Source organism: Syntrophorhabdaceae bacterium (genome assembly GCA_036504895.1).
In the GTDB taxonomy this organism is placed as follows: Bacteria; Desulfobacterota; Syntrophorhabdia; order Syntrophorhabdales; family Syntrophorhabdaceae; genus PNOM01.
The window spans coordinates 1-50,389 of the sequence record DASXUJ010000128.1 but is presented as its reverse complement, the minus strand read 5'-3'; the positions used below and the strand labels follow the sequence as shown (position 1 = coordinate 50,389).

Annotated in this window: 53 protein-coding genes and 2 tRNA genes; 39 read left to right on the top strand and 16 right to left on the bottom strand. The window is 54.0% G+C overall.

Annotated elements, in window-relative coordinates:
• Positions 1 to 89: 89 nt before the first annotated feature.
• The 15 genes from fliP to VGJ94_18525 all read left to right on the top strand — a co-directional run bounded on the left by fliP (position 90) and on the right by VGJ94_18525 (position 14,506).
• Entirely contained in the window at positions 90 to 860 is a 771-nt protein-coding gene (fliP, locus tag VGJ94_18595) for a flagellar type III secretion system pore protein FliP (protein HEY3278632.1), read from the top strand.
• Between the two features lie 10 nt (positions 861 to 870).
• A complete protein-coding gene (gene fliQ, locus VGJ94_18590; protein ID HEY3278631.1) occupies positions 871 to 1,140 on the top strand; it encodes a flagellar biosynthesis protein FliQ in 270 nt (89 codons plus the stop codon).
• Between the two features lies 1 nt (position 1,141).
• A complete protein-coding gene (fliR, locus tag VGJ94_18585) occupies positions 1,142 to 1,915 on the top strand; it encodes a flagellar biosynthetic protein FliR (GenBank protein HEY3278630.1) in 774 nt (257 codons plus the stop codon).
• Positions 1,916 to 1,917: 2 nt separating this feature from the next.
• Complete coding sequence (flhB, locus tag VGJ94_18580; protein HEY3278629.1) at positions 1,918 to 2,982, top strand: flagellar biosynthesis protein FlhB; 1,065 nt, start codon at positions 1,918 to 1,920, stop codon at positions 2,980 to 2,982.
• Positions 2,982 to 5,048, top strand: a complete 2,067-nt coding sequence (gene flhA / locus VGJ94_18575; GenBank protein HEY3278628.1) for a flagellar biosynthesis protein FlhA — start codon at positions 2,982 to 2,984, stop codon at positions 5,046 to 5,048. Before flhB ends, flhA begins: the two co-directional genes overlap by 1 nt.
• Entirely contained in the window at positions 5,038 to 6,099 is a 1,062-nt protein-coding gene (locus tag VGJ94_18570; protein ID HEY3278627.1) for a hypothetical protein, read from the top strand. Before flhA ends, VGJ94_18570 begins: the two co-directional genes overlap by 11 nt.
• Positions 6,066 to 6,809 carry a MinD/ParA family protein gene (locus VGJ94_18565; GenBank protein HEY3278626.1) on the top strand — a complete coding sequence of 248 codons (744 nt, stop codon included), beginning with the start codon at positions 6,066 to 6,068 and terminating at the stop codon, positions 6,807 to 6,809. The genes VGJ94_18570 and VGJ94_18565 overlap by 34 nt, the downstream gene beginning before the upstream one ends.
• Before the next feature lie 3 nt (positions 6,810 to 6,812).
• Positions 6,813 to 7,550 (top strand): FliA/WhiG family RNA polymerase sigma factor, encoded by a 738-nt coding sequence (locus VGJ94_18560; protein HEY3278625.1) that lies wholly within the window; start codon positions 6,813 to 6,815, stop codon positions 7,548 to 7,550.
• A gap of 38 nt (positions 7,551 to 7,588) precedes the next feature.
• A complete protein-coding gene (locus VGJ94_18555; protein ID HEY3278624.1) occupies positions 7,589 to 8,470 on the top strand; it encodes an HDOD domain-containing protein in 882 nt (293 codons plus the stop codon).
• Entirely contained in the window at positions 8,463 to 9,491 is a 1,029-nt protein-coding gene (locus VGJ94_18550; GenBank protein ID HEY3278623.1) for a chemotaxis response regulator protein-glutamate methylesterase, read from the top strand. Before VGJ94_18555 ends, VGJ94_18550 begins: the two co-directional genes overlap by 8 nt.
• Positions 9,488 to 11,335 carry a HEAT repeat domain-containing protein gene (locus VGJ94_18545; protein HEY3278622.1) on the top strand — a complete coding sequence of 616 codons (1,848 nt, stop codon included), beginning with the start codon at positions 9,488 to 9,490 and terminating at the stop codon, positions 11,333 to 11,335. Before VGJ94_18550 ends, VGJ94_18545 begins: the two co-directional genes overlap by 4 nt.
• An 11-nt stretch (positions 11,336 to 11,346) precedes the next feature.
• Positions 11,347 to 12,174 carry a protein-glutamate O-methyltransferase CheR gene (locus VGJ94_18540; protein HEY3278621.1) on the top strand — a complete coding sequence of 276 codons (828 nt, stop codon included), beginning with the start codon at positions 11,347 to 11,349 and terminating at the stop codon, positions 12,172 to 12,174.
• A 3-nt stretch (positions 12,175 to 12,177) separates the two neighbouring features.
• Positions 12,178 to 12,549: a response regulator gene (locus VGJ94_18535; protein ID HEY3278620.1), complete on the top strand. Its 372-nt coding sequence runs from the start codon at positions 12,178 to 12,180 to the stop codon at positions 12,547 to 12,549.
• Complete coding sequence (locus VGJ94_18530; protein ID HEY3278619.1) at positions 12,549 to 14,330, top strand: chemotaxis protein CheA; 1,782 nt, start codon at positions 12,549 to 12,551, stop codon at positions 14,328 to 14,330. Before VGJ94_18535 ends, VGJ94_18530 begins: the two co-directional genes overlap by 1 nt.
• A gap of 80 nt (positions 14,331 to 14,410) precedes the next feature.
• Positions 14,411 to 14,506: transfer RNA gene (locus VGJ94_18525), tRNA-Sec, on the top strand.
• 46 nt (positions 14,507 to 14,552) lie between these two features.
• Here VGJ94_18525 and VGJ94_18520 read toward each other — a convergent pair.
• From VGJ94_18520 to VGJ94_18505, 4 genes are all read right to left on the bottom strand, one after another.
• Positions 14,553 to 14,981, bottom strand: a complete 429-nt coding sequence (locus VGJ94_18520; GenBank protein ID HEY3278618.1) for a tyrosine-type recombinase/integrase — start codon at positions 14,979 to 14,981, stop codon at positions 14,553 to 14,555.
• Positions 14,982 to 15,277: 296 nt separating this feature from the next.
• The gene (locus tag VGJ94_18515; GenBank protein HEY3278617.1) at positions 15,278 to 15,496 is read right to left on the bottom strand and encodes a hypothetical protein; all 219 of its coding nucleotides are present in this window, start codon (positions 15,494 to 15,496) and stop codon (positions 15,278 to 15,280) included.
• A gap of 88 nt (positions 15,497 to 15,584) precedes the next feature.
• Positions 15,585 to 18,275: a heavy metal translocating P-type ATPase gene (locus VGJ94_18510; GenBank protein HEY3278616.1), complete on the bottom strand. Its 2,691-nt coding sequence runs from the start codon at positions 18,273 to 18,275 to the stop codon at positions 15,585 to 15,587.
• Positions 18,276 to 18,357: 82 nt separating this feature from the next.
• On the bottom strand, positions 18,358 to 18,771 hold the full coding sequence (locus tag VGJ94_18505; GenBank protein ID HEY3278615.1) for a PadR family transcriptional regulator: 414 nt from the start codon (positions 18,769 to 18,771) through the stop codon (positions 18,358 to 18,360).
• A 159-nt stretch (positions 18,772 to 18,930) separates the two neighbouring features.
• Between VGJ94_18505 and VGJ94_18500 the strand changes: the two genes are divergently transcribed.
• A complete protein-coding gene (locus tag VGJ94_18500) occupies positions 18,931 to 19,170 on the top strand; it encodes a substrate-binding domain-containing protein (GenBank protein ID HEY3278614.1) in 240 nt (79 codons plus the stop codon).
• On the opposite strand, the gene VGJ94_18495 is transcribed toward VGJ94_18500, so the two are convergent.
• The 6 genes from VGJ94_18495 to VGJ94_18470 all read right to left on the bottom strand — a co-directional run bounded on the left by VGJ94_18495 (position 19,171) and on the right by VGJ94_18470 (position 23,385).
• A complete protein-coding gene (locus tag VGJ94_18495; protein ID HEY3278613.1) occupies positions 19,171 to 19,521 on the bottom strand; it encodes a hypothetical protein in 351 nt (116 codons plus the stop codon). It abuts the gene before it with no gap.
• A 48-nt stretch (positions 19,522 to 19,569) separates the two neighbouring features.
• Positions 19,570 to 19,929 carry a metalloregulator ArsR/SmtB family transcription factor gene (locus VGJ94_18490; protein HEY3278612.1) on the bottom strand — a complete coding sequence of 120 codons (360 nt, stop codon included), beginning with the start codon at positions 19,927 to 19,929 and terminating at the stop codon, positions 19,570 to 19,572.
• 769 nt (positions 19,930 to 20,698) lie between these two features.
• The gene (locus VGJ94_18485) at positions 20,699 to 21,436 is read right to left on the bottom strand and encodes a pyridoxine 5'-phosphate synthase (GenBank protein ID HEY3278611.1); all 738 of its coding nucleotides are present in this window, start codon (positions 21,434 to 21,436) and stop codon (positions 20,699 to 20,701) included.
• Positions 21,437 to 21,551: 115 nt separating this feature from the next.
• Positions 21,552 to 21,797, bottom strand: coding sequence for a UXX-star (seleno)protein family 1 (locus VGJ94_18480; protein HEY3278610.1), 246 nt, complete (start codon positions 21,795 to 21,797; stop codon positions 21,552 to 21,554).
• Between the two features lie 48 nt (positions 21,798 to 21,845).
• Entirely contained in the window at positions 21,846 to 22,940 is a 1,095-nt protein-coding gene (gene arsB / locus VGJ94_18475; protein ID HEY3278609.1) for an ACR3 family arsenite efflux transporter, read from the bottom strand.
• A 31-nt stretch (positions 22,941 to 22,971) separates the two neighbouring features.
• Positions 22,972 to 23,385, bottom strand: coding sequence for a metalloregulator ArsR/SmtB family transcription factor (locus VGJ94_18470; protein HEY3278608.1), 414 nt, complete (start codon positions 23,383 to 23,385; stop codon positions 22,972 to 22,974).
• Positions 23,386 to 23,539: 154 nt separating this feature from the next.
• Here VGJ94_18470 and VGJ94_18465 point away from each other — a divergent pair, with 154 nt between their 5' ends.
• The 23 genes from VGJ94_18465 to VGJ94_18355 all read left to right on the top strand — a co-directional run bounded on the left by VGJ94_18465 (position 23,540) and on the right by VGJ94_18355 (position 45,850).
• Entirely contained in the window at positions 23,540 to 23,860 is a 321-nt protein-coding gene (locus VGJ94_18465; protein HEY3278607.1) for a metalloregulator ArsR/SmtB family transcription factor, read from the top strand.
• A 16-nt stretch (positions 23,861 to 23,876) separates the two neighbouring features.
• Positions 23,877 to 24,107, top strand: a complete 231-nt coding sequence (locus tag VGJ94_18460; GenBank protein HEY3278606.1) for a thioredoxin family protein — start codon at positions 23,877 to 23,879, stop codon at positions 24,105 to 24,107.
• A gap of 74 nt (positions 24,108 to 24,181) precedes the next feature.
• On the top strand, positions 24,182 to 24,556 hold the full coding sequence (locus VGJ94_18455; protein HEY3278605.1) for a putative zinc-binding protein: 375 nt from the start codon (positions 24,182 to 24,184) through the stop codon (positions 24,554 to 24,556).
• Positions 24,557 to 24,585: 29 nt separating this feature from the next.
• Positions 24,586 to 25,539 (top strand): thioredoxin domain-containing protein, encoded by a 954-nt coding sequence (locus VGJ94_18450; protein ID HEY3278604.1) that lies wholly within the window; start codon positions 24,586 to 24,588, stop codon positions 25,537 to 25,539.
• Positions 25,536 to 25,694, top strand: coding sequence for a hypothetical protein (locus tag VGJ94_18445; GenBank protein HEY3278603.1), 159 nt, complete (start codon positions 25,536 to 25,538; stop codon positions 25,692 to 25,694). Before VGJ94_18450 ends, VGJ94_18445 begins: the two co-directional genes overlap by 4 nt.
• 80 nt (positions 25,695 to 25,774) lie before the next feature.
• Positions 25,775 to 26,218: a thioredoxin family protein gene (locus tag VGJ94_18440; GenBank protein HEY3278602.1), complete on the top strand. Its 444-nt coding sequence runs from the start codon at positions 25,775 to 25,777 to the stop codon at positions 26,216 to 26,218.
• Positions 26,215 to 26,916: a cytochrome c biogenesis protein CcdA gene (locus VGJ94_18435; protein HEY3278601.1), complete on the top strand. Its 702-nt coding sequence runs from the start codon at positions 26,215 to 26,217 to the stop codon at positions 26,914 to 26,916. The genes VGJ94_18440 and VGJ94_18435 overlap by 4 nt, the downstream gene beginning before the upstream one ends.
• Before the next feature lie 42 nt (positions 26,917 to 26,958).
• The gene (locus VGJ94_18430) at positions 26,959 to 27,909 is read left to right on the top strand and encodes a permease (GenBank protein HEY3278600.1); all 951 of its coding nucleotides are present in this window, start codon (positions 26,959 to 26,961) and stop codon (positions 27,907 to 27,909) included.
• A 218-nt stretch (positions 27,910 to 28,127) separates the two neighbouring features.
• Positions 28,128 to 28,286, top strand: a complete 159-nt coding sequence (locus VGJ94_18425; GenBank protein HEY3278599.1) for a hypothetical protein — start codon at positions 28,128 to 28,130, stop codon at positions 28,284 to 28,286.
• Between the two features lie 93 nt (positions 28,287 to 28,379).
• Complete coding sequence (locus VGJ94_18420) at positions 28,380 to 28,835, top strand: hypothetical protein (GenBank protein HEY3278598.1); 456 nt, start codon at positions 28,380 to 28,382, stop codon at positions 28,833 to 28,835.
• Between the two features lie 140 nt (positions 28,836 to 28,975).
• Positions 28,976 to 29,407, top strand: coding sequence for a hypothetical protein (locus tag VGJ94_18415; protein ID HEY3278597.1), 432 nt, complete (start codon positions 28,976 to 28,978; stop codon positions 29,405 to 29,407).
• Between the two features lie 128 nt (positions 29,408 to 29,535).
• Entirely contained in the window at positions 29,536 to 29,841 is a 306-nt protein-coding gene (locus VGJ94_18410; protein ID HEY3278596.1) for a hypothetical protein, read from the top strand.
• Positions 29,842 to 29,976: 135 nt separating this feature from the next.
• Positions 29,977 to 33,195, top strand: coding sequence for an efflux RND transporter permease subunit (locus VGJ94_18405; protein ID HEY3278595.1), 3,219 nt, complete (start codon positions 29,977 to 29,979; stop codon positions 33,193 to 33,195).
• On the top strand, positions 33,192 to 34,397 hold the full coding sequence (locus VGJ94_18400) for an efflux RND transporter periplasmic adaptor subunit (protein HEY3278594.1): 1,206 nt from the start codon (positions 33,192 to 33,194) through the stop codon (positions 34,395 to 34,397). The genes VGJ94_18405 and VGJ94_18400 overlap by 4 nt, the downstream gene beginning before the upstream one ends.
• The gene (locus VGJ94_18395) at positions 34,394 to 35,893 is read left to right on the top strand and encodes an efflux transporter outer membrane subunit (GenBank protein ID HEY3278593.1); all 1,500 of its coding nucleotides are present in this window, start codon (positions 34,394 to 34,396) and stop codon (positions 35,891 to 35,893) included. Before VGJ94_18400 ends, VGJ94_18395 begins: the two co-directional genes overlap by 4 nt.
• A 748-nt stretch (positions 35,894 to 36,641) precedes the next feature.
• A tRNA-OTHER gene (locus VGJ94_18390) sits at positions 36,642 to 36,732 on the top strand.
• 1,037 nt (positions 36,733 to 37,769) lie between these two features.
• Positions 37,770 to 38,507, top strand: a complete 738-nt coding sequence (locus VGJ94_18385; GenBank protein HEY3278592.1) for a hypothetical protein — start codon at positions 37,770 to 37,772, stop codon at positions 38,505 to 38,507.
• 166 nt (positions 38,508 to 38,673) lie between these two features.
• Positions 38,674 to 38,976 carry a hypothetical protein gene (locus VGJ94_18380; GenBank protein HEY3278591.1) on the top strand — a complete coding sequence of 101 codons (303 nt, stop codon included), beginning with the start codon at positions 38,674 to 38,676 and terminating at the stop codon, positions 38,974 to 38,976.
• 1,023 nt (positions 38,977 to 39,999) lie between these two features.
• Positions 40,000 to 40,830: a hypothetical protein gene (locus VGJ94_18375; GenBank protein HEY3278590.1), complete on the top strand. Its 831-nt coding sequence runs from the start codon at positions 40,000 to 40,002 to the stop codon at positions 40,828 to 40,830.
• An 808-nt stretch (positions 40,831 to 41,638) separates the two neighbouring features.
• Positions 41,639 to 42,469 (top strand): 4Fe-4S dicluster domain-containing protein, encoded by an 831-nt coding sequence (locus VGJ94_18370; GenBank protein HEY3278589.1) that lies wholly within the window; start codon positions 41,639 to 41,641, stop codon positions 42,467 to 42,469.
• The gene (locus tag VGJ94_18365; protein HEY3278588.1) at positions 42,466 to 43,140 is read left to right on the top strand and encodes a cytochrome b/b6 domain-containing protein; all 675 of its coding nucleotides are present in this window, start codon (positions 42,466 to 42,468) and stop codon (positions 43,138 to 43,140) included. Before VGJ94_18370 ends, VGJ94_18365 begins: the two co-directional genes overlap by 4 nt.
• Positions 43,137 to 45,245: an aldehyde ferredoxin oxidoreductase gene (locus VGJ94_18360; GenBank protein HEY3278587.1), complete on the top strand. Its 2,109-nt coding sequence runs from the start codon at positions 43,137 to 43,139 to the stop codon at positions 45,243 to 45,245. Before VGJ94_18365 ends, VGJ94_18360 begins: the two co-directional genes overlap by 4 nt.
• Entirely contained in the window at positions 45,242 to 45,850 is a 609-nt protein-coding gene (locus VGJ94_18355; GenBank protein ID HEY3278586.1) for a hypothetical protein, read from the top strand. Before VGJ94_18360 ends, VGJ94_18355 begins: the two co-directional genes overlap by 4 nt.
• Positions 45,851 to 46,413: 563 nt before the next feature.
• On the opposite strand, the gene VGJ94_18350 is transcribed toward VGJ94_18355, so the two are convergent.
• The 6 genes from VGJ94_18350 to VGJ94_18325 all read right to left on the bottom strand — a co-directional run.
• Positions 46,414 to 48,237, bottom strand: coding sequence for an ATP-binding protein (locus tag VGJ94_18350; protein HEY3278585.1), 1,824 nt, complete (start codon positions 48,235 to 48,237; stop codon positions 46,414 to 46,416).
• Between the two features lie 154 nt (positions 48,238 to 48,391).
• Entirely contained in the window at positions 48,392 to 48,568 is a 177-nt protein-coding gene (locus VGJ94_18345; GenBank protein ID HEY3278584.1) for a hypothetical protein, read from the bottom strand.
• 123 nt (positions 48,569 to 48,691) lie between these two features.
• Entirely contained in the window at positions 48,692 to 49,054 is a 363-nt protein-coding gene (locus VGJ94_18340; protein HEY3278583.1) for a hypothetical protein, read from the bottom strand.
• Positions 49,051 to 49,551, bottom strand: coding sequence for a Spy/CpxP family protein refolding chaperone (locus tag VGJ94_18335; protein HEY3278582.1), 501 nt, complete (start codon positions 49,549 to 49,551; stop codon positions 49,051 to 49,053). The genes VGJ94_18340 and VGJ94_18335 overlap by 4 nt, the downstream gene beginning before the upstream one ends.
• A 127-nt stretch (positions 49,552 to 49,678) precedes the next feature.
• On the bottom strand, positions 49,679 to 49,852 hold the full coding sequence (locus VGJ94_18330) for a hypothetical protein (GenBank protein HEY3278581.1): 174 nt from the start codon (positions 49,850 to 49,852) through the stop codon (positions 49,679 to 49,681).
• A 58-nt stretch (positions 49,853 to 49,910) separates the two neighbouring features.
• Positions 49,911 to 50,389: slipin family protein (locus VGJ94_18325; protein ID HEY3278580.1), on the bottom strand; the 479-nt coding region annotated here is incomplete at its 5' end.

Below are 50,389 nucleotides of genomic sequence, written 5' to 3'. Positions count from 1 at the left end.
GTAGAGGTGCAGGACCGGGTCCTGGTGATCGGCATGGGAGAAAAAGAGCTCACCCTCCTCGCCCAATGGATGCGGGAGGAGAAAGGGGTATGAAGTTCCTTCTGGTCGCCCTCATCGCAGCCACCATGCTTTTCGCGGCAGCCCCCGTCGATGCGAAGAAAGCCGCCGCGACCGTCCAGAAAGAGAAGCCGGCCCAGGCCCTCGACATCGTGAGCGCCTTTTCGGGAAGCCAGGGAGGAAAGAACCTCATAAGCGTCGCCGTGATGCTCACCATCCTCTCCTTTGCCCCCGCCATCCTCCTCCTCATGAGCTCCTTCACCCGGATCATTATTGTCCTTTCCTTCCTAAGGCAGGCCATGGGCCTTCCACAAGTGCCGCCAAACCAGATCCTCATCGGTCTCTCCCTCTTTCTCACCTTCTTTATCATGGCGCCGACCTATGAGAAGGTACATACCGAGGCCCTGGCGCCTTACATGAACAACAAGATCGGCTATGACGAGTTTATCGACAAGTCCTCCAAGGAGATGGGCGCCTTCATGCTCAAATTCACCAAGGAAAAAGACCTCGCCCTCTTTATGAACATCGCGGGATTGAAAAGACCGACGACCCAAAGCGAAATACCGATGCGGGTTCTCGTGCCGGCCTTTGCCATAGGGGAGCTGAAGCGTGCGTTCCAGATCGGGTTCCTGCTCTACATACCTTTTTTGGTCATAGACATGGTGGTGGCAAGTGTGCTCCTCTCCGCGGGTATGATGATGCTGCCGCCCATATTCATATCCCTGCCTTTCAAGCTCATGCTTTTCGTGCTTGTGGATGGGTGGAATCTGCTGATCGGCTCCATAATTAAAGGATTTTACTAGGAGTAATGCAATGAGTCAGGACCTCGTGCTTCAGATTTTCCGGGATTTCTTGAAAACCACCCTTCTTCTGGCCGCCCCTGCCCTTATCGTCTCCATGGGAGTGGGGCTCGTGATCTCCGTGTTTCAGGCTGCCACCCAGATCCATGAAATGACCCTTGTCTTCGTGCCCAAGGTGCTGGCCATTATGATCGTCCTTCTCATACTCTCCCCGTGGCTCATGAATATCATGGTGACCTATACCACCGCGATTATCACGAACATACCGAATTACGTGAGATGACATGGTAAACGATCTCGGCATCTTAGGACAGACATTTATTCTGGTATTCTTCAGGGTCCTCGCGATCCTGTGGCTTCTGCCCCTTTTTGCCGGCACCTCCATCCCCACCGCGTATAAGGCGGCTTTGTCGCTTATCATTGCCTTCATGCTTTTGGAGCTGGTCAATCCCGGGGATATGACCATGGCGTCGGATGTGTACTACCTGTCACTGCTCATATTGAAAGAGATTGCCGTGGGCATCGCGATCGGCTTCTTCGTGCGCATCCTTTTCACCTCCGTCCAAATTGCGGGGGAAGTAATATCTCTCCAGGCGGGATTCGGTTTTGCACGGTTCATGGACCCCTATACACAAACCCAGGTGTCGGAGCTCTCCCAGATACTCAACCTCCTGGCCCTCACGATATTCTTTTCCGTGGATGCCCACCACATGGTCTTCCGGGGGATTTTCATGAGCTTCAAGGATCTGCCTCTGGGCGGCGCCGCATTCAAGGGACCTTTCTTCGAATATATCATCCATACCACGGGCAAGGTCTTTTCCCTCGGGTTCAAAATCGGCGCACCCCTCATTATCACCCTTTTCCTGGTGGAGCTCTCTCTCGGACTGCTCTCGAGGATGGTGCCCCAGGTAAACGTCTTCATCGAAGGGATGCCGCTCAAGATAATGATCACTATCGCCATGCTCGCCTTTTCGCTCAGCATGCTGGTGCCGCTCCTTGCAGACATGTTCAAAGGTATTGACACGGAGGTCCCGAAAATCATGAGGCTCGTGGTGTAGCGATGGCGGATAGCTTTCAGGAAAAGACCGAGCAGCCGACCGACAAAAGGCTCGAAGAGTCCCGGAAAAAGGGGCAGGTAGCCCAGTCGAAAGAGCTGCCCATGTGCTTCATGATCCTGTTCTCCTCGGTCTTTCTCTATTTCTCCGTCTCCAAGGGCTTTGAACAGATGTTCAAGGTCTATGTGACGTACGTAAGAAATATCGACCTCGATGTCAATGTCGGCAACGTGTACGGAATCCTTGCGTTCGGCGCGTACGAGTGGTTCGTGATCGTGGCGCCCTTCTTCGCCCTCCTCATCCTGGTCGCAGTGGCCGGTACGGTGGTGCAGACCCGGTTCATGTGGAGCTTCGAGGCCATAGGGTTCAAGATCGAGAAGCTCAACCCCCTGACGGGCATCAAAAACCTCCTCTCCAAGAAAGGGGCGGTCGAGCTTCTCAAGTCGCTCATCAAGATATGCCTGCTCACCTATATCGCCTATACCCTCCTCATGAAAGAGCTGCCCGAGCTTCTCTCCCTGCCTCATAAAGAGACAAGGGTCATCATTGAATATCTCGGCAGGACCTGCTACAGCCTGAGCCTCAAGGTCGGCCTCTTCTTCCTTTTTCTGGCGGGCACCGATTTTCTGTACCAGAAGTGGCAGCACAAGAAGGACCTCATGATGACCTTTCAGGAAGTGAAGGAGGAAGGAAAAGAGAGGGACGGTAATCCGCAGGTCAAGGGGAGAATCCGGAGCCTTCAGAGGGAGATGGCCCGCAGAAGGATGATGGACGACGTGAAGACCGCGGACGTGATCGTGACGAACCCTACCACCTTCGCCGTGGCCCTCAAATATCAGCCCGGGGCTATGCCCGCTCCGACGATTGTCGGCAAGGGCGCGGGGTTCGTGGCGGAAAAGATAAAAGAGATGGCGCGCAAGAACAGGATACCCATTGTAGAGAATAAGCCCCTGGCCAGGGGCCTCTACTATTCCGTGAAGGTCGGCGATTTCGTGCCCGAGAACTTTTACATGATCGTCGCCGAGCTTCTGGCCCAGGTCTATAAGCAGAAGAGGAGGTCCACCCTCTGATGGATAAGATCCTGAATGCCATAAAGAACAGGGCCGATCTTTTCGTCGCGGTGAGCGTGGTCTTCGTCATCCTCATCATGATCGTGCCCCTGAACAGCTTCTTTATCGATATCTTCCTCTCCCTCTCCATATCGCTGTCCCTTCTTATACTCTTCATCTCCATGTACATATCGAAGCCCCTCGATTTTTCCGTCTTCCCTTCCATACTCCTTATCGTGACCCTCTTCCGCCTCTCCCTCAATATCGCCTCCACAAGGCTCATCCTGGTCCATGGAGACGAGGGGGCGCAGGCGGCGGGACAGATCATCAAGGGCTTCGGGACTTTCATCGTAGGCGGCAATTACGTGGTGGGCGCCGTGGTCTTCCTCATCCTCATGATCATAAATTTCGTGGTCATCACCAAGGGCGCCGGCAGGGTCGCCGAGGTTGCAGCGAGGTTTACCCTCGATGCCATGCCCGGCAAGCAGATGAGTATCGACGCAGACCTGAATGCGGGCCTTATCGACGATGTGGGCGCGAGGAAGCGAAGAGAGCGGGTCGAGCTCGAGGCCGATTTTTACGGGGCCATGGATGGAGCGAGCAAGTTCGTCCGGGGCGACGCCATTGCCGGCATTATCATCATTTTCGTAAATATCATCGGCGGACTCATCATAGGGGTGGTCCAGAAAAACATGGGCGTCACCGATGCCCTGACCGTCTATTCCCTCCTCACCATCGGCGACGGTCTCGTAAGCCAGATCCCTGCGCTCCTGACCTCCACCGCGGCCGGCATCATCGTTACCCGCGCAGCAAGCGAGGCGAACCTCGGCACGGACGTGGTCACCCAGCTCTTCTCCAACTCCAAGGCGATGATCCTGGCGTCTGTCGTGATTCTTGCCATAGGCATGGTACCGGGCATTCCGCTCACACCCTTCCTCATTCTCTCGTCCTTCACCTTCGGCACGAGCTATCTTGTCGGCAGGGCAAAGAAACAGGAGGAGGATGAGATTTCGGGACTCCCCGATATCCCGAAAGAAGACAAGGAGAAGGCGGAGCTGATCCAGCCCCTCGAGGTCCTCGAAATAGAGATCGGCTACGGCCTCATCCCTATTGTCGATTCGGAGCAGTCGGGCGAGCTCCTCGATAAGATCAGGGCCATACGGAAACAGATGGCGATCGAGCTGGGCATCGTGGTGCCGCCCATGAAGCTCCGGGACAACCTCCAGCTCAAGGCCGGGGAATACCTGATCCTCCTGAAGGGGATCGAGATGGGACGGGGCGAGATGATGATCAGCCACATCCTCGCCATGGGGCCCGACGAGGCTCAGGGCGACCTGGACGGCATCCCCACGAAAGAGCCCGTATTCAACCTCGACGCGATCTGGATCAGGGACATGGACAGGGATAAATGCGTATCCCAGGGATTTACCGTGGTGGACCATGCCACCATCATCGCGACCCACCTGACGGAGATCGTCAGAAACAATGCCCATGAATTTATTACCCGCCAGGAGACCCAGAAGCTCGTCGACACCGTGGCGTCCACCCATCCGAAGGTCATCGAGGAGCTGGGCCAAAGCCAGGTCAATATGGGGGTTATCCAGAAGGTGCTTCAAAGTCTCCTGAGGGAGCAGGTATCCATCCGCGACCTCGTCACTATTCTCGAATCGATCGCCGACGCATCGCCAAGTGCCCGCGACCCCGAGGTCATTACCGAGTATGTGAGGCAGCGCATGGCCCGGTCCATCCTCAAACCTTATCTTTCCGACGGCGTGCTCAATATAATGATCCTTGAAAAGCCTCTGGAAGAGAAACTTATCGCGAGCCTCCAGACCTCGGAGCAAGGGGCCTTCCTCGCCCTCGACCTCACCACGAGCCAAAGGCTCATCGAACGGGTCGGAGATGAGGCCAAAAAGGCGATGATCCAGAACATCCAGCCCGTGATCCTCGTCCATCCCGTGCTGCGGGCAAAACTAAGAAAATTCGTCGAACGGTATATCAAGGGGATCACCGTTATCTCCCATAACGAGATACCCCCCCATATAAAAATACAGTCCTCCGGGGTCATCAGGATAAATGAAAATTAAGACCTACCTGTTCGATGACGTCAAAGAGGGGATGAGGAAGATAAAGGAGGAGCATGGCGTCGATGCCATCATCGTCGATATCAAGAACAACGGGAGCACCGCCTCCAGGAAGGGCTGCGAGATATCGATCGCCGTCGATGGCGACAAGGCAATCCAGGGCGACGACCTGGAAGAGATGAGAAGAAGGATGGAAGGGGTGTGGGATCACACGGCACGCACCATGGGGAGCAGGGTAAGCTCCATGGAAATGGAGATAATGAAGGACCGGGTAAAGACTTATCCCCTGCCGCTCAGGGTGATTTTCGACAGGATGATGAAGAACGGGTTTGAAGCGCGCACCGCTCTTTCGCTCGTGTCGGAGGTCTACTGCGCCCTCGGGTCCCTTGCCGAAGACAGTCCCAAGGCGGGTTTTTTCGTCAAACGTGCAATTACGTCACGCATCAAGGTGCATAACCCCCTGATCTCGAACGTACCGGTCCTTTTCCTCGGCCCAAGCGGTGCGGGGAAGACGGAGACGGTGAAAAAACTCGCTGCCCTGAGCGTCGAACATGCTCTCAGGGTCTCCATCCTCACCCTGGGGCCCGCCAGAAAGGCTGCCTTCGACGACCTTAGGGTTTTTTCAAGGGATAAAGATATACCCTTCTCTGCGATCCAGGGAGAGCAGGACCTCATTACGGCCCTGGGGCCCGGCGAAACTAGAAAATTGGTCGATATATCGGGGCCCCTGGATATTCAGAAAAAGATGGTGGCGCGCTTTGCCAACGTGGAGAAGATCATGGTGCTCCCGGCAGGTATAAGGGACGAAAAAATGAGGGCATGCTGCGGGCAGTTCAAAAATCAGAATTTAAGCGGCCTTGTCTTTTCAAAGCTCGACGAAGAGGAGACGGTGGGTCACATCTTCGAAAATCTTCTGAAGCTGGGTCTGCCGGTGGCTTTTCTGACAATGGGACCGGAGGAGAGGGATATCGTGACTCCCACAAGCGATGTGCTCTACAAAATATTAATCGAGGGTAACACATGGAAAAAAAGAGAAAGCGCACTATTACAATAACCAGCGGGAAAGGCGGGGTCGGAAAGTCTTCCATAGTCTCCAACATGGCATACCTGTTGGGGCTCATGGACAAGTCCACCTATATCCTCGATGCCGATCTATCCCTGGGGAACATCGATATCATGTTCGGCATGTATCCCAAGTTCAACATAAAGGACCTTATCGAGGGCCGCAAAAACATAGGCGACATCATCTGCGAGGGACCGTGCGGGATCAGGGTCATACCCGCCACCTCGGGCGTGGTCGAACTTTCCGAGCTTACGGCCAACGAAAAGAATATCCTCTTCTCTTCTTTTCAGGAGCTTCCCGACCACGACTTCCTTCTTGTAGATACCTCCGCGGGGATATCCTCGAATGTGATCGATTTCAACGCGATCAGCGAGGAGATATTCGTGATCGTCACCCCCGACCCGGCAAGCCTGACCGACTCCTATGCGGTCATCAAGGTCCTCAACAAGAAAACCGGGAGGAAAGATTTCAATATCATCCTCAATATGGTGAGGAGCGAGCAGGAAGGGCTCGATATCTTCAAGAACCTCCTCTCCGTGACCGACCGGTTTCTGGACGTATATCTCAACTTCAGCGGCTATCTGCCCACAGACGCCAACATCAACCTCGCGGTGAGAAAACAGAAGCTGTGGGTCCAGCATTACCCGAATACGGAAGCGACAAAAGCGCTGCAAAAAATCTGTGAAAGGTTGGTATCCTGAGCCATGTATAAGAACGCATATGCCCTCACCAAGGACGACGAGCGGGAAAGGATTATCGAGGAGTTCATACCCATCATAAAACACCTCGCCTACAAGGTCTGCAAAGGGTTCGAAGAAGGGACCATAATAGAAGACCTCATATCGGCGGGCATCATAGGGCTCCTCGAAGCAATGGAGAAGTACGACGCGAGCAGGGGGATCAAACTGAATACCTTTGCCTACATGAGGATCAGGGGCGCCATGATAGACGAGCTGCGCTCGAAAGACTGGTTCCCGAGGAGCGCCCGGTCTAAGGCGAAAAAGATCGGCGAGGTGATCCGGAAGCTCGAGAACAAACTGGGCCGCTATCCAAAAGAAGAGGAAGTGGCGGAAGAGCTGAACATCGACCTTGACGCGTACCTGACCATGCTCAAGGATTACGGCAATCTGTCCATCGTCAGTATCGAGGATTTGAGCGAGACCTCGGGAGAGGACAAGGAAAGGATTATCCGCTATATCGTGGATGAAAGCGACGACCCCGAGCAGTTCGCGGAATTTGCGGAAATGGAGCGTATCCTCGCCCAGGAGATGGATAAGATACCGGAGCGGCAGAAGCTCGTGCTCACCCTCTATTATCACGAAGATATGAATATGAAGGAGATCGCGAAAACATTGGGCATTACGGAGGCACGGGTGTGCCAGATTCATTCCCAGGCCCTCATGAACCTGAGGACCACGATGAAGAAGCACGCGAGGAACTAAAGTAAAATTCCGCCGATCCGATAATAGTGAAGGGGACAATGATTAGCGACTACATTATCCATAAACTGGAGACTATAGAGATGCTGCCCACATTTCCCGATATCGTGGGGCAGGTGAAGGGGATCATAGAAAATCCCTCGAGCTCCGCGTCGGACCTGGCGCAGCATATGGATCCCTCCATGGTGGGAGAGGTCCTCCGGATCGCCAATTCCGCCTACGCGGGTAAGAAAAGCTTCAGGAAGATCACGAGCCTCGAGCATGCCATCGCCGTAATCGGTCTCGACGACCTCCTCAATATCGTCCTTCATATGCCCTTCATATCAATGACCGAGAATGACGACGCCTTTGACCGGACATTGTTTATCACCCATTCCATCCTGTGTGGCGCCGTCGCGAAAGGCATTAGCGCGGGCACCGGAAAGGGGGACCTCAACGAGGTCTACCTGGCCGGCATCGAGCATGACGTGGGGATCATCGTGGAGTACCGTTATTTCCCGGATGAGTGGCGGCAGATCGGCAGGCTCATGTCGTCCGGCAAAAGTCGCATCGAGGCGGAGCGGGAGGTCTTCTCCGTCGATCACGGCCACATCGGCGCGGCACTTCTCGATTTATGGAATACCCCCAGGCCGATCGCGGACTGTGTGAGATTTCATCATCAGCCCGAATTGGCGCAAGAGAATATCGAAAACGTGCGAATCACGCACCTTGCGAACGACATCGCGAAACATATCGACCTCAGACGCGATTTGAAAGGGTTCGATGAATTTGCGATCAGACACAGGTTATCGATGAAATCGGCCCTTGCGATCGGCGAAGAGCTTTCCCCGAGCGAGGAGATCGAATTCATAGAAGAAATCTACGGGCTCCTGAAAGTGGCGAAGGCGTATATAGAGAGTATTACAGGGGAAAAGGATGATTAAGGTTCTTGTAGTCGACGATTCTGTCTTCATGAGAAAAGCCCTCTCGAGAATGCTTGAGAAAGATGCATCGATTCAAGTGGTGGGAACCGCCTCCAACGGGGCGGAGGCCATAGAAAAGGTGGACGCCCTGAAGCCGGACGTGGTCACCATGGACATCGAGATGCCGGTCATGAATGGCATCGACGCATTGAAACGCATAATGGAGAAGCAGCCGCTGCCGGTCATCATGTTCAGTGCCCTCACCCGGGAAGGCGCGGAAGTCACGATGGAGGCCCTCAATATCGGCGCCTGCGATTTCATGACGAAGGATTTCTCGAATGTATCGGTAAACATAACGGACAAACAGAACGAGCTGATAAATAAAGTGAAGAATGTGGCCAATATGAAGGTCAGGTTCCTCATGAAAAGGCTGGAGCTTATACGAAAGCCTATCATGATCAGCACGAATAAGAAGGTCAGGCACGAGGTGCTCGCCATAGGCGCATCCACCGGCGGACCGCCCGCACTTCAGCACATATTGCAGGCCATCCCCCGCGATTTTCCCGTGCCTATCGTGATCGCCCAGCATATGCCGAAGCTTTTCACCACCTCCTTCTCCCAGAGGCTCAATGCAGTCTCCCAGATAGAGGTGAAGGAAGCGGAGGAAAGAGAGCCCCTGAGGCCAGGAGTCGCCCTGGTGGCTCCGGGGGATACTCATATGGCGCTCAAGAGAAGGGGCAGGGAGATCATCGTCGAGTTCGTACCGGAGGCCAAGTATATTTACCGGCCCTCCGTCGACCTGCTCATGCAATCCACCGCCTTTGCCTACGAGGCGAGGTCCATTGCCGTGATTCTCACGGGCATGGGGAACGACGGCCTCGCGGGGATGCGGGAGGTAAAGAAAAAGGGCGGCTTCATCATAGCCCAGAATGAAGAGACCTGCGTCGTCTACGGAATGCCGAGAGCCGTGGTCTCTGCCGACCTGGCTGACTCGGTTCTGCCTGTCGATAAAATTTCAGAGGAGATTATCAGGGTCCTATGAAAAATGAACTGAAAACCAATGACACGATTGCCGGAATGAGCACGAAAAAATTGGCTCATCTTATAAAGACGTTACGCGAAGGCGACGGGCTTTCGAGGGAGAGAGCCCAGGAAGCGCTCATCGCCTCGGCAAATCCTATGGTCGTGGAGCAGGTAGCGCCGCTGCTGGAGGCGAGTGACACGGGGACGAGGATGATGGTCCTCGAGATCCTTAAAAAAACCGGTAATAACAATATCGAGGCGATCATCAGGCTTCTCGATCATGAGAATGAGGATGTAAGGGTGTACGCGTGCGAGATCATCACCTGCCTCAAGAACCCCTCCACCATACCCTTCCTTATCAGGAAGACAAAGGGGGATGCGGACAACGTACGAAACTCGGCCTGCATCGGCCTGGGGGAGTTTGATGACGAGGGGGCAGTGGACGCGCTACTCGAGGCCCTGAAGGACGACGACTGGGTGACCTTTTCGGCCATATTCAGTCTCGGCACGATAGGCAACAGGCGGGCTATCCCGGCTCTCTTCGATGTGTTCAAGAACGGAAGTGACGAAATATCCCTCGCCGCGTGCGAGACCCTCATAGATTTCCGTGAACCGGGCGTGCTCGACGATGTGATCGAGACCCTCAAAGGCTGGGATGAGAAGAAAAGAGACGATTACATGAAGGTCATGCTGGAGAAGGGTGAAGAGGACGTCTTCTTCAGGATGAAAGACCTTATAGGCGATGAACTCCTGGGACACCTCCTGGGAAGCACTGCCTACGGCAAGAGAAGGAGCGTCCCGATCCTCAGGCTCCTCGCCCATTTCAAGACGCCCGCCGCATGCGACGCGATCCTGGAAGCCGCCGCAGAGCTCGATTCCGAGGCGGAAGAGTACGGCGACATCCTCGAGTGTCTCGTCGAACTGAAAGATGTCTGGTCGGGATCCCTCAATGATTATATCTCCAAAGGAGAGCAGTATTTTTCTCCCCTCATAAAGGCATGCGGGATAGGCGGGGTAAGAATCGACGAAGCCCTGCTCATCGACGCCTTTCTTTCCGCGCCCGTGGAGGCGAGGAGGGACATCATCCAGAACATCGAAAATATCGTGGGCGGCACAGGATACGGGATCGTGAGCAAGGCCATTCGCGACGCGGACAGCCACGTCCGGGGTCTCGCAGTGGCCCGGGCGGGAAGGATGGGATTTGCCGCACTCATCGATGAGATCAAGGAGATGGCAATGAACGGTTTTTCCGATGTGCGTTCCAAGGCCCTTAAATCTTTGATACAGCTCAACCCCGCTGAGGCAATGGTGCTCGTGGACCGATTCGTGAACCACGGCTCCCCCGAGGATAAAAAGGTCTTCCTGGCTGCGGCACACGCCCTGGACAAGGAGCGGAATTATCCGTACCTGACGAAGCTCCTCAAAGACAGGGACGAAGGGATTCAGAGGGCCACCATCACCGTCTTCGGTAATTTCCTGGAAGACGAGCGGTATATGACGATTTTAGCGGATCTGCTCAAGGACCGGGACATACCGCACGAGGCCTTGAAGGTAGTGAAAGAAAAGAAGCTGACCGCCTTCAGGGACCGCCTCATCAGCCTCTTTACGGACCATAACCAGGGGACATGGACGCGGTATTACGCCCTGTCCGCCCTCGACGGATTCAAGGACCGGTCTCTCTTCGATCTGTTTCTTGCGGGGCTCGAAGATGAAGAGAGCCTCATCAGGATAGGGAGCGTGAACGCTCTCTCCGACCTTGAAGATCCGCGGGCCCTTCTCCATATCGTGCCTTTTACCGAAAGTGAAGACGAAGATATACGGTCGTCCGCGGAAGCGGCAGTGAGCAGACTCGAGAATCTATAAGGGACTATTACATGCTGACGAAAGAAGAGTTCATACTCTTGAGAGATTTCATCTATGATAAGACGGGCATTTATTTTGCCGAGAATAAAACTTATCTCCTCGAGAGCAGGCTTACCAACAGGCTCTCCGAGCTCGGCTTTTCCACGTTTCAGGACTACTACTATCACCTGAAGTACGGCGGAGATAAGGTAAAAGCAGAGCTCATCAGTCTTTTTGAAGTGGTAACGACCAACGAGACCTTCTTCTTCAGAAATCCGCCCCAGCTGGACGCCTTTAAGGTGATCCTCAAAAAGACCTACCTGAACGGTGCCGCGCCGACTCAACCCATCAGGATCTGGAGCGCGGGCTGCTCCACGGGGGAAGAGCCCTATACCCTTGCCATTATCATGGAGGAGGAGATGGCGGCCGCGGGGAAAACAGTGCCCTATGTGATCTACGGCACCGATATCAGCACCAAGGTGCTCGAATCCGCAAAGCTCGGCCTCTTCAACAATTACAGCGTGCGGACCATCGAAGAAGGGTCCAGGAAAAAATATTTCACCGAGACGGGCGGGTTTTATAAGCTGAAGGATAACCTCAAGAAGAACGTGAAACTCGATTTCCTCAATCTTCAGGACGCAGATGCCTATAGAAAATACAGGCAGATGGACATGATCTTCTGCCGGAATGTGCTCATCTATTTTGACGAAAAGATGAAGAAGAAGGTAGTAGACCTTTTCTATGAATGTTTGAAACCCCAGGGCTTCCTCACCATCGGCCACGCCGAATCGCTCCATAATATTTCGCGCGTCTTTAAGCCGCTGGTCTTCCCGGGGACCATAACCTATCAAAAAGGGTGATCCATGAATACGATACTTGTAATTGACGATTCGTCCACAATAAGAAAGCTTCTCAGTTTTATTCTGAGAAAGAAAGACTACCTTGTCGCTGAAGCGGAAGACGGCCTTGACGCCATGGAGAAGCTCGGCCACATTCAGGCGGACATGATTATCGTCGACCTTAATATGCCCAATATGGACGGGATTGAATTCGTAAAGAACCTCCGTGAGAATCACTACTATAAGGATACTCCCGTCATCATGCTTACCACGACCAAAGATGAGAATTTACGGAGAGATGCGTTCCAGGCAGGGGTGAATATGTTCCTCAACAAGCCTGTTCACCCTGACGTCTTACTGTTTAAAGTTGAAAGTCTTCTTGGAGGGGTTGAATAATGTCAGACCAAATGATTGAAAAAGATGAAATGCAGGAGATTGTGGAGGAGTTTCTTACCGAGTCCACGGAGCTCATGGAGAATGTCATCCAGGATATGGTGGCGATCGAAGAAAACCCCGACGAGGAAGTGGTAAACAGCATCTTTCGGGCCGTCCATACTATCAAGGGGACGTCCAGCTTCCTGGGGTTCGGCGCCCTTTCCAACCTCGCCCATAAAGCTGAAGATGTTCTCGGATTGATTCGAAAAGGAGAGATGGCGCCCGACAAGGACGTGACGGACGTGCTCCTCGAATCATTCGACCTGATGAAAGGCATGCTCGATGATATAAGAGAAAAAGGCGCGGAAGACCGCGACCCCGCGGGCGCCGTGGAAAATCTCGAGGCCCTCACCAAACCGGAAAGAAAGAAGATAGGCGAGATCCTGATCGAAGAAGAGGTCCTCAAGGTGGACGAGCTTATCGACACCCTCGATAAACAGAAGACGGAGCCGGACAAGAAACTCGGCGAGATCGTGGTGGAGGATAAACTTACCACGGAAGGCCAGATGAAGGGCTTCCTCACCAAGCAGAAATCCGCAAAAGAAGACCAGACCATCCGCATCGACGTGAGAAAGCTCGATGAGCTCATGAATCTGGTAGGAGAGCTGGTCCTGGGCAAGAACAGGCTCATCCTCGTGGACAGCCTCTTAAAGAAGGAGATCGGGAGCACTCCTCTCGCTGACAATTTCGCCGACGTCACCAATTACATAGAGGCCATCACCAACGAGCTTCAACTCTCCGTGATGAAGGCGCGCCTTGTGCCCATCAGCAAACTTTTCAACAAGATTCCGAGGCTCGTGAGAGACCTCTGCAAGGAATCGAAAAAAGAGATCGAGCTCAATATAGAGGGAGAGAACACGGAGCTTGACCGGTCCCTTATAGAGACGCTCCACGACCCCCTCATCCATATCATCCGAAACTCGGTCGACCACGGAGTGGAGCTGCCCGACGAGCGCGCGAAGAAGGGCAAGAAAGGCAAAGGCGTCCTTTCCTTAAAAGCTTATAATGAAGGCAACCATATCATCATCGAGATCTTCGACGACGGAAACGGCATCAACCTCCAGGCAGTGAAGGACAAGGTCAAGGAAAAGGGCCTCCTTAACGAAGCGGAGCTGAACAGCATGTCCCCCAAGGACGTGATGAACCTCATCTTCATCCCCGGCTTAAGCACGGCAAAAAAGGTCAGCAGCGTCTCCGGCCGGGGCGTCGGCATGGATGTGGTGAAAACGAATATAGAGAAGATGAACGGCCAGGTCTACGTGGATTGCGAAGAAGGACAGTGGACAAGACTCCTCATCAAGCTGCCCCTCACCCTCGCCATCATGAGGGCCCTGATAGTCCAGGTGGCCGAAGAGCTCTTCGCCGTGCCCTTAAACACGGTAATAGAGCTGGTAAAATTAAAAGAAGGCCTCGTAAAATCGGTCGATAAGAACGACGTCCTGGTACTGAGGGACAAAGTAATCCCCGTAATCGACCTCCAGAAGATCTACGCAAACAAGTCCGAAGATAAAACGGAAGGCTACATAGTGATCTGCATCATAGGAGAGAAGACGATAGGCATAAAGATCCACTCGGTCATAGGCCAGGAAGAGGTGGTAATCAAGCCCCTGGGCGAATTCCTCGGCAATATCACCGGCGTCGGCGGCGCCACGATCCGTGGGGACGGGAAGGTAATCCTGATTCTCGACATGCCTGCGGTAGTAGCAAATTTCGGCACTCAGCGCAAAGCCATGACCGCCTGAGCCGCCGAACCAGGAGAAAGAGCGCCCCGGCATGACTTACTCGTTGACAAGAGCGGGTTCCATCTGTAAGTTATTGTAACGGAAGTGCCGAGGCGCCTGGTGGGCCTCCTGGTCTTCAAAACCAGTGTACCGGTGACGAGCTGGTAGGTGGGTTCGATTCCCATGCACTTCCGCCATTTAATAAACTCAATGACTTACAAGTGATGGGGCATCTTGAGATGCTCATTTTTTTACCCCTATCGAGGTCACTTTCTCTAAATTGTGCCCATTTTGTGCCCGTGACGCAGATTCTACCATCGTCTCATGGCCATTTGCCAGGCGCTCACAGGCCATCTTCAAGTCATCTTCGTTGACTATATTGTACCTGTCAAAAATGGCTCTCGTCTTATGACCGCTAATCTTCATGGCCACCCGTTCCGGCGTACCATTCCGAACCATGTTCCTCACCGCTGTCCGCCTGCAATCATGTAGCAGCTTCCCATCCAACTTCGCCCTCTCGCAGGCCGCGGTCCAGGCTTTCCTGGAATCTTTAATTCTGTTACCATTCCGAAAGAACACATAGGGACATTCGGGATACTCCCTATCCCGCAACTTCCTCTGGTCCAGGATTGTTTGGTAAAGCTCACCCGCGAGGTATATGACCCGGGCCACGAAACCACCCGGACAGGCGTAAATACAGGACAAATCGCCTTGACCCGGTAGTGGTCACAACGCCTTCTATCCCACAAGGGAATTCTTTGACATGGTGATCTCTATAACGTCCGAACCCATGGGGCTTCACCTCCCGGGCTGGAACGGCCGCAGATCAACGCCAAGGCCATGATTCGGCCCGCAAAAACCCCGCATATGCACCCATTCGTGCGATGCCTTCGGACCCAAATAGTTCGCATTTATAGCGTCTAGTCCAAAATTGGGAACCGGCGTCAGACATGGAGCCAGGCACCCTTTCATGTGCCTTTGCTTTGGAGGTGATCCTCGATGTACTCCCGGTAGGCTTTGAGCAGGACGTACGAGTACTCTCTGCGGACAAGGTCCGACGAGGGTATATAGTTTCCCTGAGCCTCCAGCCTCTCAATGATCTCCTCGGCAGTCTCCTTGTCGGCGACTCTGCCCTTAGAGTAAAGGTCGGCAAGTATCTCGTCTAGCGCCTCAGGTAACTCAGCCAATTACGTCAAAGAATGACATATCCCACCTCTTTTATGGTTCTTACCGGCTCGGCAACGTCTTTCAATCCCGACAACTCCGGTCAGGAGTTCATGTCGAGCTCACCAGGACCGCGATCGCTCCCGCTTTTTTCACCGCCGTTTGAATTTCCTGCACGGATAGAGTGGACGGGTCGTACGTAAGCTTCATCTGGTTAGTGATGGAGTTCAGGCTAAAGGCTTTTACCCCTTTCAGGGCTTTCACGCGCTTCTCCACAATCTGTCCCTCGCACGAACAGCTTAGCCCATCGATCCGGAACGTGAGCGCACTCAGACCGTCAGCTCCCTTGGTCTCGTGGGCGATCGGTGGCTGAGCAAGAAACTCATCTGTCGGCTTTGCGCCTGAGCAGCAAGATCCTTGAGAGGTAGCGATGGTAACAAGGGGTGGGTTGGGAGGAATCTCCGCAGGCTCGCCGGCCGCGCAGCAGCACGGAGATGAGGCTTCATCCACGACAGCGAACGTTGCCGTCTCTACCTCGGGTGCCGGTTCATAAGACGCGCAACAGGCGCCGCTCACGGCTAGCGGAAAGGTTACCAAATTGTCTCGGCCGTCCATTTCCTCTCCGGCCCGTGCCGTGGCTGTTTCACCCGTGGCCAACGCCCCCGGCATCTCCGTATTTCGCCACTTCAACAGGCGCAAGGCGTTGACGATCACGAAGAGAGCGCTTGCTTCGTTGAGGAGCAGCCCCGTGACGAGCCCGAGGTACCCGAGCAGGGCCATGATTACCATGAATGCGACGTTGAGCAAAGAGACTACGATATTCTGCCGGATGGTCCGAACGGCGCGGTTGGAGAGCTCTCGTACAAAAGCTATTTTCCCGAGGTCGTCGGACATGAGGACGACGTCCCCCGCCTCGATGGCGATGTCGGTCCCGGCGGCGCCCATCGCGATACCCACGTCGGCAACCGCCATTGCGGGAGCATCGTTAATGCCGTCGCCGACCATAGCTACCATTCCGTATTTTTGGCGAAGCCGGCGAATCGCATCGACTTTGTCCGTAGGCAGGAGCTGGGCATCATACTCGTCGATGCCAACCCGACGGGCGATAGCTGCTGCGCTTCGCTCGTTGTCTCCGGTAAGCATCACCGTCCTGACTCCGGCGCGTTTCAGCCGGTGAATGGCCTCATCCGTACCGGGACGCATGGTGTCGGCGATTGCAATGAGTCCGGCCAAATGGTTATCGGTACTCACGAGTACCACGGTCTTCCCTTCATTTTCGAGTCGTGTAACGGTCTCTTCAGCGTCGCCAAACGATACCCCCTGATCTGCATGGCAGCGGGGGCTGCCGACTACGCAGGATTGTCCGCGGATCGTAGCCGTTACGCCACGCCCCGGGTTCTCGCAGAAGTCCTCTACCGACCACCCGGCAAACGCACCGCTCTCCCGGGCCTTCCGGACAATTGCGGCCGCGAGGGGATGGCCCGACCTTGACTCGATTGCGCCCGCGAGGGCAAGGACGTCTTCCTCCCGTGCTCCCCCGAAAGTCACTAAATCGGTAACCTCCGGACGGCCGATAGTCAGGGTGCCCGTCTTGTCGAAGGCAATGACTTTCACACGGTCCACAAGCTCCAGGTATGCCCCTCCCTTGAAGACTGTCCCGTGGTGGGCCGCCTTCGCCATGGCGGCCACGATCGCCACGGGAACCGAAAGTGCGAGACCGCAGGAGCAAGAGACCACGAAGACAACGAGTCCCCTGTAGATAAAGGGGAGCCACTCGGCCCCGGTCACGAGGGGAGGCACCACGGCCACCAATGCGCCAAGGATGAACATGGCCGGGGTATAATAGACTCCGAAGGCATCCGAAAATCTCTGCAGCTTGCCCTTTTGGGCCTGCGCTTCTTCAACTGAGTAAATGATCTTTGAGAGCATCGTGTCGGAGGCGGCCTTTTCTACCTCTACTTCGAGGGAGCCGTTCTGGTTTATGGTCCCTGCAAACACCTCGCCTCCGGCCTCCCGGAGTATCGGAATAGGTTCTCCCGTGACGGCCGCCTGGTCCACGTAAGAGGAGCCTTTCACGACTCGCCCATCGACCGGTATGCGTTCGCCGGGCCGGACCACAACCACATCTCCTACCACAACCTGTTCAATCGGGCGCACCACCTCTCCGGTGTCTGTGCGGACAAGTGCTTCCCTGGGCATCAACTCCGTAAGCGAGCGTAGGGCGCCCCGGGCCTTGTCCACCGCATAGGACTCCAGAACATCGCCAAGGGAGTATACGAAAATCAGAATAGCCGATTCACCCCACAGGCCGAGGGCCATTGCACCTCCCGAGCCTATGAGCATGAGAAGATGGATGGTGGGCGTAAGGTTGACAAGGGCAATCAGGGCCTTACGGGCAGGATAGTAGACGCCGGTCAGGACGGAGAGCACGTAAAGTCCGTTGTAGACGAGGGGCGAAGCTCCCGTCTTTGACAGTGTAAAGGCGATGAGGATGAGAAGGCCGCAGCCATAAAGGGCGAGCTGTTGCTTCTCGCGCCACCAGGTGCTTCGTTGACGCTCGGTCTTCTGGAGTGATGCCTTCATCCCCGTTTCCGAGACGGACCTGATAATATCCTGAATCGTCGCCGACCCCGGGTCATAAACAACGCGAAGCTGGTGGGTAATAGGATTTACTTCGTGGCTCTGAACCCCTGCCAGCGCCTTTATCTTCCGATCGATGAGAGTTGCTTCGCAGCCGCACTCCATCCCTTCGATCTGGAGCGACACCGTCTCGGTCGTGTTCTTATTCCCTTGGGTATCCATGCTGAGCCCTCCTGCCGTTATTCGACATCACTCGCCGCTGCGGGAATTCTGCCTGAAATCGCGCAGCTGGTGTAAACGCTCACTATTTTCTCAGAAGACGCTCTCTTATGTCCTCCAGGAAAACAAGGCTATCGTTCTCGATCGCCTTGTAGATATAAGGGATCGTAGACCGCCAGGCTTCGACCGATACCTTGTACGCTTCAACCCCTAAAGGCGTAAGGGTATAGACCTGTCTCTTTTGTGCGCCCTTAAGCTGCGTATCTTCCTTAACTTCCGCATATCCATGTTTTGTCAGGTCTTTAAGGATTGGATAGATCGTCCCGAACGTGGGCGTACAGCAGCCGCTGGTAATAGACTCCAGTTCCTTCAATACGCCGTACCCATGGTTGGGGCCCATGGAAAGAACCTTCAGGACGAGCATCTTATTGAGGCCTATATTGATCAAAGATTTCCAGTAATCGGGATCGGTGAGCCCGGCAGGGCTTTTGGTTTTCATGTGTGTACCGCCTTTATAAAAACAATCATTATATAGAAGACTATAATACTAAAACTGTCGTGTCAAGGTCTTTTTTAGGAAACCTTCTCTCTACTGGGCGCCTGGTTGAAGTAAACGTTTCAGTACCCTGACACGAATGGGGTGGAGAGGAGTGGGAACATGCCCACAATTCTAGAGCTTCTTGTGTTCGCCGGTGCCGCATCCAAACCGCCAACCGAAGAAGCGGCCAAGGCTTTCGAGAAAAAGACGGGAGTGAAGGTTAATGTGACCTTCGGGGGATCGGGCTTTGTGCTTTCCCAGATGACTCTTGCGAAGAAGGGGGATGGGTCTTCAGGCAACTTACGTTATGTCGTGTCGTCCCGCACGTCGGGCTCCCCGTACGCCCTCGCATCCGCTTAGTTACGCCCCAACCCCTATTTCTCCCACGGTAAGCTTCCGCTCTCTCGCCATTTTCCCGACAAAAAAGAGGGTGCTGTCTTCAGAAATCTTGAGTTTTGCCGCCAGTTCGGACGGAGTTGTCTTTCCCTTCTCATTGACGAATGCCAGGATCTCCTCCTCCAAGGTCCGCACCCATTCTTCAAAAAGTCCTTTGATCTCCGGTGTGGCAAGGGATGAGGCATCGGAGTTGGAGCCCATCATCTGCTGCATCATCTTCGTGCACATGTCGGGCATACCGCCCATCCCTTTCATCATGTTCTGCATCATATCCTGCATTGTGCCCATGCCCATTTTGGTGTCATGTGTCTCCATGGCTACCCTCCTTCGGTTATTCTTCTTTTTGATGCTATTTCGCCTTGGTCACTCCCCATTCATCCATTGACGCATAAAGCGCATCGGCGTGCAGCGCATCGTCCGCTCAGGCTCCTCATCTTCCTGTTTGATCGGCACGCCTCCGAGAGAAGCCAGGAGGTCGATAAGAGCCGGCTCCGTGATGCGGTAGTAGATGAACGCGCCCTTCCTTTCGGTCGTGAGTATCCCGCTTTCCCGTAACGGCCTGAGATGAAAAGAAACGAGTGTCTGGGAAAGGCTCGTTTCCTGCATGATCTCCGTTACGGGCTTCGCGCCTTTTCCGATGGCAAAGATGATCCTGAGGCGGTTAGGATCATTCAGAAGTTTAAAAAGCCTTGAGAGAAGTTCAATTGTGCCGTCTGTTACCATATGAGTTATCCCTTATATGAGTATGTACTAATATAATATCCTCGGCGGGCACTGTCAAGGCCACGCCCTATAAGGAATTATTTTGCCATTGCCGGTCACCTGCGGTTGCAGGCGAGCGCTCATGTGACGGCAGCTTCTTATCGTGAACCTACCGGGATCTTACGTGAGAGTCATGATGCTGCGGCTTTTAAAGTTGGGGAACCGGAAAGGATAAAGCTCGGACCGCCCTCATTTTGTCAGATTCTTCAGGCAGCCTGTCGGCAACAAGCAGGAGAGCGCGTAGCGGGCGGATACAGTATGATAAGAATGCTCTTGACTCTCGTGCCCGTTGCCATTTCTCTAGCGACTCAACAACACCCTCCACTCGCGGGCAGCTTCGATGTCAGGTTAAACCCTGAACCGTTGGGGGAATCCACGAAATCGATCCGTATGGGCTTTGCTTCATTAAAAAGATTTTTGTCGATCACAAAGGCTATTCCTTGTTCGGTGAATGTTACGTCATTTTCTTGCGGCTCATCCAGAGCCATACCCAGTTTGGGCCCGCCTCAGCCGGGCTGCGAGAGTATTCTGATGGAGCGGGGCCCTTGGTCTTTCACCAGGAAATCTCTGATCATGCCGACTGCTTTTTCCGTAACCGTAAACATGTGTACCCTCCTTTAATATTCATTTCGTCTATTTCCATCGTCTTTCATTGAACGTCCGGTGTGCCGTCGCCACCATAGGTTCTCGCCCCAATAGGCATGTTGCCCCCAAAGGTATTCCCGGGCCACTATTCCAATACATCCAGCATCTCTCCCACTGCTCTTGCCAACCCGACAGTAGCGGACCTTTCGACTATCGAACGTCCGACCACTACTTCCACGAGTCCCCTGGCATCCAGGAGATTCTCGATGTTCGCGTAGCTGAGGCCGTGCCCGGCGCTGATTTTTAACCCGAGTTTTGCGGCATGATCCGCTGCACCGTAAATGCGCTTGAGTTCTTCGTCAACTGCGGACCTGTCTATGGCGCTCCCATATGCGCCGGTATGGATTTCTACCTGATCGGCCTCGCATGCCTTCGATAGCTCAACCATCTCAAGATCAAAGTTAATCGACAGGGATACCGGTATGTTCTGATCATGGAAAAGTTTAATGGTGTCTTTGATCCTGAGCATATCCCGTCTGAGATCGAGGCCGCCTTCGGTGGTTACTTCGTCTTTAGCCGAGGCGAGGGTGATCAAATCGGGCTTCACTTTTTCTGCAATGCCGATCATCTCGTCCGAGAGCCTTATTTCAAGATTAAACCCTTCCCGAATTGCATTCCGTATCGCCAGGGCATCCGTGAGCTGTATGCAGCATCCGTCCTGTCGCAGGCTGACCGTAATGCCGCTGCAGCCCGCCTTCTTGCATATCGCCGCGCTTTCCACGAGGTCGGGCCCAGTCGTTTTCTGGGCCTGCCCCAAAGCTGCGATGCAGGTAATATTCACGCTCAATGATGTTCGCGGTCGTTGTACTCCTCCGTATGGCATGGGGCGCCTCCATCTCTTAATAGAAAGGTCGCATCGTTTCCTTCCTGCGCTTTCACATACGCAGACTCCGGATATCGGTGGTCGTGGCCTCGCGCCGGGAGACCTATTTAATCGATCAGGTTCCGCCGAAGAGAGGGATTCCTCCGCGCAGGGAAACATCGCCGACGAAACCGATGGCCACTTTCTCCCCGTCAACGATAACCGGAACTTGCATTTTCCCCCCGGAGTAAGAGAGCATCTCTTCCATTCCTTTCCGGTCTTCATACACGTTCACATAGACCGCCCTGTCGCCGTAGGCTGCCCGAGCCTGCGCACAGTAAGGTCAGCCATCCGTGCCGTAAATAATGATCTTGTCGGACATACTGCTCCTCCTTATGTATGGAGATTGCCGGCCCCGGCCTTTCTCCCATCAGTCTTTGCACGTATAATAACACACCCCCGTAGGCGTCTCCTTGGCGTAGGGGAAATACTTCTTCTTGAACCAGAGGGACAGGTGGACGAGGTTAATGAGCACCGGCACCTCCACAAGAGGGCCGATCACGGCGGCGAAGGCAGCCCCCGAATTGATCCCGAAAACGGCGACCGCCACAGCGATGGCAAGCTCGAAATTGTTCGACGCGGCCGTAAAGGAGAGGGTCGCTGCCTGTCCGTAATGGGCATTCGCCTTTGCGCTCATATAGAAGGAGACGAGAAACATGATGATAAAGTAGATGAGCAGCGGTATGGCGATCCTCACTACGTCCATCGGGATCTTTACAATGTACTCACCCTTCAGAGAAAACATGACGAGGATGGTAAAAAGGAGGGCGATGAGGGTAAGGGGGCTGATTTTCGGTATGAATTTTTCATGATACCATTTCTTGTCTTTGATCTTGATCAGGGCGAACCGTGTAATAACGCCGGCAATGAAAGGGATACCCAGGTAAATGAAGACGCTCTCGGCGATCTGGCCGATAGTGATATTGACCACCATACCCTTGAGCCCCAGGAGGGGCGGAAGGACCGTGATAAATATGTAGGCATAGACGGAAAAGAAAAGGACCTGGAATATGGAATTGAAAGCCACGAGACCCGCGCAGTACTCCGTATCTCCCTTTGCGAGGTCGTTCCAGACGATGACCATGGCAATGCAGCGGGCCAGGCCGATCATGATGAGCCCCACCATGTATTCCGGGTAGCCACGGAGGAATATGATGGCGAGGAGAAACATAAGGATGGGCCCCACCACCCAGTTCTGCACGAGGGAGAGGCCCAAAACCTTGAAGTTCTTGAATACCTCTCCCAACTCCTCATACTTTACCTTTGCCAGCGGTGGGTACATCATGAGGATGAGCCCTATGGCGATGGGAATGTTGGTTGTCCCGGACTGGAACTGGTTCCAGAAATCGACGACCCCCGGAGAAAAATAGCCCCATCCCACCCCTATGAACATGGCCAGGAAAATCCATAACGTGAGGAATCGGTCCAAAAAAGAGAGTTTTCTGCTGAGCTGTTCTCCGGCCATACCTCTAATACCTCCTTTCGCTCGTCAAGATTTATTTTTTGCGGCCTTCGGCTCTTCTCGTCGCTGCGCCTTCGGGCGGAACGGGCGACGCTGTTTTCGTGCCTCCTGCCTCACATATCTTCTTCGCCTTTACTTCTTCCATCTTTGCCATATCCGCTTTAGACCAACCGAGGGAAGACAGGCGTTCCCGGATAAAGTCGAGCTGAGCTCCCGCCACATCATGGAGTGGTTCTTTTATGGAATAGTGCATCCACGTACCCACCCGTTTACTGTTCACCAGTCCTGAATTTCTTAAGTATGCGAGGTGCCGGGATATTTTGGATTGCGGCTCGTCGAAGATCGCCATGAGATCGCACACGCACAGCTCGCCGTGAGTGAGGAGCATGAGGATCCTGAGCCGCATCTCTTCGGAAAGGGCTTTGTACAATTGAATGGTCTGTTCCACTTCGCGGTCTCCTTTATTGCTGTAACCGTATATGCGGATATAAAGATGTATATCATCCCATGTTACACGTAGTCAAGACGGAGTTACAAAAATATTTGTTGACATACTGTTGCCGTGTTGGTATTATTACCAATAACACAACAGGAGGGAAGGGATGCTCACTTTTGAGGAAGCTGAAATTCGAAGCAAGGTCATAAAGGCCATGGCTCACCCCGTTCGCCTTATGATCGTGGACGCGCTGAAAGACGGCGAGACAACATTTGCGAAGATCAATAAGATGTTCGAGTCCGACAAGTCGACCATATCGAAGCACCTGCTGGTACTCAAGGATGCGGGCATCCTCTCTTCGCGGAAGGCGGGGATAGAGATGATATACCGCCTCGAAACGCCATGTATCGTCGATTTCTTTGGCTGTGTCACGGGCGTCATAGAGAATAATGTAAAGAGACAGCAAATCTGTCTGTGTAAGAAATAATAATGGAGGTGCAGGTATGAAGAAGATACAGATATTGGGAACAGGGTGTGCAAAATGTGTGAAGCTCGCCGCCAACGCGGAACAGGCAGCCAAGTCGGCCGGGATAGAGGTTGAGATTCAGAAGGTAACTGACATTAAGGAGATCATGGGCTATGGCGTTATGATGACGCCGGGTCTCGTGGTGGACGGCGTGGTGAAAACAGTAGGAAAGGTTCTGTCACCCGAGGAGATCAAGAAGTTCCTCTAATTGCCTTATGCCGACGGGTGGCTGAAGAAAATCCGCTCCCCTTGACGGGAGGAGGAATATAAGGGAGGTGCCCTATGTTGGAAGAAAAAGATACATGCTGCGGCGCGAGCATGAAGACCCTTATCCTGGCGTGCTCCGGCCGTTCGAATGTGGGCCAGGTGGCGAACAATGTAATGATCGAGATGGACAAGAGGGGCGTGGGGAACGCATTTTGCCTTGCCGGAGTGGGCGCAGACCTGTCGGGATTTGTGGAGAGCGCCAGGGCGGGCAGGACCATCCTTATCGACGGGTGCCCGGTGGGCTGTGGCAAGAAAATGTTCGAGAAGCACGGAATAACGCCGTCGCGCTACTTTGTGGCCACCGAATTGGGCATCGAGAAGACGAATGCCTTCGACAAGCTCACCGAGGAGACCGGGAAAGCCCTGGACCAGATTATAGTAAACATCTGATGCCATAAGGCCGGAGGAGATGAAAGGAGATGAGCAGCGTTCTCGTGTGGCTCATAGGGAAAAGATACATCATCAATGTGATTCTCGCCCTTCTGGCGGTGAGTATCGAGGTCTTCTACAGTATCTGCGGAGGTTCGTGCTCGTACCTCAAGGGCGAGGTCTTCGGTATGGGCCTTCAGTACATCGGGATTGCCTATATGGCCTTCATCATCTTTTTGAGCATCACTAAGAAAGACAGGCTTCTCATCCTCGTCCTTTCGGCGGGGGTGGCGGTTGAAGTATATCTTGTGGGATTCCATGTGTGGTATGACACGTACTGCCCTTACTGTCTCGCATTCGGAGGAACGCTCATGGTCATGTTTTTGTTGAACATCCGTAAAGACCGGTTGAAGCCGGCCCTTCTCTCGGGGGTGATCGCCCTCGCTCTCTTTTCTTTCTTTTTCAAAGGTTCCGCGACACCCGTATATGCAGCGGAGACCCTTGTCCCTTCCTTCGGGTCCGGGAAAGTGATGGTAAGGCTCTATACAGACTACTTCTGCCCGCCCTGCAGGGGCGCGGAACCTAAAATAGAACCGTTGATCGCCGAACTGGTGAAGAAGAATATCATCAACCTCACCTTTGTCGATACGCCTCTCTACAAGGCATCTCCCCTCTATGGCCGGTATTTTGTCTACATATTGAATGAGAAGAAAGATCTTGACCTTGCCCTGAAAGCGCGGTCCGTCCTTATGGACGCAGCGCGCGAAGATATAGGGGATCAGTCGAAACTGGAAGAATACCTGACGAACAAAGGCATAAAATTCACTCCCTTCGACGCAAAACAGACCTTCAACGTCATAAACGGTTATCTCAAGGAAGACAAGATAATATCGACGCCCAGCTGCGTGGTGGTACAGGACGGCAAGGCGGCAAAATATACCGGTGGGACGGATATCGTGAACGCCCTGGAGGGCCTGAAACAGGCCGCTAAGAAGAAGCCATGAAATTGTTATCCAAGAATATCGCCTTGAAAATGACCATTGTGGTTCTGCTTTTTCTCACCTTCGGCATGACCCTGTGCGCCTGTTCCATGAGCTGCAGGATGCCTCCGAAGGATGCCCGGGGCAACCCCACGGTGTTGCAACACCCCGACAGGTGATGGAGAAGCAGATGGGCATAAGTTACGAGCGGCCGGAGGAGCAACCTCCTTTGGCGAAAAATATCTCACTCGGAGGAACAATGACATTATTTAACGTGAAGAGAACATATCTATGGGTTGCGCTGCTGACGGCTGCACTCGCGGTAATTTGTCTGCCATGGCCCGCAGCCGCACAGAGCAAAGGCGCGAAGACGCCGCTTCCCGCAAAGGCCATCCCTCTCATGGTGGACGTAGGGGCGAAGAAATGTATTCCCTGCAAGATGATGGCGCCTATTTTGGAAGACCTGAAAAAGGAATATGAAGGGATCTTCATGGTGGAGTTCATAGACGTATGGGAAAACCCCGAAGCCTCGGACAAATACCGCGTACGGGGCATACCGACCCAGATATTCTATGATGCATCGGGAAAGGAGTTTTACCGCCATACGGGATACTTCTCCAAGGAACAGATACTCGACACTTTCAGGAAACAAGGCTTTGACGTGAAGAAGCCGGGTAAACAGGAGAAAGGCCGGACGTCATGATCGAGCAACTCTTCATCACGCTCAATTCCGCAGTCGAGGGAACACCCGCCTTTGCCCTTTCCGGCGCATTCCTCTGGGGCGTCCTCAGCATGGTCTTAAGCCCCTGCCACCTTTCGAGCATCCCTCTCGTCGTGGGGTTCATCGACGAACAAGGCCGTATCGCGACAAAAAGGGCCTTTTTCATTTCTCTCCTCTTCTCCGCGGGACTCATGGTGAGCATCGCGGCGATCGGCATAATCACCGCCATGGCGGGGCGCATGATGGGTGATGTGGGCCGGTACGGAAACTACTTTGTCGCGGCAGTTTTCTTTTTGGTTGCCCTCCATCTCTTCGACCTCATCCCCATGCCCTGGTCCGGTCCCGGACGAATCGGGATGACGCGGAAAGGGACATTCGCCGCCTTCATTCTCGGGCTCATCTTCGGCGTCGCCCTGGGCCCTTGCACCTTTGCATACATGGCGCCCATGCTGACCATCACCTTCCAGCTCGCCGCCACGAAGCTATGGTACGGGATTCTTCTCCTTCTGGCTTATGCGGTCGGCCACTGCTCCATTATCGTGCTGGCAGGAACCTTCACGGAGCTGGTCCAACGATACCTGAACTGGAATGAAAAGTCGAAAGGGCCTCTCGTGGTGAAAAGGGTGTGCGGCGCCTTTGTGGTTCTTGGCGGAATTTATTTGATCTATACAACCGTCTGACCATGGTTCTGACGGCTGGTTGCGGGAAAAAGGAGGTACGCAATGCTGAGTAGCTTTTCAAAATATGTAGTCTACGATCTTTTCAGAATGGCTCCGAACACTAATCTTTCCGGCGCCCTGGAATTCTTCATCTACGACACGATCAAGATTTTCCTCCTTCTTATGGTTATCATCTTCGCCATCTCCCTGGTAAGGAGCTTCTTCCCTCCGGAAAAGACAAGGAAGATCCTTTCTCACAAGAGGGAATTCATAGGGAACATACTCGCTGCCCTGCTCGGGGTGGTGACTCCCTTTTGCTCATGCTCGGCAGTGCCCCTTTTCATCGGGTTCGTGGAAGGGGGCGTGCCCCTGGGTGTCACTTTTTCGTTTCTCATCTCGTCGCCTATGGTCAATGAGGTGGCGATCGTCCTGCTCTGGGGGCTCTTCGGGTGGAAGGTAACCGCCCTCTATATCGGTACAGGCCTCTGTGTAGCCATGCTCGGCGGGTATATAATAGGAAAGCTGAAACTCGAGAGATGGGTGGAAGAGTATGTCTATCAGATGCATATGGGCGAGGGCCAGGAGCTGGGACCGCAAACCTTCAGGGACCGGATCGACTACGCGAAATCGAATACGAAGGAGATCCTCGGTAAGATCTGGTTCTATGTGATCATCGCCATCGGCATCGGAGGATTCATTCACGGTTATGTGCCCGAGGACTTTCTCGTCAAATACGCGGGAAAGGGGAATATTTTTGCTGTCCCCATCGCCGTGGCCCTTGGGGTGCCTCTTTATTCAAATGCCGCGGGTGTGATCCCCATAGTGTACGCCCTCATGCAGAAAGGGTTGACCCTCGGCACCACGCTCGCCTTTATGATGGCGGTCACCGCCCTGTCGCTGCCGGAAATGATCATTTTGCGAAAGGTTCTCAAAGTGAGGCTCCTGGCGGTTTTTGTGGGTATCATGACCGTGACTATAATGGCGGTGGGATATCTCTTTAACGCGATCATGTAGTGAGCTGATGGGCAAGTCCCTGCGCGGGCTGTCGGTCGTGCTGTCCTGGGAACGTGGGAGGGAGGCCTTTTCTGCTTTCAGTAATCCGCTCCGTCGGGGGCGCCATTCCGACTTCACCGGAAACTTAAAGGCAACACGGAAAAAAATAACCAGCGAGGTCCTTTGCGCGATTGCCGTTACAATGATATGGAAACTTAGGTAACGCTCCAGGAGACTGTATGAAAGAGAAAGCAGTGGTGACATTCAAGACAGAAGAAATATACGAACTGAAAAGGATTTTGCTCGACAATGACAGGGATGGGGCGATGAGATATCTAAGAGATCTCGCCAGAAGGATAGACGACGCCATGGTGACGAAAATGAAGGCTCACGTCTGACGTCGGTTCAAAGAATAGATGAGCAAAACTGTAACCGGACAGGCTCAATGACAAGCAGAAACAAACAACCCGCATGACCTCAAAGGAGGGGCTATGAAGAAAATAGCGGTAGTAATGGGAATAATTGCGGTATTCAGCCTCTTTCTCGCCACGGACTCGTTTGCGCAGGGGCGGATGAAATGGCAGGGAAGCGGCGGATGGGGTATGGGAACGCCTTACCAGAGGATGTACGACCCTTCGAAGGTGGAAACTATTTCGGGAACCGTGGAATCAGTGAACCAGGTCGCCCCCATGAAGGGGATGTACCGGGCGGTCGAGATAGTGGTAAAGACGGACAAAGAGACGATCCCCGTCCATCTGGGTCCCGAATGGTACATCGGGAGGCTCGATACGAAAATAGTCAAGGGCGACTCAATCGAAGTCAAGGGCTCTCGCATAACCTTTGACGGGAAACCCGCTATAATAGCCGCAGAGGTGAAGAAAGGTGAGAATATTCTGGTGCTCCGGGATGCCGCGGGGGTACCTGTCTGGGCAGGGTGGCGGAGGTAATGTGCTGCCGGGGCAGGTGCCGCTTCGAGCCTGGGCGGAACCTGCCCTCTTCACAATTCTTCACAATCTCTTCGAGACTCCTTCATACTGGCCGCCTATAATGGGTATATGAAGTAATTCCACGGAAGGAGGAAAAAGAGATGAAAAAGAGTTGGGTAGTGGCAGTGGTTGCAGTATTGGGAATCGGTCTTCTTTACACCTCTGCCTTTGCGCAGTGGGGCATGGGCTGCGGCGGTGGGCGAGGCTACGGGTACGGAGCCGTAAACGGCAAGCCGGTGGACGTAGCCGCGTTCCAGACGTTCCAGAAGGAGACCCTTCCCCTGAGGGACGAGATGATGGTCAAGAGGCTGGAATTGAGAAACGAGTATGGAAAAGAAAAAGCGGACCAGAACCGGATTGCCGCACTCGAGAAAGAAGTGATTGATCTTCGTGCAAAGATCCAGGCTTCGGCGGAGAAACAGGGATTTACTGCGGCTGGTTTCGGTCCCGGCACAGCGGGACGGGGCCCCGGCTGGAGAGGTCAGCGGTTCGCCGGTCGCGGCTATGGTGAGCGAAATTGTCCGATGTGGTGAGCGCGGCGAATTCTCGCGAGGGTGAGACTCTCCCCGGAAGATTCGCGGAGGGTCTCACCGGTTGCTTCTGTGGCGCGTACGGGTCAAGGTAAAACGGGGAAGAAAGTTATTCATGGAAGGGTATATCGATGAGCAGAAAACGCCATAGAATAATAGCCGTATTAGCGGCATGGGCGCTGATCGTTGCGGTCGCGACCATGATATCGCTCAACTGCGCCCAAAATATTTCCAAGGGATGTGTCTTTTCCCAGAAAGTCAAACTCAGCGTGGGCCTTCGCGATTCGCTCACGTCCACGCACAACGCCGACATGGCGGCCCTCCCCCCTTCCGCACCTGCGGTACATGAGCAGTTGCTTATCCTCTCTGCGGAAACTATAGATACTTTCCGCTTCATCGCAGCTCAACCCCAAGAAACTCCGCCCCTTCGCTGCTAAGCCGCGAATACCCGTGGCAGGCTTTTGACGCGACCCGGAGATCCGGGCTTGCATTAACGGCTCTTTCGCAGGCAGGGGGTAAATGAAGGCGGTCTCTTTGCCTCCCCCGAGAACACCTTCAGGAGGAAACGAATCATGTGGATTGTAAAACTCGCCTTACGCAGGCCCTACACCTTTCTGGTGGCTGCGCTGGTGCTTTTACTACTGGCGCCGTTGGTAATGCTTCGCACGCCGACGGACATATTCCCGGAGGTCAACATTCCGGTTATCGGCGTGGTCTGGACCTACAATGGTCTGAACGCCAAGGAGATGGAAGACCGCGTCCTTTACAACCATGAGCGCATGATAAGCACCCTGGTCAACGATATCGAGCATATCGAGTCGACCGCCTACAACGGGGTGGGGGTGATCAAGGTATTCCTGCAGCCGGGCGGCTCGGTCTCGGACGGGATAGCCCAGATTACGGCCAGCGGGCAGGCGGTTCTGCGATTTCTCCCGCCGGGGATCATCCCGCCCTTCATTATCAGGTACAATGCGTCCTCGGTACCAATCCTCCAGTACAGTATTGCAAGCAAGAAATTCTCCGAGCAGGAACTGCAGGACATGGCGATGAACTACGTCAAGATCGGCCTTTCATCCATCAGGGGCGCCTCCGTGCCCTATCCCGCCGGCGGGAAAGCCAGGCTTGTCGCCGTAGATATAGATCAGGCGGCGATGCAGGCAAAGAACGTGACCTCTCAGGAGGTGGTCAGCGCCTTCAATGCCCAGAACTTTGTCCTTCCCAGCGGCTCTGCGAAAATAGGAGTAACAGAGTACAACATCTCCATAAACAGCAATGTAGCGGCCCTCGCGGCGCTTAACGACCTTCCCGTTAAAACGGTGAACGGAGCGGTAATCAGGATCGGTGATGTGGCGCAGGTGCATGACGGCTATGCACCTCAGCAGAATGTAGTACGCCTGGACGGCGTGCGCGGTGTGCTTCTTACCGTCTTAAAGAGCGGCGCGGCGTCGACCTTGGCCGTCGTGGACAGCGTGAAGAAGACCATGCCGCGAATCTTAAGCGGCCTCCCCCCCGAGTTGGAGGCCAAGGAATTCGCCGACCAATCGCTTTTTGTCCGCGCCGCGGTAAATGGCGTGGTCAAAGAGGGCGTGATCGCCGCGGTGCTCACCGCGGTAATGATCCTGCTTTTCTTAGGCTCATGGCGAAGCACGTTCATTATAGCCCTTTCCATCCCTCTTTCCGTGCTTACCTCTCTCGTCCTTTTGAGCGCCCTGGGAGAGACCATCAACCTTATGACCTTAGGAGGGCTTGCCCTGGCAGTCGGCATTCTGGTGGACGACGCCACGGTCGAGATCGAGAACATCCATCGCCAGATGGCGCGGGGCAAGCCGAACGTGCAGGCGATCCTCGATGGAGCGCAGGAAATAGCCCTGCCGGCGCTGGTTTCAACACTGTGCATCTGCATCGTCTTCGTGCCCATGTTCTTTCTCGCGGGAGTGTCGCGTTATCTCTTCGTGCCCCTCGCCGAAGCGGTCGTATTTGCCATGCTTGCAAGCTACGTGCTTTCGAGAACACTCATCCCGACCCTGGTCATGTGGTTCTACCGCAACATTGAATATCGGGGCCATGCGGCCGAGCCGGGCGCTGTCACACCCTGGCTGCGCCCCTTCGTGAAGCTGCAGGGGAGCTTCGAGCGGGGCTTCACCCGTTTCCGGGAAGGCTACCGTCGAACGCTGGGCGCGGTATTGGCGCATCGCACTGTTTTCGCAATCCTCTTCCTCGCGTTTTGCGCCGGCAGTCTGTTTCTTATACCCGGGCTCGGCCAGGACTTCTTTCCGTCAGTCGACGCGGGCCAGTTCCGGCTGCATGTGCGCGCGCCCGGAGGGACGCGCATCGAAGAGACCGTACGGTTTGTGGACCGCGTCGAGGCAGTGATCCGGGAAGAGGTGCCGGCCGGTGAGCTTTCAGGCATCCTCGACAATATCGGCATGCCCTCGGGGGGCCTCCCGCTCGTTTACATCGATAATGGCCTCACGGGAGCTCGCGACGCCGACATCCTCGTCTCCCTGAACCATGGCCACCGTCCGACCGAAGGCTACATAAGACGCTTGCGCACTCGCTTCAACCGAGGCTTTCCCGGAGCCATCTTCTATTTTCTGCCCGCCGACATCGTGAACCAGACGATCAACTTCGGTCTGCCTGCACCCTTCGATATCCAGATCGTCGGCAGGGACCGCGATAAGAGCCGTGCCATCGCGGCAGGCCTTGCTGAAAAGATCCGCCGGATTCCGGGAGCGGTGGACGTGCGCGTACAGCAAACCGCCGATCAGCCCGAGTTCCGCTTTGCCGTCGATAGGACCAAGGCATCCCAAATCGGCCTTACCGAGCGCGATGTGGCCACCTCGGTGCTCTTGAGCTTAAGCGGCAGCAGTCAGACACAGCCCACCTTCTGGCTCAATGCGAAAAACGGCATTCAGTACCCGGTGAGCGTCCGGGTGCCCGAGCACCCCATGGACTCTCTGGCCGCGCTCAACTCGATACCGGTGAAAGCCGGTCAGCCGGATAAAAGCGTACCGCAAATTCTCGCGAACGTCGCTACCGTTGACCGGATAGCCGCATCACCCGTCTTTTCCCATTACAACGTGATGCCCGTAATCGACGTCTTCGGCGGCGTAAGCGGCCGGGACCTGGGAGGAGTGCTGCGAGACATTAAACCGATAGTCGAGGCGGCAAGAAAGCAATTGCCGAAGGGCAGTTTTATCATGCTGCGCGGACAGGCGGATACGATGAACACCAGCTTTACCGGGCTGGCCATAGGGCTCGTACTGGCCGTGGCGTTTATATACCTTCTGCTGGTCGTCTTCTTTCAAAGCTGGCTCGACCCCTTTATCATCATCACTGCCCTTCCCGGCGCTCTGGCGGGGGTGGTGTGGGGGCTCTATCTCACATTTACCACGCTCAGCGTTCCCGCCCTGATGGGCGCGATTATGAGCCTCGGGGTGGCGACGGCGAACTCCGTTCTTGTAGTGAGTTTCGCGCGAACCCACCTCAAAGAGGGCGCTGACGCCCTGACTTCGGCCTGGGAAGCCGGTATCGGCCGGCTGCGGCCTGTGCTTATGACGGCATTAGCCATGGTCATCGGGATGTTCCCCATGGCGCTCGCACTCGGTGAGGGCGGCGAGCAGAACGCTCCTCTCGGCCGGGCGGTAATCGGAGGCCTGGTGCTCGCCACCGTTGCAACGATCTTTTTCGTACCCGTCGTCTTCAGTCTGCTGCACCGGAAGAGCCCGCAAGCTCTGCAAGCCAAGGGGGCTGGTTCCATTGAAACCAAAACTAATGAGGTGCTGCCATGAGTTCCGAAAAAGACAGATCCGCAGAACAATTTAACCCGACCACCACAGCGACCCCGCCCAGCCGCTCGCCGGGCAGGTTCCGGGGCGCCGTGGCGATGATAGCGGTGTTGGTGATCATCGGCGTCGCGGTCGGTCTCATACCGCGGCTTCACCAGCGCGCCGAGCTGCGAGCCGAGACGAAGGCTCTTTCCGTTCCCACCGTTGCCGTGGTTTCACCCAAACCGGGCCAATCCACATCCGACCTGGCCCTGCCTGCCGAGGTGAAAGCGTTGGTCGAAGCACCGATTTACGCCCGTACCAACGGGTATCTCAAACAGCGGCTGGTCGACATCGGAAGCCAGGTCAAGGCAGGACAGCTTCTGGCCGAGATCGACGCGCCGGAGCTCAACCAGGAGCTCGCCCGCGCCCGGGCCCAGTTCGATCAGGCTGAGGCAGCCCTCGGGCTTTCGAAGGTTACCTCGGAGCGATGGGCGGGTCTATTGAAGACCGCGAGTGTCAGCGAACAGGAAAACGCCGAAAAACAGGCCGATTTCAAGCTCAAGACAGCCAGCGCGGAGTTTGCCCGCGCCGAGGTCAGGCGTCTCGAGAAGCTGCAGTCCTTTACCCGGATAACCGCGCCATTTGCGGGCGCCGTCACGGTTCGCAACATCGATACGGGTGATCTCATCGTCGCGGGGTCCGGGAAGGAGCTCTTCCACCTCGCCCAGACGGGGAAGGTTCGCGTATTCGTTCAGGTCCCCCAGGCGATGGCCCGGGGAATCAGGCCGGGCCAGACCGCGGAGATGACTGTTTCAGAGCTCCCCGGGCGCACGTTCAAGCCCAAGGTGATCCGCACCGCGGGCGTCATGTCCTCCGACTCCAGGACGCTCCTTGTGGAGCTTGAACTGGATAATCCGAAGGGCGAGATCATAGCGGGCGGCTATGCCCAGGTGCGGTTCACGGAGGCGAAAATGGAAGCCGCCATTACGCTCCCGTCGAATACGGTCCTTTTTCGCCCTGAGGGGCCGCGGGTGGGTGTCGTGCAGCCTGACGGCAAAGTCGAGCTGCGCGCAGTGAAGCTCGGGCGCGATTTCGGGCAAATCATTGAAATACTGGCAGGCGTGAGCCCAAAGGACAGGGTCATCGTCAACCCCTCGGATTCCCTTGCGGCCGGTGCGGCAGTGTCGGTTGTCCAGGCCGGGAACAAGGAGAAGGTCCGATGAAGACAATACGACGTTTCGTCTATCCCAGGGCGACAGGCCGCGCGATGGCTGCATTTCCGGGGTTGATAATGGTGGTCGTCGCAGTGGCGCTCAGCAGCTGCGCGGTCGGTCCGGATTACATACGTCCGGAATCGACAACTGTCCCTCCCGCGTACACGGGGATCTCCGACGAGTGGAAGGTCGCGGTCCCCCAGGCGCACCTGCCCAGGGGCAACTGGTGGGAAATCTTCGGCGACCCGGAGCTGAACCGGCTTGAAGCCGAGGCCGCTGACGCCAATCAGGACCTGAAGGCGGCCTATGCCCGTTTCAATCAGGCCCGTGCCGTGGTCGATGTGGCGAGCTCCGGTCTTTTCCCCCGTCTCTCTGCCTCCTTCTTGCCGGTCGAGCAGCGCGACTCGGAAAACAGGCCCGTCGGAGGCAGACCGGGTCAGACCTACGATACATTCACGCTGCCCTTTGACCTGAGCTATGAGCTCGATCTCTGGGGACGGGTGAGGCGCACTATCGAATCCACAACCGCTCAAATGCAGGCCGGGGCGGACGACGTCGAGTCGGTGAGACTTGCCATGCAGGCGGAAGTGGCTGCCGACTATTTCGCGATCCGCGCCCTGGATTCGGACAAGGCCCTCCTCCTTTCGAGCATCAGGGTCTTTCGCAAATCGCTGGAGCTGGTCCGCAGCCGAAGGGCGGGCGGCATGATTTCGGACCTCGATGTGGCACAGTCGGAGACCGTACTTCAGAACACGGAAGCCCTGTTGCCCGATAACGCCATACAGCGGGCAAAATTCGAACATGCCTTGGCCGTGCTCATCGGGAAGAACGCATCACTTTTCCGTGTGGCGGAGCGCCCTCTCGACCTTAATCCCTTCGTTATTCCGCCCGATGTGCCGTCGGAGCTGCTTGAGCGCAGGCCCGATGTAGCCGCCGCGGAGCGCCGCGTGGCCGCAGCGAACGCCAATATCGGCGTTGCCAAGGCAGCATTTTTCCCCACTATCAAGCTCGGCGCATCAGGCGGATACCAAACGGGAGATCTGAACGCAAATAGAAACATGAGTAACCTGTTTTATGGCTCCAGCCTGTTCTGGTCGATTGGGCCATCCGTGACGCTCCCCCTGTTCCAAGGGGGCCAGCTCCTGGCCGGACTCAATCAGGCGAAGGCTGCCTACGAAGAAACCGTCGCCCGCTATCGTCAGACCGTGCTTGCCGCTTTTGCGGACGTAGAAAACAACCTCGCTGCCGAGCATCTGCTGGCTGCCCAGTACGACAAGCTGGCAGCAGCGTCGAAGTCCGGTCGCAGGCAACTGGAAATTGCGAACAACCGCTACGATGCAGGCCTCGTCACGTATCTCGACGTGGCAACGGCCGAGAACACCTGGCTCGGGATCGAGCGGTCCGCGACGCGCCTTCGGGGTCAGCAACTGGTGGCGGTGGTCTCTCTCATCAAATCCCTTGGCGGTGGCTGGCAAGGGGCAGATAGGAATGGCCGTGGTTTCTGACAGGGGTACGCCGGCGAATATGTATCCTAGCCCTTCCGGTTTCCTCTGGCATGGTGATGCGGAAGGGTTGGCGCCTTTTTCCGATGGGGAGGAAGGGATTAGCCGGGCGGAAATCTCATGCACGTGAATTCTGGCCTTATGATGGATAGTGTGTTTTTTGTGTTGCCCTCTGTGAGGCATTGAGGTATCTATGAAGATAGGAGACAGATAATGGAAATTTGGGCGGGAGCCTTGGCAATAGCGGTTTTTGTGGGCTGCGCGGTTCTGTGTTTTTGGCTCAGGGTGCGAAGCGCGAGACGAGGGATTGCTCTTGGGTCGTGCCGGTGAAGCTCGGCTCTTCCTCTGCCGGGAGCGGAGGGTGGAGACGCAACGGGCCCGAGCGAGCTATCCGACTCAAATAATCGATTTGTTCCGCCCGAAATTTAACGAGAGATCAGTCGCACCTTTATCAGATAGATAGAATGATTTGAAAGGATGATTAAGAGTCAAATGGGTTGCTCGCTTTCCCTATAAAAATCTAGATCTTTACACGCGAGCGAAGGCTGCTCGTTGGGTCCATCTTCTGGTGGAAGCAACAGTGATCTCTTCTATTCAGCGGATACGCTCTCTACAGTGCATTTCTGGATTGTGCCTATTTTGTGCCCGTGAAGTTCGGAAAATATCCGACTCGTACCGACTCCTACCGACACAAGGATATCGCGTAAACCACTAATTATTAAAGGTTTGGTAATAATGACAGGGGGATGGCGGACAACGCCTTTTCCCCCTGTCTTGCTCTTCAAAACCAGTGTACCGGTGACGAGCTGGTAGGTGGGTTCGATTCCCATGCACTTCCGCCATAATAATATCAATAGGTTACAAATCATAGCATTTAAATGTATTTCGTCAGTATCACTTAAGAATGGCAAATTGTGCTTATTTTGTGCTTGGTTCAAGAGATCCTATTTCATGGGACATCTTTATGTTGTCGGCTACGACATTTAGATGTATAATGCGGCTGAAACAAATTACATATTACGATTGCTGGCCAACGAGTGCAGACCATATACGTATCTTACAATATTTATTAGGTGAAAAGACCGGAAGCAGTCGATAGTAATAATCCGCTCATTGAGACAAGGTTCACAATCATGAGGATCTTTTTTGCAGGAGGTATTTCCAGTTATGCTCAGTTATATGGACCAATTAGCTGCATGTAAACCGATTCGAGAAATGATAATACAAGTCCTTGCTCGGAATGACGATACAAGCATAAGGAAAAAAGCCAAAGATGTCCCAACTGTCGAAAGCATTCTGAGAGCAGTAAGCTTGAGACCAGGCCTAAATACAGGAGAAGAATTGAAAGGTTTCATAATTGAGCATGTGCTGAGTAGTCTTGGCTTAACGGAAATTCAAAGAGAGAATATCCAGTTGAACAGTTAGAGCATAATGAGACGAGGATAGTTGCCGAGAGGGGCAAAAGCACTTCCGCCATTTAATAATACCAACGGTTTATAACCAACAACAGATGTTGAAGACCAGGAGGCCCACCAGGCGCCTCGGCGCTTCCGTAAGAGATTGTGCTTGGATTGTGCTTGGATTCTTTGTCAAGGACTTCTTGATGCTCGTCTGATCAGTCATCTGAGAACGACAAGAAGTTTATTCCAATTCTATATTATTCATCTGAGATCGACGTTTTCTTCTTGTCATAGAGTTTTACTATGAGAGAGTGAAAACACAGAGGTCGCAATGGCTTTCATCGGAGCTATCAAAGTTCTATTGACATTCGTTTAAATAAATCATAACTATAACAGCATTCGTAACCGTCTATACCAAACGTGGACATTGTTTAAGAATTGGGGAGTCGATTGCCACGCTTATCAACAGGAGATGGATCATGAATCGCAGAAATAATGACCTCGATGTTACAACTGAAGCCTTCCACACACCTCTCGCCCCTTATTTTGCCGATACTTACAACACGCTGAACAGCGTCGTTCAGGGCGTAGTACTAGGAGCGTTATTTTTCGCCTTTACCGAACAAGAAGGGAATATACCACCATTATTCTATTTAAAGGCGTTTTTGGTGTTTCTAACAACCTGTCTTATGTGGCACAGATACGTAACGCATACTCAGTGGGTCGCTTGGAGACTGAATTTGATCGATACACTAATCCCGATGGGGTTTGCTGTGACACAACTTTTCGTTATCTGGACAATGATGAAAAATAGTCACCCTCGCTATTTTTCACAGGCTTTCACCGTTTTGACTATTATGGGTACTATAGCCTATTGGCGCGCCCTCTCTAAAGTCAAGAGCGTTGAAAAAGAAACAAGGATACTCCTGGCAAAGCATTTTGCGGACGAATATTTTGGATCAGGTTTCTATGATGAACTCCTTTTGTATGAGAAAAGATGTTTCAAACATGTGCACGTATTGGCGTTAGTTTCACTATTAACGACATTTTCCGTTTATCTGCCATGGGTTGAGCAAAAAACACAAGATTGGTACGTAACCGTGGTGCTTGTACTGTCGTCTCTAGTATTCGGCAGTTTTGACCTAAATATGCAGTTAAGAAGGTTGAACAAGTTGCCTGCTTGTAGTTATCCACACAAAGACTATTTCTGCCGATAGCAGGTTTTGCCAATATCAAACGTTTTCAAATTTTACTTGCAGATACCTCGAGTCGCATCGGCACTTCCGTAGGAGATCGTGCTTGGGTTTTCTTTCATGAACGCGCTTTTCTAGCTATAATATGCTCGGTGACTAAAAATATGTAAATACCGGAGGTAACTAGACGATGGATAAGGACCTGTTACATCCATCCGAACTTTTAAAACAGTTATTCAAAGAAAAACCGTGGCAAGGCGCTGACCCAAAGACAGCAAAATACATATTCGTGGGACTTGACGCTAATTTTGCAACGGATGTGGAAACGCAGATTCCAGACACAACGACTTATCTAGAGGATGGTCCCAAATTCTGGAAATCCACGGGAGTTCACCATCCATTTATGTTGGACAAATACAAGGGCAACGGTCGCTCTTATCACGAAAATTTCAATCTCATCGGATTTAAAAGCGCAGAGGCGGATCAGGTTTAATTCATCGAACTCTTCGAAAAACCAACAACGGGAACGAGCAATCTCATAGGGGAGGACTTATCGCCAGAGCATATGATTTGGCTGCAAGATGTCTTCGACAATGGCGGGTCTAAATTTATCTTCATTCCACCTACAGCCGTCAGACTGATGAAGGCAAGGGAAGAGTTCAGTTGGCTTCGCCATCAAGGAAAGAGAATTGCAGGGGATTTAGAGGTTTTGAGGGAGAATAAAGGTCGTCAGCAGATTATCTATAGGATGTACCACTTATCCAATTACAGAGAAAAATACTACGCTAAGCTTAAGAAGCAAATCGAGCAAGTAAAGAACATCGTCATATCGGAGAGAAACTAATCGGTTCTCATGGAAACACGACCTTCTAGAAAACATTTGGCAACAATAATTCAATAGTTCGCTCGGCACTTCTGCAAGGAGACTTTGATTGTTTGTAGATTGTCAAATACTTCTGACCCCCTTTTTGCAGATGGATATCGAGTGTCTGTCCTTTTCCTGATTTCCTTGAGTGCCGTGGCCCTTGTCATTTCGGATTATGCGAAAGACTTCCTGAGGCTGTAGGGGTCACTTCATCTGGCAAATTAGGGTCAAATGTATTTGAGAATCTACACTTTGTGGCGAGTGTGGGAGAAAATCAGTCATTCGAAATCTGAAAGTGTAAGTAAAAACCATACACCTCATGGTATGGCTGCATGGATTCAAAAGTGAGGAGATTCATAACATTATCAACAATAAACCCATAAAATACGAGAACTAACATATAGGGCGGCAGTCCATATTCAGAACCTCGTGCATGATGGCATGGCACTTGCTTCCTTATTCTGACAAATCAGCCGCCGACTCCGGAAATTAATGGCCCATGTGCCTGAAAGCCAGGCATTTTCACTCACCGTAAAATGAATACAGTATGAATCCCGGGCAAAAAGCAAATATCAGAATTGGAGGTAAGACAGGAATGCAAAAACTTATTTTTGTTGCGTTATTCGCCGTGTCGCGCAACGGGAGGAAGAGATGAGGATACTTACAGCTTTAGTGTGGGGTGTCTTTATCGGTGTGGCTATAGTCGCCCATAGCTTTGCTGGGGTCGTGAGCCTCCCCTGGTCGTCCAGTCTCGACTGTGCTCCCTGGACCTATGACGGGTCTTACAACGTGACACCGCCTGCGGGCTGTTCGGAATTTCAGCTTGAGTCGTCAGGCAGTGCGTGCGGGACGTATTCGCAGATAGTGGCGGCGGCAAACCGGTCCGGCAGCGCGGGAAACGGCATTCGACAGCTGGTCGGGCCCGGAGACAACGTAGGCACAACCGGTTTTGACATTAATTTCGGGAGCGAGCCATCAGTATGGATCAGATGGTATCAGAGATATCAGACCGGCTTCACCTGGTCTACGCTGGATCATCATAAGGACCTATATCTGGTCGACTATACGAACGGAAAGACAAACCAGGGTATTATTCCTGAGCCCTATTACGATACTTACAGGGTCTTCTATGCTTCAGGATCGACAACGAATGCCGTGTTGTCGAGCGACCCTGCCCATTCAGGGTGGAGTTATATAGGAGACGGCAACTGGCACCTTTACGAGCTGCATGTTACCAAGGCGGGCCTGATTCAGATGTGGATCGACGAACGCCAGATCATTAATGCGAATACGGGTACGACATTTCCCTATAACTGGGGACTCGTGCTATTCGGATCAAACTCTGCCACACCCAGCAGTACCTGCAAGGCTGTAGATTATGATGACCTCGCGATCAGCAACACGGGGTACATAGGACCTGCAGGCGGTGGCGGCGGTTCCACACCCCCGGCAGTCCCGACAGGCCTTACCGTGAGACCTTAACCCTTTCCATCAATATACCGATCCCATTGAGCTAAGATAGATTTAGTATGATACCGGCTTCCATAGGACCTTACAAAACCCCGTCAGTGCTAATTACCAAGGGGTTCGAATCCCCCTTTCGATGAGGGATTGCAAGCGCTTGCAAACTCCGAAAACATTCAAATCCACGGAAGTGTTTGCAGAGTTACTGGCGGTTTACTGGCTCTTTCTTGAGCTTTTAATTTTTGGAAAGTTATTGAAATTATTTACAATGAATGGCGGAGAGACAGGGATTTGAACCCAGTATTCGTGCAGAAACGTGCAGAAATATTCGGTAAGCTATTTTAATACTGTAATAACGGCTACTTCTGCATCACTGTATGGGTTCGATTCCCATGCACTTCCGCCATTTTGTATTTATTGTCAACGGATTACAAGTCTTATTTTCCTTCGCCGTCGTGGGCACGCACTTTTCAAGGACTGTCAGGATTGTTCGGTCCGGAAGCCGAATAATCAACCTATTATCCTCTGATTTTGATATAGACCAACTGAAGGAATCTGGCGGAGTTTTGTTGAAGCCCCTCTAATTGTTTGACAGCATGCCCTTCTTTGTACTATTTAAAATATCAATGCAGACAAGGCTCGCCCGTTATTCACCATATCTTCTTTTGCCCATCACCATTGCCGGTGTGAAACCAAGTTATGCTAACCGCATATACATAAGCATGGTGGTCAAAACACCATGAAATCAAACCCTGTCACGAAAGAGGTCACAACCCTGGAATTCGGAGAATCCGGCCTGGATCGATTGTGTACCCGGAGACAAGTCTTGATTTGGGGCGGAGTCTCGGTCATCGGGTTGTCCGCCCTGTCGCCGGCATTTGCCCTGGATACCGGCAGACCTCTTATTATCATGGAGAAGGCCCAGGGCATGGTCATCTCCGATCCCGTCTTGTGCGTCGGGTGCGGCCGCTGTGAGCTGGCATGCACGGAATTCAACGACGGCAGAGCAGCGCCGGCCTTGTCCCGCATCAGGGTCGACCGGAATATCAATTTCGGCCCCCTGAGCCACAAGGCGTGGCGCGAAGGTCATGGCAACTTCGGAGACGGACTCATCATACAGGACCTTTGCAAACAATGCCCCCACCCTGTGCCCTGCGCCAACATATGCCCGGAAAATGCCATAATTCTCTCGCCCCTCACCAATGCGCGCGTGATCGATCCGGAAAAGTGCACCGGCTGTAAGATATGTCTCAGGGCATGTCCCTGGGAGATGATCTCATATGATCCGGATAGCCGAAAGGCGACCAAGTGTCACCTTTGTGAGGGAAAACCGAAATGCGTGGAGGCGTGTCCAGCAGGGTCCCTGAGCTATGTATCCTGGCGAGACCTGACCGGGAAAATCCCTCCCCGCAATTTGGACACCGCCACGCTTTCGCCGCAACGGGCCAACGGGTGCCGGGAATGTCACTTGCCCGGCCAAGGGGAGAATGTCCGGCAGGTAAGCACAATGCTCAGGCGAGCGCTGGGAAGATGGCGGTTGGATGCTTCAGACGGGATCGGCTTCAAGTGGGTCGACATGGCCGGTACGCTTCTTGTCCCTCTGACGATCGGCGCCGTACTGGTCCATGCTATTGTGCGAAAGGTCACCAGGCGATGAAACCTCCCTGTCTTCACCCGCTCCCCCTTCGGGTATGGCACTGGACTAACGCATTCATCATGATCGCGTTGATCGTCACAGGACTCTATCTCAGGCTACAAGGGATCGCGGCCCTCAAACCACACGATCCGGTCCTCTCATGGCACAGGTACGCGGGCTACGCCATGATTGGGGCAATAGCTTTCTGGCTTATCTATACCTTGGCGAGTAAAGACACGAGAAGCCAATACGGAATCAGGAAGAAAGATTTTCCGAACGTCTTTCCCCAAATACGATTCTATCTCTTTTCTATCTTCGCCGGAGCTGAAAATCCGTTCAAGGCCGACCCTGACCACAAGTACAACCCCCTTCAGAAGATGGCCTACGGCGCCCTCATGTTCTTCTTTCTTCCCGCCCAGGCATTGACAGGTCTCCTCTTCATGGACATCCCGGTCGTGCGGCCTTATCTCCTGTCGGAAGGCCTCATCAGGCCCCTTGACGCGATTCATGTGACCCTTACTTATCTACTGATCCTGTACGTCATAGTTCACCTCTATATGGCGACCCTGGGCGCTACATTTCTATCCCATACGAAGGCGATGATAACCGGATATGAGGACGAGGACAACAGGACTCACCACGAGGGCCCATCGGGTCCTGTCGCGGCTTCCCTGGAAAGGACAACAGAATGAGCGGATATGGAGGGTGGGCAGGCAAGGTCCTGCGCGTCGATTTGTCGACAGGAAGAATCCGGACCGAGAGCACAATCGACTGCTATAAAGACTACCTGGGAGGCACGGGGATCGGCTATAAGGTTATGTGGGACGAAGTTCCGGCGGGGACCACACCATACGATCCCGAAAACAGGATCATTTTTGCCGTAGGGCCGCTCGCGGGAACGAGTGCTCCCTGCAACGGCCGGACAGCCGTCACGACCCTCTGGCCTACCTGTTGGCCCATACCCCTGGTTGCGTCGGGACATATGGGCGGACAATTTGCCGCAGAACTGAAATATGCGGGCTATGACGCAATCATCGTCCATGGAAGGGCCGATCATCCCGTATGGCTCATGATTGCCGATGAAAAAGTCGAGATTCACGATGCCCGCAGATTATGGGGCCAGGGTACCCGCAGGACCGCCTACGCCATCTCCGAGATCATGGGTTCTGACGCGACCATAGCCTCAATCGGGCAGGCAGGTGAGAACCTGGTCCCCATGTCCGTTTTGATTAGCGGCCTCTCCCATTCCGCCGGCGGCATCGGATCGGTTATGGGGTCCAAGAACCTCAAGGCCGTCGGTGTCCGGGGTACGGGCAGCATCAGAATCGCAGGCAGGAAAGAGGACTGGGAAAAATTGATCAAATATCACCTCTCCCTCCTGGGCGGGAACAACCAGCACGTGGTGCCCAACTCACCCCAGCCCTGGGCGGAGTTCTTTGACCCGGCGTCGCGTTGGAATGCGTCCAGGGGGCGCCGCTGGGGAGCCGCGGCCCATCCGGTGGAAACAGGGACCTGCAATCCCCGTGACCTGAACCGGATTGCCTATCGCTCGAACCTCGCCGTGAACTGGCTTGGCGATATCGCCTGGAAGCACACAGTCAGGGGGAACGGCTGCACCGCGTGCCCCATCCGCTGCCACACGATGCTCAAGGTCCCCGCCGTAGAAGCGAAATACGGCATACCCGCCGTGGGGCAGAATACGTGTATAAGCGTAAAGTGGGGTCGCACGTTCTTCAAGGAGGTGCCCGGAGGTCCGCACGGAGCGACCAGCCTGGAGCATACCATGGTCGGAATGCATCTGGCCGATGACCTCGGCGTGTGGTGCAACTACGGTCAATTGCAGCGGGACTTCGTCAAGCTTTACTATGACGGTACAATAGAAAAAAAGCTGGGCTCCCGGGAATTCCGGAGTTATTCCTGGCAAAAGTATGAGAAGGGAGACCCCGCATTCCTCTTTGAACTCTTACCGCGGATCGCAAAAAGAGAGGGTGAGCTTGGCACGGCGCTGGGTCTCGGCACAGGTTACATGCTGGAACGATGGTCGCTCTCCGAAGAGCAGTGGGGCAAAGACAAGGACCTCGCCTACTGGAAGATGGGCCACCCCAAGCACCATTCCTCGGAAGAGACGGGGCAATGCGGTGTGCTCGTCAACCTGATGTACAACCGTGACTGCATGTGCCATTCTCACAGCAATTTCACCCGGAACGGATTGCCCCTCCCGGTGCAGAAGAAACTGGCAGCCGAGATCTGGGGCGCCCCGGAGGCCATCGACGGCATTGGTGACTTCAAGCCCATGCACCGGTCAAAGGCGCGGATGGCAAAATGGGCGCTCCTTCGTAAGGAGCTGCACGACTCGCTCTCCCTGTGCAACTGGATGGGGCCCTGGGTAGCGTCTCCAATAAGGGAACGAGGCTACAGGGGCGATGACTCCATAGAGTCAATGCTCTACAGTCTCGCAACAGGGGACAGGAAGAGCCGGGAGGAGCTGGACATGGTAGCCGAGCGTATCTTCCTCCTCCATAGAGCGCTCACGATCCGCGGCATGGGGACAAAGCAGATGCGCACCCATCACGACAAGATCCCCGAATGGGTCTTTACGGGCAAGAAAGGCACGCCAGCCTTCACAAAAGGCGCCACCCATATGGAGAGACATGACGTGCAGGTTGCCCTGGATATGTTTTATGAAGAGATGGGATGGGACAAGGCAACAGGAGCACCTACAGACGAGGCATACCAAAGATCGGGTCTCCGGGGCGTCGCCGATTTTCTGGCAAAAAGAAACCTGACACCGTCATGAAAGAGCCCGCAGCCATAGACGGTCCCTCCGTGAGCATCAGAACGGAATCCGCTGATAGAGCGGTCGAAATAATGGCGGAGGCGATCAGGAATTGGAGCGCGGCCTCGCAGCTTATTTCTGAGCAGGACATCCTGGGGTTGGTGAAAGCTCATCATTTCATACCCCCCGGCGCGGACAGGACAAGTGACAGCGAACCGGGCATTCTCGCCCAATTGGTTCGCAAAAATGACGATCTCCGTAAACTCACCGGGGCAGGTTCTCACTATTATTACTCCGCTCACTCCATGACCGGGGCCTACGCCACAATTCTCCTTCATAAGCTGGAGGGCCCCTTGCCGCTCATTGCCGGGACCGTCCGTCAAAGTGCCCGTGAATACCAGCGGCCCGTACCACTTTCTATTTTTTCGGACCCGCCCTTCGACCTCCCCTATCAGCAGGTTCTCGATTGTCTGGAGGCGATGGCAAAAGCCGGGGGTTATGATGATATTGCAGCAACCTCAACTTCGACATCGGCGATCTATCTTTATTCCACGTCCCACCTGGAGGCGGAACATGCCGCGATGCTGGCCGAATGGCTTGATGTCGGCCAATCCGACAGTCCCTGAGCTCCGGGGAAAGCGTGAAGTTACACCTGAGTTTGCCGAGGACGAAAAGGTCGCTTTTTGTGAAAGGCCGCGCTCTGTGGCGAAACACCCGGACGCGCCGCTTGGCCTCTAAAGTAACGAATGGGAAGTTGCGGGGCAACCGATCCACGTGACCCTTTTCTCCCCGGCTTCTGCATTGCAGGAATTAGTCCGAAATCGGAAATAGGCATGTGATGTCCAGGACCCACCGTTTCCTTTTCGTTTCCCGGTCGCCTGTAATCCCTTGTCCTTCCTTGGCTGCCTTTTATGGAAAGCGACACCGCCGCTTCGGTGGCGTCCATGCCTCTTCCAAAGATTGATGTCCATGAGAATAAGATCGATGGGACGGCCGCTTTCTACTGCCTCGATGGCCTTTTCGCCGCTGCCCACACTAATAACCTTCCTGTTCGAGCTTCATGCCTTGACTGAGCCGGATCAGTGCTTCATCCTCAACGAGGAGAATAGTCTTTCTGCCAGACACAAACTCTCCCTGGTCAGGTGCTAAAAAGTGAATCACTACAGAGTGAGGTTTTCATGTCTTTCCTCTATTCTTTTTCCCCTTTCGTCCCGTCCAGGACCCGCCGGATTGCCTCTGCGAGATCGCGTTTGCCGAGCGGTTTCATCACGAACTCTTTAATCCCCCTTTCCTTTGCTTTCTCCGGAGACGCGTTTTCGTTGTACCCCGTAAAAAGGATAATCGGGATATCAGGCCTCACCTTCAGAAGCTCCTCTGCCAGGGCGAATCCCGTCATCGCCGGCATGGTGTAATCGGTAATCACCATATCGAAGCCGGCGGGATTAACGTGGAATAAGGCGAGCGCATCGCGGCTGTCCGTCGTTCCGACAACTCTGTACCCAAGGCCCCTGAGGGTCTCCCGGCCCCACTCCACGAGAGAATTCTCGTCATCCACGAAGAGGATCACCTCGGTCCCGCGCGGGATGTCGTCCGCGGCAACTTCTTCCTCCCGCACGGAGGGTTCCGCGTGGGGGAGGAAGACTTTAAACGTGGTTCCTTTCCCCGGCGTACTCTCGACCGTGATGCCGCCGTTGAGGCTCTTCACGATGCCGTAGGTGACTGCAAGGCCCAAGCCCGTGCCTTGTCCACGCTCCTTTGTGGTGAAGAAAGGCTCGAAGATCCTTTTTATTACCTGGGGCTCTATGCCTGTGCCCGTATCTTTTACGGTAAGGCACAAATAACGCCCGGGCTCTAACCCGGCCGGAAGCGTGGAATAAGACTCGCCTGCGTCACTCAGACTTATGGTGAGCTTCCCCCCTTGTTTATCGCGCATTGAGAAACCGGCATTGGTGCATAAATTCATTACCACCTGCTGCACCTGGGAAGGGTCGGCACGCACGGTATCCGAACCACTCTTTATCTTTAAAGCAATCTTCACATTGGAAGGGAGTGTCGACCTCAGCAGCTTCAAAGTCTCCTTGATGAGAGGGGTTAATTGCAGGGGGATGACTTCGTGATGGGTCTTCCGGCTGAAGGCGAGGATCTGTTTCACAAGGTCTTTCCCTCTGAAGCCGGCTTTGAGGATGTGCTTGAGGTCGCGGTCCACGTTTGAGTTGCGAGGTATGTTGTCGTCGATCGCCAACTCGGCAAAGCCGAGGACTGCGGCGAGCATGTTGTTGAAATCGTGCGCGATTCCCCCTGCGAGGGTACCGATGGCCTCCATCTTCTCCGACTGACGAATTCTCTCCTCCATGCGCTCCCGCCTGGCCGCTTCTGATTTGAGCCGGTCCAGCGCATCCTTCAGATCGGCGGTTCGTTGCAACACTCGGGTCTCCAGTTCGTCGTGAGCCTTCTGCAGCGCCTGCTCCATTCGCGTCCGTTCAGTGATGTCGGTGAGGGCAGTACGCATTATCCCCAGTCCGTCGGCCTCCACCCTTATACTGTCCAGTTGCGCATAGAACACGGTGCCGTCATGTTTCTCGAGCGCCAGCTCGCAGGTTTGCCTCGCGGAAGATTCGAGTACTTTTCGTCTGTGAAGATAGAAGGGGTCCTGGAACTCCGGCCGGATGAACCTGGAAAAGGGTTCATTGACGAGATATCCTCTTTCGATCCCGAGAAGCCCTGCCGCCGTGAGATTCAACTCCAGTATCAAGCCTTCTTCATCCAGGGAAAGATAACCAACCGGGGCAAGGTCGTAAAGTTCGAAGTATTTCTCCCTTGATGCCTCGACCTCAAGGTGGGATTTTTGAAGCTCGTCGTTCTGCATCTCGAGCTCGATTTCGTGCACCTCGAGCTCATGGATAAGCGCGGCAGGGTCACCGGACCGTTCGTTTGACTGTTTCCCGGAGAGACATTGCTCTGCCTTCTGCCGAAGCCCCCGGTCGTCCGCTGAACGAGAGGCGTCTCTAGGCATGGTTCCTCCAATTCAGATTCTGGGCCTGATAGGATAGCATATTACAGTTTAAAATACATAACCTCCTCCGTCAAGAACAGCCGGTCCTCACTTTCATGTAAACGAGATGACAACCAGGGTAGACCGGGCGGTCTTGGCGCTGGCCTATGCGTCCTCAATGGTTTCCGCCCCCGCCGTTGCGGCCTCCGCCCCCGCCTCCATGTCCGCCGTCCCTGTCGTGTCCTCCGCCTCCATGTCCTCCGCCGCCGTGCCCCTCATATCCCCAGAAACACCCGCCAAGCGAAACCAGCATCAGCACCGCTACCATCATGAACATAACGATTCTTTTCATTTTTCTCCTCTTCTTGCGTGCGTAGCCTTGCACGCGAATTGCATGACCACTTGCACTAATCTCCGGGCTTCGGCCATGGAAAGGGTCCACCGAAGCCCTGATCAATCGGTGCTTAAGAATTCCCTAGCGAATCACGATCGGGAAGACGAGGCTGATGCCCGGAGATTGATACGGGGCCGGGCCATAGATAACCGGTGGAGGCGCATAGACGGTCGCCGGGTAGTGGCGGTAATACTGACGCCCATGCCGCTCACGTCCGTAGCTGTGCCCATAGTACCCATTGTGCCTGTTGTCGCCGAATGCCGGGACCGTGATTGCGCCGCCTATCATTGCAGCGAAGATAACCGCCATCACGACTTTGGCGACTGTCGACTTAAGCTTTTTCCCTTCCAACTGCGAGGTTTTCATAGTTGCCTTCCACTCTTCGAGTGATTCCCTGTTGGTGATTGTGGTGTGCGGTCCTGATGTGGAGACGATCGCCGTCATTTTGATCTGCCCTTGGCCTTTGCTTTTGCGTGATGGCTCTGGGGGTGGAATAATACGTCGGCATCCTTCTTCTGAGCCTCCGACATGCCTGCGTAGAGGGGCTCGAAAATCGGGATAAATGTCTTGACCGTGTCCGCATGTCCCTGGGTGATTTCGCCGTAGGATTTGAGATCCTCGACCGCGTTCATGGTGCCTGCTTTGTCGGACCTCGCCCTGATGAGCGCCTCCATCGTCTTCGCGTTGTCCCTCATCGCCTGGGCGACGTTATTCCATAGCACTTCCTGCTCAGGGGTAATCCTGAGCTTGGTATGGAGATCTTTGATCCGTGCCTCTACGCGGTCTGTCTTTGAGGTTGCGCCGCCGGTTTTCGCCGTGCCCTCCTGCACGGGCGAAGCAGCACGCGTTGGGCTGGTGCCCGCGAGGACCAGAATGGCGAGAAGCACCGTCGCAACAGCGAGTACAGTAGGATAGGTGAACCGATTGGCAATTCTTTTCATAATTCTCCTTATAAAGTTGTGTTTTTCATTACACTTTTTAGAATGCCCGGGTTTTCCCGGAGCCTGCATATCAGTCTCTTGGTGTGCCGTCGTACCGGATTATTTCTTTTCTCCTCAACTCCGTGTCTTATCCTCTTGTCTTATCCTCTTGTCTTCTCCTCTGGAATTCATCCATTTCCTTTTTGTACTTCGCCAGGTCGTCCTTTTTAAAGCACGTGTCGCAATACTCGCTCAAGTCGTTTTCTTTATTTATAATCGTCCAGTAGGCGGCGGGAGAACCGCATTTTATGCATGTCGGCATATAACCTCCTTTCCCGATCTTTCTCGAGGTACTGCATTCACACCGCTGATGCTCACGTTCATTTTTTCACCTTATCCAGAAAAAAGCTTATGAGGTCGATGGGAAGAGGGAACACAATGGTGGAGTTCTTCTCCGTTGATATTTCAATCAATGTCTGAAGATAGCGAAGCTGGAGCGCCATGGGGTTCTTGGAGAGTATATCCGAGGCCTCGGAGAGCTTTGTAGACGCCTGATATTCGCCCTCGGCGCCGATAACCTTCGCCCTCCTCTCCCGCTCGGCCTCGGCCTGTCGCGAGATGGCCCGCTGCATCTCCTGGGGAAGGTCCACATTCTTCACCTCCACATTCGAGACCTTTATCCCCCATGGTTCGGTGTGGGTGTCGAGTATCTCCTGAAGCCTCTCGTTGATCTTCTCCCGCTTGGAGAGGAGATCATCAAGCTCTGCCTGACCGAGGACGCTCCTTAAGGTCGTCTGGGCCAGCTGGCTCGCCGCATAAAGAAAGTTTTCCACGTCAATAATCGCTTTCAGTGCATCCA

Excerpts from the sequence above, each read along its gene's own strand:
- fliP (HEY3278632.1), top strand. The coding sequence starts at position 90 with ATGAAGTTCCTTCTGGTCGCCCTCATCGCAGCCACCATGCTTTTCGCG.
- fliQ (HEY3278631.1), top strand. The coding sequence starts at position 871 with ATGAGTCAGGACCTCGTGCTTCAGATTTTCCGGGATTTCTTGAAAACC.
- fliR (HEY3278630.1), top strand. The coding sequence starts at position 1,142 with ATGGTAAACGATCTCGGCATCTTAGGACAGACATTTATTCTGGTATTC.
- flhB (HEY3278629.1), top strand. The coding sequence starts at position 1,918 with ATGGCGGATAGCTTTCAGGAAAAGACCGAGCAGCCGACCGACAAAAGG.
- flhA (HEY3278628.1), top strand. The coding sequence starts at position 2,982 with ATGGATAAGATCCTGAATGCCATAAAGAACAGGGCCGATCTTTTCGTC.
- VGJ94_18570 (HEY3278627.1), top strand. The coding sequence starts at position 5,038 with ATGAAAATTAAGACCTACCTGTTCGATGACGTCAAAGAGGGGATGAGG.
- VGJ94_18565 (HEY3278626.1), top strand. The coding sequence starts at position 6,066 with ATGGAAAAAAAGAGAAAGCGCACTATTACAATAACCAGCGGGAAAGGC.
- VGJ94_18560 (HEY3278625.1), top strand. The coding sequence starts at position 6,813 with ATGTATAAGAACGCATATGCCCTCACCAAGGACGACGAGCGGGAAAGG.
- VGJ94_18555 (HEY3278624.1), top strand. The coding sequence starts at position 7,589 with ATGATTAGCGACTACATTATCCATAAACTGGAGACTATAGAGATGCTG.
- VGJ94_18550 (HEY3278623.1), top strand. The coding sequence starts at position 8,463 with ATGATTAAGGTTCTTGTAGTCGACGATTCTGTCTTCATGAGAAAAGCC.
- VGJ94_18545 (HEY3278622.1), top strand. The coding sequence starts at position 9,488 with ATGAAAAATGAACTGAAAACCAATGACACGATTGCCGGAATGAGCACG.
- VGJ94_18540 (HEY3278621.1), top strand. The coding sequence starts at position 11,347 with ATGCTGACGAAAGAAGAGTTCATACTCTTGAGAGATTTCATCTATGAT.
- VGJ94_18535 (HEY3278620.1), top strand. The coding sequence starts at position 12,178 with ATGAATACGATACTTGTAATTGACGATTCGTCCACAATAAGAAAGCTT.
- VGJ94_18530 (HEY3278619.1), top strand. The coding sequence starts at position 12,549 with ATGTCAGACCAAATGATTGAAAAAGATGAAATGCAGGAGATTGTGGAG.
- VGJ94_18510 (HEY3278616.1), bottom strand. The coding sequence starts at position 18,275 with ATGGATACCCAAGGGAATAAGAACACGACCGAGACGGTGTCGCTCCAG.
- VGJ94_18505 (HEY3278615.1), bottom strand. The coding sequence starts at position 18,771 with ATGAAAACCAAAAGCCCTGCCGGGCTCACCGATCCCGATTACTGGAAA.
- VGJ94_18500 (HEY3278614.1), top strand. The coding sequence starts at position 18,931 with ATGCCCACAATTCTAGAGCTTCTTGTGTTCGCCGGTGCCGCATCCAAA.
- VGJ94_18495 (HEY3278613.1), bottom strand. The coding sequence starts at position 19,521 with ATGGAGACACATGACACCAAAATGGGCATGGGCACAATGCAGGATATG.
- VGJ94_18490 (HEY3278612.1), bottom strand. The coding sequence starts at position 19,929 with ATGGTAACAGACGGCACAATTGAACTTCTCTCAAGGCTTTTTAAACTT.
- VGJ94_18485 (HEY3278611.1), bottom strand. The coding sequence starts at position 21,436 with ATGCCATACGGAGGAGTACAACGACCGCGAACATCATTGAGCGTGAAT.
- arsB (HEY3278609.1), bottom strand. The coding sequence starts at position 22,940 with ATGGCCGGAGAACAGCTCAGCAGAAAACTCTCTTTTTTGGACCGATTC.
- VGJ94_18465 (HEY3278607.1), top strand. The coding sequence starts at position 23,540 with ATGCTCACTTTTGAGGAAGCTGAAATTCGAAGCAAGGTCATAAAGGCC.
- VGJ94_18460 (HEY3278606.1), top strand. The coding sequence starts at position 23,877 with ATGAAGAAGATACAGATATTGGGAACAGGGTGTGCAAAATGTGTGAAG.
- VGJ94_18455 (HEY3278605.1), top strand. The coding sequence starts at position 24,182 with ATGTTGGAAGAAAAAGATACATGCTGCGGCGCGAGCATGAAGACCCTT.
- VGJ94_18450 (HEY3278604.1), top strand. The coding sequence starts at position 24,586 with ATGAGCAGCGTTCTCGTGTGGCTCATAGGGAAAAGATACATCATCAAT.
- VGJ94_18445 (HEY3278603.1), top strand. The coding sequence starts at position 25,536 with ATGAAATTGTTATCCAAGAATATCGCCTTGAAAATGACCATTGTGGTT.
- VGJ94_18440 (HEY3278602.1), top strand. The coding sequence starts at position 25,775 with ATGACATTATTTAACGTGAAGAGAACATATCTATGGGTTGCGCTGCTG.
- VGJ94_18435 (HEY3278601.1), top strand. The coding sequence starts at position 26,215 with ATGATCGAGCAACTCTTCATCACGCTCAATTCCGCAGTCGAGGGAACA.
- VGJ94_18430 (HEY3278600.1), top strand. The coding sequence starts at position 26,959 with ATGCTGAGTAGCTTTTCAAAATATGTAGTCTACGATCTTTTCAGAATG.
- VGJ94_18425 (HEY3278599.1), top strand. The coding sequence starts at position 28,128 with ATGAAAGAGAAAGCAGTGGTGACATTCAAGACAGAAGAAATATACGAA.
- VGJ94_18420 (HEY3278598.1), top strand. The coding sequence starts at position 28,380 with ATGAAGAAAATAGCGGTAGTAATGGGAATAATTGCGGTATTCAGCCTC.
- VGJ94_18415 (HEY3278597.1), top strand. The coding sequence starts at position 28,976 with ATGAAAAAGAGTTGGGTAGTGGCAGTGGTTGCAGTATTGGGAATCGGT.
- VGJ94_18410 (HEY3278596.1), top strand. The coding sequence starts at position 29,536 with ATGAGCAGAAAACGCCATAGAATAATAGCCGTATTAGCGGCATGGGCG.
- VGJ94_18405 (HEY3278595.1), top strand. The coding sequence starts at position 29,977 with ATGTGGATTGTAAAACTCGCCTTACGCAGGCCCTACACCTTTCTGGTG.
- VGJ94_18400 (HEY3278594.1), top strand. The coding sequence starts at position 33,192 with ATGAGTTCCGAAAAAGACAGATCCGCAGAACAATTTAACCCGACCACC.
- VGJ94_18395 (HEY3278593.1), top strand. The coding sequence starts at position 34,394 with ATGAAGACAATACGACGTTTCGTCTATCCCAGGGCGACAGGCCGCGCG.
- VGJ94_18385 (HEY3278592.1), top strand. The coding sequence starts at position 37,770 with ATGAATCGCAGAAATAATGACCTCGATGTTACAACTGAAGCCTTCCAC.
- VGJ94_18380 (HEY3278591.1), top strand. The coding sequence starts at position 38,674 with ATGGATAAGGACCTGTTACATCCATCCGAACTTTTAAAACAGTTATTC.
- VGJ94_18375 (HEY3278590.1), top strand. The coding sequence starts at position 40,000 with ATGAGGATACTTACAGCTTTAGTGTGGGGTGTCTTTATCGGTGTGGCT.
- VGJ94_18365 (HEY3278588.1), top strand. The coding sequence starts at position 42,466 with ATGAAACCTCCCTGTCTTCACCCGCTCCCCCTTCGGGTATGGCACTGG.
- VGJ94_18360 (HEY3278587.1), top strand. The coding sequence starts at position 43,137 with ATGAGCGGATATGGAGGGTGGGCAGGCAAGGTCCTGCGCGTCGATTTG.
- VGJ94_18355 (HEY3278586.1), top strand. The coding sequence starts at position 45,242 with ATGAAAGAGCCCGCAGCCATAGACGGTCCCTCCGTGAGCATCAGAACG.
- VGJ94_18350 (HEY3278585.1), bottom strand. The coding sequence starts at position 48,237 with ATGCCTAGAGACGCCTCTCGTTCAGCGGACGACCGGGGGCTTCGGCAG.
- VGJ94_18345 (HEY3278584.1), bottom strand. The coding sequence starts at position 48,568 with ATGAAAAGAATCGTTATGTTCATGATGGTAGCGGTGCTGATGCTGGTT.
- VGJ94_18340 (HEY3278583.1), bottom strand. The coding sequence starts at position 49,054 with ATGACGGCGATCGTCTCCACATCAGGACCGCACACCACAATCACCAAC.
- VGJ94_18335 (HEY3278582.1), bottom strand. The coding sequence starts at position 49,551 with ATGAAAAGAATTGCCAATCGGTTCACCTATCCTACTGTACTCGCTGTT.
- VGJ94_18330 (HEY3278581.1), bottom strand. The coding sequence starts at position 49,852 with ATGCCGACATGCATAAAATGCGGTTCTCCCGCCGCCTACTGGACGATT.